Source organism: Nonomuraea sp. SYSU D8015, from assembly GCF_008065375.1.
Taxonomy (GTDB): Bacteria; Actinomycetota; Actinomycetes; order Streptosporangiales; family Streptosporangiaceae; genus Nonomuraea.
This window is the reverse complement of record NZ_MU084033.1, coordinates 57,280-114,950: the sequence shown is the minus strand read 5'-3', so window position 1 is coordinate 114,950 and position 57,671 is coordinate 57,280. Positions and strand designations below refer to the sequence as shown.

Genomic DNA, 57,671 nt, shown 5'->3' with positions numbered 1-57,671 from the left:
ACCGCGCCGGCGTCGGCCCTGTCGAGGGCCATCAGCAGGTGAGTCATGTCGCGGCTAGCTGCCTCGCGCGCCTCTGGACGGTCGTGGAGGGAGGCGATGGCGCGAGGCAGGGTCGAGGCGCGGTAGGGGGCTCTGTCTTCGGCGTCGAGGAAGGCTTCCAGCAGTTCGCGCCAGCTGAGCCGTTCCTCATCGACTTCCCGTACGGTCGGGTCCGGCTGGTTGAGGGCGTCGTCACGGCCGATCGTGTAGTCGCGGGCCCCGCGGTAGGTGTCGAAGCTGAGCTCCTCCTCCAGGTCGGGGACGTCGCCGGTGGCGATCATCTGAAGGGCCATCTGCCAGCCATTGCGGTAAGCGGGGGTCGGCACCGGCGGGCCGCCACGGCGGCGACATTCGCTCGCAAGGCTCGCTAGGACGATGGTCAGGTGAGTGATGCGCTCGGTGTGCTGGCCGGAATCGAGGTGACCGTAGGTGTCGGCTGCGTCGGCGGCCGCTCGCACGCTCGCATTGACGGCGTCCAGGTCGAGATCGTTCAGATGGCGGAACCGCGCGGCGTGGTCACGCAACAGCAGCGTGGCCGAGACTGCCGCCTCACCGTGGAGGCCATCGAGGCACGTGGTGATGGCGTCGCGGACGGGCGCGCTGATGCCGATCGCGTCGGCGTGTTCCAGCGTCCCGGCCCGTATCTGAGTGAGGGTCAGTTGCTGCAGATACGGATCGCGTCGGACCAGGACCGGGCCGCGGGGTGCCTCCCAGGGCTGTCGGCGTTCGTCGGGCCAGGAGGTGAGGGTGTGCTTGAGCGAGCCGTGCCGTCCGTCGTCGTGCCGCCAGCGCCCGGTGTCGTCGGCGAAGATGAGCTCGGAGGGAAATTCGGTGCTAGGACGAGTGAGCAGCGTGCCGGTGATGGTCACGTGGTCGCCGCGGCGCGGGATGTCTTCGCCGGCCAAACGCTTGCGGTCGGCTGCGGTCAAAGGGGTGGTGAATTCGATCTCATCGCCGGTGATGAGGTCGGCGCTGGTGACGATGAGGCGGCCGGTTTCCGCGGCGTGAACCTGCTGGACGACTGCCTGCTGCTCCTCGTCTGCCTGCTGCGACAGCCGGGTCAGCAGCTCGTTGTGCGCCTTGATCGCGGGCGAGGTGGTCAGGCCGCTTTGGCGGTCGAAGTCAGCGCGCAGCGTCACGATCGTGTCGGCCAGGGTGAGGCCCTTGTCTGATCGCCATGTGTGAGCGATCTGGGGCAGGTTAGCGGCGCGCCAGGCCAGCGGCTCGCCGTCAGCTCCGATGAGGTTCTTTTCCAGGTACCGCGCCAGCATGGTGACGTGCTTCCTGGAGATGAGCAGCTTGTCCGGCAGCAGCGGCATGCCGGATCCGACGGCGCAGATCTGCCAGCGTGCGCCCTGCTCGTTGTACCAGAGGAGATTGCCGGAGGCTGCCATCGACAGGGTGGTCTCGTTGGCGAGGTCCAGGAGGCGGTCGCGGATCACGTTCACCTGGCCGCCGTCAGGGCCAACACCGGCGCGTGCGATGGCATCGGCGTGCTGACGCAGGTGGGCACGCATGTCGGCCACGCTGGGGTATGCCTTGTCGGCGAGTTCGTCCAGCACCAACGGGGAAGGGGGAGGGACTGGTGTTGGCCGCTGCTGCATCGCTGGCCGCGGCGCTTCGTCCGGGGTGTGGGCGGGGGCACCGCTGCTCGCGCCGGCTGTGTGACGGTCGCTGGTGGTTTTCGCCATGGCGGCCGGAGGGTCGGTCGATTCGTCCGGGTCGGGCGCTCGCGAGGGGCGTGCGTGCCGGTCGTCGGCCGCGAGCGTGCTGGTGGGGCGGACCGGGGTGGGGCCGGACTCGCCGGGGAGGTCTGCGGGGGCGAGCAGGCGCGGGTCGTAGCGGTGCAAGGCGGGTAGTTCGTTGTCGAGCACGAACGCTCCGCGGATGGCAGCGATCAGGCCTTCCCAGCTCTCCGGCGTGGTTCCGTCGATCGCCATCGCCTCGCATGCGCGCAGGTACGCCTGCGCGATGTCCGCGCCGATCAGCGGGATCCGGTCGGCTGCATCGGGCAGGTCCCAGAGGAAGGTTTCACCGTCGGGCCCGCGCAGCTGGGTGAGGTCGGCGGCGAACCCAGCGGCGTACGCGGCCGTGTCGAAGTGGTACGGCCGCAGGATCAGGCCGGTGCCGGTGTGGGCGAGCGCCCAGGACTGGTCCGCGGTAGGCAGCAGCAGGAAAGATCCGTTGCCGACCAGGCGCACGTCCGCGTGCCGGGCCAGTTGCTGCGCCGCCTCGCGGTCGGCTTGAGCCTGCCGGTCGCCGCCGGCGTGCAGATGGGCCAACGCCGTGCCTAGATCGCCGAAGCGGGGCCCGCGGGCCGGGGCTGTCCGACCGTTCTCTGCGACCGGGTCTGCTGCGTCGGCCAGCAGGTAGGCCAGGGCATCGCGCCAGCTGCCGAAGCTGGCCTCGGACGCCGCGCGTCCTTCGAGCCGGTACTGCCAGCCCGCGTGCGACTCGCGCAGCTTGCCCACCAGATCGTCTTTTCGGTAGACGCGGAAGATCCGTTTGTCGCCGGGCTCCACGCGCACGCCCAGGCTGGGCAGCTCGGATGGTGGCGTCGCGAAGGGCCGTCGGCCGACCAGTCGCGCGTTGGAGGGGATGCGCAGGTGGGTCAGGGGCCGTCCGATGGCGTCGTGGTGAGTGCTGCCGAGTGGGAGGTGGGAGCCCATCGGCTGGCCGAGGGTGTCGAGTGCCTGCCAGCGCGCGGCCAGTAGTTCCAGCTCGCAGGTCTCGGCGCCTTGCTGGATCCGGCTGCCCGGGGCGATGCGTCCGGTGACCCGGACCGGTTCGCGGATGGGCGCGTCGGAGCCTTCGAATGCCTCGGGGTTGTCGACGGTGGAGGCGTCGACGATGACGGAGATTTCGTCGCCTTCCAGGAGGTGGTGGGCGACGGCGTCGGCGTCGTGGGCCCATCCTTCTGGGAGGGGGTTGTCGGTGAAGGAGGGGGCGGGCGGCAGCGTGGGGCGGGCGGGCTGCGGCTGGTCCAGGCGGGTGACGGTCTCGGTGGGCACCCAGCGCCGGTACAGGCCGCGGTAGGCGTCGTCCACCTGCACTTCGTGGCCGTCGGAGGCGTGGAAGGCGGGGTCGCGGTGGAAGGTGATGTCCTGCAGCGGGACGCCTTGCACGGGGTCGAACCGTTCTCCGCTGATGCGTGCCCGGACCAGGAGTTTAGCGCCGCCCTCGATGCCGGCGGCGGTGCGGATGCGCTGGTCGTGTTCCACGAATTCGACGCTGTCACCGGCGTTGAGCTGCCAATTCTTGACGCGTTCGCCGTAGCGGGCGCCGTGCCGGTCGCGTACGGCGGACTCGTCGGGGTCGCGGGGCAGGAGCGTGTTGCGGAAGACCTCGGCGGTGACGCCACCCTGCAGGTGGAGGTGGAAGTGTCCCGGCCGGGGCTCGGTGACCGCGACGACCTCATCGGTGATCTCGCGGTGGTCGCTGCCGAGGGTCACGGTGACGCGGTCGCCGACGGCGACTTGGTCGGCGTAGGCGTGCGCCGGCCCGGGCGGGAGCCGGTCGGGGTCGATGCGCGTGTCGTCGTCACGTTGGGTGAACCACGCGGCTTCTGCGGTGTTGTAGCCGTGCTGGAGGTCGTGTTCGCCCTTGACGCGCATCAGCGCCTCATTGAGGGGCTCGCCGCGATCGGAGCGCCAGGCCTGGTTGAAGCTCGGATCGCGTGACCACGGGTAGGGGGCGCCGGTGGCGTCGCGCAGGTGTTCGTAGGCGGCGGCCAGCGACAGGGCGCCCTTGCGGCCGCCGTGCTGGGGTTGGAAGGCTTCGGGAACGACGAAGCCGTGGGCGGCGACGACGAGGAGGTAGGTGTAGCGGCCCTTGTCGCCGGAGCGTTGTACGGCCAGGATGCGGCCGGGGGAGAGGGTGTAGTTGCCGCGCTCTTCGTCGGCGTGCTCAGCGAGCCCCTTCAGCACCTGTCGCATGCCTGGGGGCATGGGGCGGGACTCGTCGTCGGCCACGTCGCCCCAGTGGCGGAGCATCTCATCGACGTCGGCCGGGAGCGGGTCCGCCTCCTCTGAAGCCGGGGCGGCCGCCGGTGTGGTTTGCCCTGCGGTGCTGGCGGGTGCGGACGACGGGCTGGAGGGGTGCTGCCCGCCCGGATGGTCGTCGGCGGTGCTGGCGAGAAGGTCGGCCAGGGCTTGCGCCGAGAGGGGTTGGCCGCCGTCGTCGAGCTGCGCCCGGTAGGACACCAGGTGCCCCCACCGGCGCTGCTGGAGGTCGAGGCGGTCGGTGTTGGTGGGGTAGGGCGGGCCGAGGTCGACGCGGGCCTTGGCGTAGTCGAACAGGCCGCGCAGGGCGGTCGCGGATAGGGCGGACAGATCGGTGTGGCTGGCGTCGATGGTGTCCGTGATGCCGAGACGCCAGCCCAGGTTGATGCCTTCGAGGTATTCCGCATCCGGGCGCGGGGCGCGGTCGGGTTGGGTGGCGGCGATTTTGGCTGCGGCACTATCCCAGGCCACGGTCAGGAAGGCGAGTTCGCGGATGCCGGCGGCTTTGCCCTCGGGGGTGTGCTCGAGGCTGAACAGGTGGTGCGCTTTGGCGTGCAGGCGGGCCGCCTCTTGATGCAGGCGTTCATCGGCCAGTTCGTCGTATTGCTGGCCGTGGGCGGCCGCGGTGTGGGTCAGGGTGATCAGGTTGTCGTCGCTCATGCCTGCCAGAGGTTCGCGCATGAGCGGTGCGTAGACGATGTCCAGCGCGTTCATGGCCTGGGTGACGGTGTCGGCGGTGACGGTGTAGGCGCGGCGCTCTTGGATGCGGCACAGCGCGTCCAAGGCCTCCAGCCACGACATGGTGTCCGTGCGCGAGAAGGCATCGGGTGCGTTCGCTCTGCCGTCGGTGTAGGCGATGGCGGCATCGAGTGCTTGCGGGTCCAGGTGCCACGCTTCATGTGCGCGCTGCGGGTTCTCGGGCAGAGATCGAGCGAGCTCGATGCCGGGCCAGCTGTTGCTCCATGGCTGAATGCGGCCGCGGCGGCGCCATCCGAGACCGAGTACGACCACCGCGACATCTGGGGTGCGTTCGCCTGCGTCTGCCCTGGCCAGCATGCGCCAGCCCGCCTGGTCCAGTCCGGCGTAGTCGAGCCTGTCCACCTGGCACAATCCGGCATACAGGGCCCGCTCATCAACGCCGATGCCGTTGCGCTCCAGTATCCGCAGCGCGTCCACGACATCGCCGGGCAAGCGGAGCGCCGTGGCGGTCTCCACCGCGATCTTCGCGGCCTGTGCGGGCTCGCGCAGGTAGACGGCGGTCAGCAGGCGGTTGAGCTCAGCGGCTTGGAGCAGGCTCGTCTCATCGTCCGGATCGACCTCGAAGCCGATCAGCTGGCGTGTCAGGTGTCCCAGCGCGTTGGCGGCCGCGCTGTCGTCTCCTTGCTGCACCGCCGTGGTGTAGGTGTCGAGGGCCTGGACGACCTCGCGCTCCTTTTCGGCGGGCAGCACGCCCGGTCGTGGATGGGTTAGTTCGAAGTCGTCCTGCCCTGCCTCTTGCGGAACGGTTGTGGCGGCTCCGTGAATGTGCGCGTCGGCAGGCGTCGGCGCGATCTGGGTTCCCGTTTTGGCGGTGGGGGCGAGTTCATCGCCGGGGGGCGGTTGGTAGGTGAGATACCAGCCGAGGGAGCCGACGGAGAGTTGCTGCTGGGCGCGGGTGAGCGCGACGTAGGCCAGGCGCATTTCCTGGGCGTCGGGGAGGACTTCCTTGCCGGTCTTCTCGTCGATCTTGGGTTTGGCGGTGAAGTCGCCCCAGATGACGACCTTGGGCCATTGGCCGCCCTTGGATTTGTGGGCGGTCATGACGAACACCTGCGCCTTGCGGGCGGGGTTGCGTTCCTCCTCATCGACGAGCTTGTCGACCATCTCGCTCAAGCTGGCGGGACCGAACTTCTCGACGAGCCGGACGAACATCTGCAGGTTGCGCGCTTCGGGCTTCTCGGCGTATTCGCGGACTTCATCCCAGTCGCGGAAGGCGGCGAGCTCGGGGTGCTTGGTGCGGCGGCCTTCCAGCAGATCTTCGGCGGCTTGGGCGATGTCTTTGATCTCGTCTCCGCCGCCGACCATGGCGACGCGTTTGCCCTTGCCCAGGGCGTCGAAGACGGCGGCCACTGCGCCAGCGTTGGTGCGGCACACGATGGCGTCGGGTTCGTCGATGTCACACAGCTGGGTGTCGAGGGCGGGATTGCCGATCAGGCGGTGTGGCGAGCCCAGTAGCGCCAGGATCTGGTTGCCGGCCTCGGCCACGGCCGGCCCGAAACGGAAGGACAGCGTCAGCGGACGAACGTGGGGACTGGGCCAATCGATCAGCGCGTCGACGGCGCCGCGGAACTCGTTGATGGCCTGGTTGGAGTCGCCGACGACGACTATCTGGGCTTGCTGGTCACGGATGACCTTGGCCATGACCGGGCTGATGTCTTGCGCTTCGTCAAAGAAGATCACGTCGAAGTGCAGGCGGGGGTGGCCCAAGGCCCAGATCTTGACGTAGTCGTCGGGCGTGAACTTCACGCGCCCTTCGGGGTCGCAGATGTTCTCCCAGGCGGCTTGGGCGTAGCTCAGGATGCGTTCGGCCAGTTTGGGGTGGGCGAACGCCTCGTCCGGGAGGTGAGCCTGGGTGATGGCGGGGTCGGCGCTTTCCCGGAACTTTTTCACGGCCGCCATCGCGTAGCCGGCCAACTGTTCGGGCGAGATGTCGCGGTCGCGGAGTTTGAAGGGCCGCGTGATGCGCAGTTCAGCGGCGATCTGGTTGTTGTAGAAGGCTCCGTCCCAGTTGGTGGCCTTTTGCACCTTGGCGCTGTAGCGGCCACCGAGCAGCGAGCGGTAGGCCATGCCGTGGAAGGTCAGGCAGCTGACGTGCGGGCCGAAGACGTTGTCGCGAATGGCCTCTTTGATGACGGATTTGTTGAAGGCGGTGTAGAGGATGGCTTTGCCCGTCATCCGGCGAGCCAGCCAGCGCAAGGTGGAGGTCTTGCCAGTGCCGGCCAAAGCCTGGACGACGACATCGTCGCCCGTGTCGACGGCTTCGGCGATCTTCAGCTGTTGCTCGGTGGGCTGGAAACGGGCCGCTTCCTCGCGATCCAGGTCGATGAGGACGCTGCGCACGGCTTCGAGGGAGGTTTGCCGCCGGTGCCGGGATCCGATGTACTCCCAGTGTCCGCGTCGCTTGCCGCGTTCGCCTTTCCGGAACGTGAACTGGTTGTCGTGCAGGGTGCGCCGGATCACCGGTGGATCGTCTTGGCTGGTGCCGGACACGGTCAGCAACCCGTCCGCCTCCCGGATGCGGATTTTCTGGCTCCAGCGCCCTGCATCGGCGGGAAGCGGGTCCGCCTCTGGCCGCGGGGCCGGGCCGATGTCATCCATGTAGCTGGGGCTGGGAGGCAGCGGTTGCCGCGGCCGGGCCGCAGCTGGATCGTGAGCTTGACCGTCGAGTGATGCGGGCGTGGCCAGCGTGGCCGGCGCAATCGCCGTGTCCTGTCCGTCCTCGGCGGGCGTAGGCGGCTCGGGCGGCTCAGGCGGTTCAGGCTGTTGCGGGGCTTGCGTGGCGCTGGCCGCACCGGATTCCGGCACGGGCGTGGCCGTGCCTGTCGGGGATACGGCGCCGGGCAGCACCGATGCGCCGGCGTCGCTGGGGCTGCTATCGGACGCCGGTGCGCTCGCCGCCTCGCCGTTGGCGATGGTCTGGCGGATGTGCGCCCAGTCCTCGATCAAGGGGTCGGCCTGCTCAGCCTGATCGATCAGCTGACGTGCCTGATCGAAGGCTCCCGCGTCGTACTGGCGTTTGGCCTCGGTCACCAGCTCTCGTGCGGTCTGCGTGCGAGCCTGTTGTTCGCGTGCGGCCTGGCGTACGCGGCGTTTGAGGTCTTTGGGGGTGAAGGCGAGCACTTCGGGGTGTGCTGCCAGATAGCTGTCGATCCAGTCCTTTTCGATTTGGCCCGCCTCGCCTTGGTAGCCGTGCTGGCCGTGGACCTCGGCGATGTACCGGCCGGGGTCGCCGGTGACGGTGTAGCGGGCGGCCGTCTGCTCGATCGCGGCGACCAGTCGGGCGCGCTGTGCCGGGCTCATCCCTTCGGGTGATGGCGGGGTGCCGTCGTCGGTGGTGGGCAGCGGGGTCGGGTCGATCCAGAGTTCGCGTAGCTCGGCGCGCAGCGCGTCCCAGTCGCGGGCGTCGGGGTCCTGCTGCTCGGCTTCATCGATGAGCGCCAGCCCGGCCTGGAGATCGCCGTCGTCGACGAGGCGGGTGGCTTGTGCTCGGGCTTGGCTGATGCGGTCGCGCCGGGCCTGGTTCTGCCGTCGAATGTCGGCATGGTCGTGGTCCCAGGCGTCGCGCAGGCGTGATCCGATTCGGGTGAGCCGTTTCGTTTCGGTGTCGATAGGTCCGCCGATCTCAGCGGCGCGTTGGTGCTCGTCCAGGAGATCGCGGTAGGCCGCCCAGCTGGTGAGCATGGTCATCTCATCGTCGCCTCTCAGCGCCTGCTCGTAGGCAGCGGCGGCGCTGAGGATCTGCTCGGCGATGGGCTCGGGGAAGATGTCCGGCTGGGGCAGCAGGTCGGTGGTGTCCGGTGGCGGCTCCACGGGGCGGGGCTGCGCGGCCGCGTCATCGGCGGGAGTGGACGGAGGCGCCGGTCCTAGTTCGGCGTGAGGCGGGTCGGCGTCCTGCCCGTCGTGCGAGTCGGCGGGTGGGGCTGTGGGGTGATCGGATGGGGCCGCGCTGGCGCCGGTCATGGATGCCGGTGAGGCGGGGGCGGGCTGGGGGGTGCTGTCTTGGCCGGCGAGGGCGCGGACGGTTTGATATGCCTCGTGGACGTGGGGGTGCACGGCGGTGATGCGCGCGGAGAGGGCGGGGTCGTCCCAGTCGATGACCTGGCCCCCCATACGGGCACGGGTCAGCTGCCAGGCGAGCGCTTCGGCGGCGTCCTGGTCGGGCAGGGTGAAGGCCCGCCAGATGAAGCCGCTGCCCGGGTGGGCGATCCACCAGCCGGAGGAGGCTGCGGGGACAATGAGGAAGGAGCCGCCGGCGACGAGGTGCCAGTCGTCGCGCTCGGCCAGGGCGGCCGCCGCCTGCTGTTCGGGCACAGTGATCAGGTCTCCGCCGCTGCGCAGGTGGTTGCGTACCTGGTCCTCGGTGGTGAAGCGGGGCCTTTGGATGGTGCTTTCGCCGAGGTCGGTGGTCGGTTGGCCCGCCGTGGTAGCTGGTGTGGGGCGGGTGGCCGCCGTCGGCGCGGCCGGGGTCGGAGACGCGGCGGTTGTGTGCGCGGCCGGGAAAGGCGGGGGCTGGGGCGCAGCGGGCGTGTCGAGGGCGGTCGCGGGCGCAGCAGCGTCACCGGGCAAGCGGGCGAGAGCGGTGTCGGGTGCGGTGTCGGGCGCCGCCTGGCCCTCGTCCGGTGTGTGATCGGGCGCGCTGGCGGCTTGCTCATCTGACGGGGCCTCGGTGACGGGCCCGATGTGCTGGTCGGGGTCGATCGGCAGCTGGACGACAAGGTAGGTGTTCTTGGCGTGGCGCGGGATGGCGCGGGTGACCGGTTCGCCCAGAACACCGTTGGTCAGCTCGCGCCCGTGGATGCGTAGTTCACCGACCAAAGCTTGGGGCGGCTGTGCCAGGACGAACACCACAGGCCGGATCTTGAGGTTGCCCAGGGCATCGCCCGCTCGCAGAGCTTCGGCCGTCTTCGTCTGCATCCACTCGGCGGGCAGGACCTGAGCCAACTGGCGTACGCGGGCGTGAAGCGCCCCAAGATCGAGGCTGGAGACCGGCGATGCGGGCTCGACATCGAAGAGGGTGTCGCCGGGCTGGGTGAGTGTGGCGTTGCCCAGGGGCGAGGACTGGGCGCCCGCTTGTAGGAGATCGTCACGGACGGCTTCGATCGTGGCGTCGAGCTCGTTGTGAGCCTGGTGCCAGTGGCCGCGTTTGCCGATGACGTCGAAAGCGAGCATGCCGAATCGATCGCCGAGCAGTGCTTTGGCCCGAGCCGCGTCGGCCAGCAAGGCCCGGTGGTCGTCGGTGAGGGCGGGCTTGATCCAGCGCTCGCCGAGTTTGTCCCACGCGATCGTGCCGGTGCGGGTGCCGGCGAAGGTGTGGATGTCGATGCTCAGGCCCTTGCTGGTGACGTCCACTTTGATGTGGTCGTCCGGGGTGCTCGTGGTAGTGGCGTGCGGTCCTTTGGTCAGCTTGCGCAGGGCAGTCGAGTTGTCGATGTTGCAGGCCAGCGCGGCGAAGAAGGTGGCGTCGAGACCGCGCAGGGCGGAGAGGACATCGTCGTCGGTGAGCGGGCGGGGACGGATGCGCAGCTGGGGCAGATAGCGGGCCGCTGCTTCGTCCAGAGCGAGTGGGATGTTGTCCTGGCCCCGGTAGCTGAGTTTGTCCAGCGTGGTGTGGCCCTGCCGCCGGTAGTGCACCTCGAAGGTGACGCCTTTGGCGTGCAGCTCACGCAGGATGAGGTCTTGCCGTGCCTCGTGCGCATCGCGGGGCTGCGGGAGCGAAGCCAGGGCCTCCTCGTCGGCCGGCTGTGCCGAGGCAGCGCTGGGATCGGTGGCGGACGCGCGCAGGGCGGTGGCCAAGGTCTGGGCCAGCGGGCCCTGCAAGCGTCCGAAGTAGAGGTCGCGCACCTTTTCGGACAGGTTGGTGTCGTGGCGCATGTGCCGCACCAGCCATGCCGACACAATGCGCCAGGTGAAGTCGGCTTTGTCGAGTTCGGCGGCGGCCCGGTGCAGGGACGCGTCGGTCAGGGCCTCGGCGACCAGTGCGGTCAGAGCCTGGAGGTCCTGCGCCGTGGCGGCGCCGGTGTGGTCGGGGTGGACGGCTGCGATGACGGCGGCCGCGGCTTCACCACCCGGCAGCGTGGGCGAGGGGGGAAGCGTGGCGGGTGCGCGTTCGGGCGGCTCGTCTTTAGTTTGCTCGGCCGGACTTGTGGGAGTGGGGCGTGCGGGTGGACGTGCCGCTGTTTGCGGCGGCGATTCGACGCTCGGCTGGTTGTTCTGTTCGGTCTTGGTGCGTTGTGCCGGAGTGCCGGGATCGCGGTGGCCTGGTGTCGGGATGTCGTGGTGGCCCTCGCCGTCGGGTGGGCGCTGGCTCGGCTCGTGTGAGGTCGTGGGCGCCGCAGTCGGCTCGGCCGGGTCCTGGCCGAGTTCGTGGGTGGTTGGGGCGGGTGGCTCCGCTGCGGGCGGCTTCGACCGCCGGGGTTGTGGCGTTGCGGCGGGGGCTGGTGCCGGCGGTGCTGGCGCCGACAGCACCGTCTGGAGCAGGTCGAGGCGCGTGCCCGCTGGCATGTCGTCGTTGAGCTCGAGGCGTCTGATCACCTCGGGCAGTGATCCGCGCGCGTACGCATCCACGATGAGCGCGGCGAGCTCGTCGTACGGCGCGGCGGGCCCGGGCGCGTGAAGGTCCACGCGCTGACGTCGGGGTGCGCGTGAGGACAGGGGGGGCCTCTGCCGGAGGAAGACGATCTCGGGGCCTCGCTGGTGATCGTCGCTCTCGTAGGTTGAGAAGGTCTGCGGCGCGTGTCCCAGTACCCAGCCGAGGATGTCCTGCAGCCCCCACAGCAGGGGGATCGGGTCGTCCTGGGAGATCACGGCCAGTTCGGTATTGGGGTGATGCAGCGCGGCAGCGACGAGGGCCGCCAGTTGGGGAGCGCCGGTACGGGCCCGCTGTTCCAGTGCTTCCAACTGGTCGACGAAGCCGGTCATCAGCTCGGGCCACTCAACGGGATCGGCGCTCGTCGGCGGGTTCGCGGCCCAGGCCGCCGCTTGCGCCAGCGCTACTCGTCCGGTTGGCTGTGCCGCCGGCACGGCGCCGCCGAGATAGGCCATGACGCGCAGATTCCGTCTGCTGTCGGCATCCTCCGAACGCTGACGTGCCAGCACGACGACGCGTCCTTCGACGTAGAGTCGGCATACGCTGACGCCGGGCCGGTTGCCTGGGTCCAGCCAGGGGGTCAGATGGTGGTCCCAGCCGCGGGTGTCAGGCAGTGAGGTGCGCACCGCGCGCAGCCCAGTTCGCCGTTCGTCCCACTCGTACTGAATCCAGTCCACCCGCGCACGCGGCGGGGCCGTGGCAGGTGGGGCGGATGCTTGTTTTTGCGCTGGGTCGGAGAGGGCGGTGGGCGTGGTCTCGCCTGCCGCCGGTTCGCCGGAAGGGGGTGGCGTCGGCGCCGTGGGAGCCGTGCTGTGTGTCGGGGCCGGGTCGGTGGGTGCGCGGTTGGGGGTGGCGGCGGCTGGCGGCGCCGCTTCGGAGGGCTGCGCCGAAAGCGGTCCGGCGGTGTCGAGGGAGGCCAGCACCTCGCGGTGGACGTCGCGCAGCAGGCCGTTCGGCAGGTCGGGGCGGTGGGGATCGTCCCAGGCAAAGCCGAGCGCGGTGCTGTTCTCCAGTGCTTTGAGCCGCCAGGCGAAAGCTTCGGCCGAAGCCGCGCTGGGCACGGCCAGGCCGTAGTAGAACTCTCCGCGGCTGGTGTCGGCAATGCACCAGGAGTCCCGCTTGCCGGCCGGACTGGGCGCGATGATGAAGGAGCCGCCCGCGGCCAGATGCCAGTCATCGCGTGCGCCCATGTCATGTGGGCCGCTGTAGGGGTGCGTGTCGTGCTTGTCGCCGCCGCGCCGTAGATGGTCCACCGCGTCTTGGCGGGTGACGAAGCGCGGGCCGGTCGGCTCGAGGGCGGTGGTGGTCGCGGTGTCGGTGTCGGGCAGGGGGGTGAGGTGGACGGGGGAGTCCGCGATGCGCTCGTCCGGTTCGATCGGCAACTGCGCGACCCGGTAGTGATCGTTGGGGTCGACACGGATCTTCGTCGTGGTGGGCTCGCCCAGGATGCCTTCCTGCAAGAGCCGACCGGTGATCCGGAGGTTCTTGGGCCCCTTTCTGGGCGGTTCCTGCAGGACGAACACCTCAGGTGCCTGGGAGTTGAGCGACAGCGCATCACCCGGCTGAAGGTCGTCCGCTCCCTTGATGACGATCATTTCGGCGGGCAACGCCGCAGAGAGTAGCGACAGCCGAACCTGCAGGTCATTCCATGTGAAGGGGGGACGGCGTGGCTGGTTTGGGTCGTTGGTCGCCCCGGCTGGTGCGGCGGGGAAGGGATACAGCACCTCATCGCGCGCGGCGGCCATGATGGCGTCCAGCTCGCTCAGCGCATGACACCACAGATGCCGGCGGCCGACGGTTTCGAAGGCGAGCATCGTCTGGCGCTCGTGGTAGCGCTCATGCAGCGTGCGGGCGTCGGCCAGCAGGTTTCGTTCTACGGGGGTGAGCCGGATCGCATGGCGGCGGACGTCCTGCCAGGAGACCAAGCCCGCGCGACGGCCTTGCGGGGTGTGCCGGTCGATGGACAGTCCGTGGACGGTGACCTCGACCCAGGTGGCGCCTTCGTTGTGCGGGTCACAAAAGCCGCGTGGCTGCTTGGTGAGCTCGGTCATGGCGTCGGCGTCATCGAGGGCGGCCACGAGCGCCGGGAAGAAGCTGGGTGCCAATCCTTGCAGCGCGAAGACGACGTCTTCGGGGGTGACGGCCGCAAAGGGCGGCTCGGCGGTTTGGGACTGAGCAGGCTCGCCCACCGCAGCGGCCGGGGGTGGCTGCTGCGTGGAGGGAGCGGTGGTGTGCTGTGCCGGCTCGGCCGGCAGGGCGGGCTGGCTGCCTGTGTGCGCGGCCCGGGCGGCCAGTTGCTCCCAGCGCCGGGTGTAGGCCTGCCGTTCGTCCTCGCCGAGGGTCAGCAGCTCGGGATGCAGATCGAGATAGGCGCCCAGCCATTCCCATTCCACATCGGTGGCCTGCAGGAGCTCGGCAATGTGGTCGGCGGGGTCGTGGGTGTCGGCGAAGTCGGCCACACGCGCGTGCATGAACGCGATCAGGACGTCTCGGCGATGCCGGGTGAGTCCGGGCGGCGAGGGTGGCTCCTCCTGGACAGGGTCGGCGCGCTGCGGCTGCGGGCATGCTTCGGCCACGGCGTGCCGTGCGTCGTCGGTGTCGAGGTGGTGCAGGTCGGCCTTGCCGTCCGAGCGCTCACCCATGACCTGCCAGCCGTCGTCTCGCTGGATCAGCAGGCCTGCAAGGGTCAGTCCGCCGCCGACATTGATGCGGACATACTGTCCGGCCAGCTCGGCCAAGGGCCGGGGATGGGCAAGTCCGTGCGGGGTCCAGGCCAGCGGGTTGCCCAGCTCGTCGAAGCCCAGGGAGCGCAGCGTGACCTCGGACGCTTCAGTAGGCGTGGTGTGCGAGGCCTCCTGCGGTTCGTCGACGGCCGTCGGCGGCCCCGGTTGCGCCGCCGTGGCAGGGCTCGCTGCGAGGGGCAGGGGGGCGCGATTGAGCGTCTCGCTCGAAGGTGAGGATGCGGGCGTGCCGCCCGTGGGCGCGGTGGTGTGCGGCGCGACCTCGGGGGGAGGCGTGCTGGGCAGTTCCACACCGGGGAGCGCGGTGAGGGCATCGTCGTTCGGCAGCGGTTGGAGGGCCGGGAGACGGTCTGCGGTGCCGGGCGGTGGGCCGGGGGGCGTAGGTGCACCGGCGGTGGTGGGAGCGTCGGCGTCGGCGGGGTGGGGGTCGCGTTCGCCGCTGTCCGGGGATGCTGTCGGGGTATCGCCGGAGTGCAGGTCGTCGGCCAGGCGATAGAGCGTGGCGGAGGAGGGATCGATGGGGATGGGTTTGACCTCGTCGCCGACCCGCAGATGGAGCTCGTATTCGCCTGGCTGGCCGGGGCGCGGAGTGACGGGTCCGACGGCCTTGCCCTGATGGATGCCATCGCGTTCCACGACGCGGATGGTGTCACCGGTGACGATGCGATCAACGGTGATGCGGCCACGCGGACGGGCATGGCGCAGGTGGTGTTCATCCACCCGGTTTTGGTCGTCGAGACGGACGGCGAGGCTGTTGATGCCGTACGCGCGGTCGAACACCGTGATCTGGTGCTGGATCTCTTCCCGAAGGCTGCGTCCCTCGGCCGAACACCACTGCAGGCTGTGTTCGCGGGCATGGGGAGATTGCCAGGGAAAGGGGCGCCCTTGGGGATCGAGGCAGTGGCGTTCGATCCAGTCGGCCAAGTCACGCGCCTGCTGACCATCGTGGCCATCCACCAGCTGGTCCTCGATCAGCACCAGGGTCCGGGCCAGCGCGATGTGGTACTGCCCCTCACTGCTGAAGACCAGCAGGTGACCGTCACGGCTCAGGCCCAGATCGTGGGCGCTGATGACCTGGTCGATGAAGGCGCGCCGCTGCAGCGCGCGCCGCTGGTAGGCGTCGGCGCTCTCCTGTTCACGCGGCGGTGGGAAGGTCTCCGGAGGATAGGCGGTCAGGTAGGCCAGCACGGCCGCAAGATCGGTGAAGCCGGCCCGGTCAGCGGTGGGCTCGTCCGGCTGCAGCGCAGGCAGATCGGGCGAGGGTGCAGGCGCGGAGACGGCGAGGTCGGCCAGCGCCTGGGGGCGGCGCAAGACCCAGAAGGCCGGCGGGCGACCGCGACCGTCGGGATAGATCCATTGCTGGGCGTCGTCGGTGTTGGCGTCAGGATTCACGCCGGTCAGGACGAGCCCCTGCGGGCCAGTGTGTGCCTCACGGGTGAGCACCAGGCGAGATGGGTTCTGCTGGACATCACTGATGAGCCAGCCCGGACGCAGGGCGGTGGCCGGGTGGCGGTGTCCGCTTCCGTCACGCGGGGGCGCTGCCTCGGCGAGTCGTTTTACTCTCAGCAAACTCTGTTGGATGCGAGCCTGCGCGGCCTCGGCAAGCTGTTTCGGCCGGCCCAGTCCTTGCTGAATGCGGGCCTTGGCCGAGGCGGCAGAGGTGGGCACGTCGTTCAAGGTGAACAGGCCGTCGTCCTGTTCGCTGCTGCCGTCGTCGGCTGCCGCGTGGAGATAGCGGCGCGGATGGGCATACCGGTCGACGGCCTCGTCCATGAGCTCGCGGGCCGCCTGCCGGGCGATCGCCGCCAGTTCCTGTTCGATCAGCAGGCCGCGATCGGCTTGCCCGGTCAGCCTGAGGACCTCGCGGCCACTGCGATAGGCATCCAGCGTGTCAAAGGCGTGGAGCAGCAGTTCACTGACCGGCGTGTCATAGATGACATGGAGCCAGTTCACCAGGTCGCTCCAGGCGCCCTCGACGGGCCCGTGTTCCCCGTCGGGCAGCTGCACGCGTAGCCCCGTGACCACCACTTCGGGGGTGCCCCTGGGGGCAGGAGGTTGCGTCCGTGTGTCGCGCCGTCGGCCACGCGCGCGCAGATCATCCAGATGGCGGGGGTTGCCCAGCGACCGCACCAAGGTAGCCAGCGCGGCGGCGTCCAGCTCACTCAGCACGCGTGGGATGTCCTGCGTGTTGAGGGGAGCGTAGTCGACCTCGGCCTGGGGTGCGGGCTCGGTCGGCGCGTGCGGCACCACCGCGGGAGTGTCGCCGGAGCTGGTGGCCGCCTCCGGAACTCCTCCCGCAGGGTCAGCGGCGGGGGAGTGTGACGGCGACGACGACGATGGTGGCGCTGATTCTGGTGGCCGTATCGCGACGGCCGGACCCGTTGCGGGTGGCCGGACCACATCTGGTGATGCTGAGGGGGCGGAGCGGCCGTCCTGTGGGGCTGCGGTGGGCGGTGTACTGGTAGGGACTGCCTCGTCGGGCGAGGGTACAGGGGGCGCGGTGGGAGGGACGGCACGGGGTGGGTCAGCCGGAAGGCGCGGCGGGGCCGCTGTGGGGCCAGGCGTAGTGGAAGCAGGGGAGGTCGGGCCGCCGGAGGCTGCGCGCCGTTCCGGTGCCGCGGGGCCCGGCTCGGGTGCCGGGTGCGGTCGGCTCTGCTTGGGCGCGGGCTGCGCCGGGGGCGTCCGGGCGGGAGAAGCGGGCGTGGATGGCCCCGGCTCGGCGAAAGGCCGCGAGGGCTTTTCCGGTGCTGGTCGTTCGGGGGCTTCGTGTCGCTGTGCAGCGCTGGGCGCTGGGCTGGCCGGCGTCGGCCGCTCGGGGGCGGTGGCGGGCGGCGTGGCCGGGGCTCCGGTGCCGGGCGACCTGCTCGGCGGAGTTGTGGGGGATGCCGTAGTTTGCCGGGCGCCGGGTGCGGGAGAGGTCGGGCCGCCGGAGGCTGCGCGCCGTTCCGGTGCCGCGGGGCCCGGCTCGGGTGCCGGGTGCGGTCGGCTCTGCTTGGGCGCGGGCTGCGCCGGAGGCGTCCGGGCGGGAGAAGCGGGCGTGGATGAGGTGGGTGTGGGGCCAGGGTGAGATCGGGGCCGAGCTGGCGGTGCAGGCGTTGGGGTGGTGGTCGCGTGGTCGGGTGGTGGGGTAGTTCGCTGGGGTGGGGCGGTGGATGCCGTCGGTGATGACGCCCGTGGCACGTTCACGGAATCCGGGGCGGCGATATGAGTGGTCTGCGACTCTTGCCGGGTGACGCGACGCGGGTCTGTCGGCTGTTCTGGTCCGGAGAAGGAGGCGGCCGTCGCGCGCAGGCGCTGAATGAATTCGGTGGCTCGATTGGCCACGACGTGCAGGGTCAGTTCGTCATCAGCGTGGGCGAAGGCTTGACGTGCGGCCAGCAGTTGCCGAGCCGATGCCACGGCTTCGGCGAGTTCGGTGTAGGCGTGGAGAGCCGCGCGCACGTCCTGCTTGTATTCCAGGGGAAGTTCCTGGCTGCTGGTCCAAGCCAGGTTGATCCGGGCTCCCTCGTTGGTGACCGCGTGTCCGGTGGCCGCTCGCAGTTCCTGTTCTTCTTCTTCGAGTTGTTCGCTGGTGGTGGTGAACAGCCATGCCTGCATGTGGTGGGCTAGGGCGATCCGCGCGTTGCGGCATGCGGCCACGCTCTCGAACGGATCGCTGCGCAATCTGGGCGAGGGGGAAGCCGGGACGGCGGCGGTGGATGGCGGAGCTTCGGTGTCCAGAGTGTCTGTTCGCTGGGCCTCCAACGGTGTGGAGGGGCGCGCAGGGGCCGGCTGTGGCTGGGCGGGCCGTGGCTTCTCAGGGGATGGAGGTGTGGCGGGCTGGGGAGGCGTCGCTGGCATCGAGGGAGGCGACGACGCCGTGGGGCGTTCCTCCGGGCTGGTGGTGGGCGCTGGGGGAGGTTGCGGGGCGGAGGGCGCCTCGGGCGTCGGCTTCTGGTCCAGGAGTGGCGGTGCCGCTGCCGTGGACATTGCCGTGTCTGCGGGGAGGACCTCGGTTTCGGGGCCGGGCACGGTTGTGAGGCGCTTGGCTGCGTCGAGAGCGGCGTCTCGGGTTGGCGGCGACGGCGAAGGGGCGGGGGGCGAGGGCGCTGCCGGTGCTGGGGTTGTGGCGCTGGCGGGTGCGGGTGTCGCGCCATCGGCCTGTACTGGACCTTCGGTGTGGAGCAGGTGCTCGTCAAGGTCATTTGGGGCGGGCACGGCTGCGCTCTGCTGTGCCGTGGCGGGGTCGGGTGGGGTCGTGGCCGGACGTTGGTCGAGGGTGGCCGGCTGGTCGGGATCCGGTGCACTGACGCCCGCAGGGGCGGCGTCGGAGGCTCCCTCGTCGTCCGATGCTTGGCCGGCGGTACGCAGAGCGGCGGTGACGTTCTGGCCGGGCATCGTGGGCGTGATGGTGACGCCGTAGTGCTCATGTACCTGGCTGGCCAGGTACTCCAGCATTCGCTCACGGGCCTGTCCCGGGCTCCAGGATTGCACGTGCTGCCACAGGGCACCGATCTGTTCGGGGCGTGCCTGCTGCCACCACTGGTCAGTGAGCGTGTGCAGGAGTTGAGACGCTACGAACACGGGCTGGGGATCTTCGCCCCGAAGCTCGGCTTCTACGGCCGCGAGCTGCAACTCAACATAGTCCAGGCGCTCCTTGGTCGGAGTGAGGTCGCCCTTGTCGGCGCTGTCGGGAGTGCCGATCTGTTCGGCAGCACCGTGTTCGCGGGCCGCGATGTGGTCGCGGAGAGTGCCGCGCTGGACGAGGAGGGCGTCGCGTCGTTCCTCGGCTGAGGCGGCTGCGCCCTGGAGGATCTGCTCGCGGCGCGTCTGGGCGGCGTGGTGAAGGTTGCGTGCCTGGCCATCGGTCAGCCGAAGTATGGGGCTGCCGGTGACATCGTCACCATGGTGCACTTCGATGACGTAGCGCAGGCGTTGATCGGGTGGAAGGGGGCCGGCCAGCTCGCTTAACCGGTCGTGGAAGGCAACCATGCGCTCAGCGGCGAATTCCCGCGGCGCGAGGCCGTCGCGTGGGCTGGTCCCGATGACCTGCGTGGCGATGGTGCGCTGCCACAGGTCCCGAATCACATAGCTGTAGACAGCACGCTCTGCGGCGGCCTGGGGCTGACCGGACTGCATGGGAGGGGTCGGCCAGGCGCGGGCGAGCAACGCGACCACGTCGCGCGGTTGCATGCGGACGTGGGTGATACGCACGCCGTAGCGCGCGTGGGTCTGCTCGCGCAGGTGCTCGAGTGCGGCGCTGGCGGTGGGTTCGCCAATCGCGGCCCAGGACACAATGATCTGCCAGGCGCCGCCGATCCATTCAGGCGTGGCTGCTTGCCACCAGGTCTCGTTGTAGACCTCGCCGATGGCAGGCTGCGCCAACGTGATCTGGGCTTGGAGCTGGTGGGACATGCGGCGCAGCGCGAAATCACCGCCTGCCCGGGCTCGGTAGGCTTGCTGAGCTCGCTGAGCGGCGATGTGCTCTCCTCGACGACGGCCGCGGGTAATGGCGGCACGCACGCGGCTGAGGAGGGATCTTTTTCCAGACGCGGTAGTCGGCATTCCACTCCGATCGACGGCGGCATCGCCGCATCTCGCAGAATCCGGGGGACGCGCCGCACGCGCGCATGACCGCTGGGCAAAGGTGACCATCCGATAGGAGGGACCCGCGCCTAATACCTCATGCCAGGGTGCTGCAGCGTTGAGATGCGGAGATCCAGCAACTGGCTACGCCAGCTGGGCAGGGGCTTGTGTCGTCACGATCACCGATGGAAAGCGGGCGTACTGGTCCGCACCTGGGCGCGGACCGCCCCACAGGTCATCTGGGCTTCGTCTACCGCGCGAGCAGGGGCCGGGTTCTCCAGCCATGAGGGCTCCCATCCGCTGAGCGCTGACAGGCGCGCAGCCTTCGGTGCCCCCACCTCGGCCCATACAACACAAAGATATTAACGAATAGTCAGATCATGATGTCAATAATCGAGTTCGCGGGAGTTCACAGCGCACGTGACACGCCCAGTTGGCCAAGCTCGCCGCTGCGCTCCCTGTCGCCCCTGCCCAGTGAGCTCTAGTCCGGCCTCATATGGAAGCCTCACCGCATGAGCTCGCGCCGTCTCTGGACTCGTTTATGACGAGCTCGGCACCGGAGGCGCTTCTGTCGGCCCGGAAGGGCTCTCGGCCTCTGGTGGAGGCGGCTGCTCCGTCGGCCCGGACGTCACCCGCGGAACCGCGGGAGCCGGAGAACGTGGCGTTGCCCGGGCGCTGGGGCGCCTGCTTACCCCCGCCGGCGACCGGCTGGGCCTGGCCGAGGGCTTGCGGGTGGCGGGAGGGCGTGTGGTGGAACGGCGCTTGGGGGTCGGCGCAGGCGATGTTTCCCGGTCACTACTGACGGTGGGCGGCGGGGGCAGGGATTCGAGCTGACCAGGAACCGCCTCGGCCGACGGTGGGAGGGCCGGAGGGGTGTTCGCGGTGCGGGGATCAGAGCTCGCGCTTCCGCGAAAGAGAACGATGATGACCACGATCACCGCGGCGATACCGACTCCTACCGCAACGAGCACTCGCACCCGGGAGCGGAGGGCCACGCCGGCCTCATCATCGAGGGCGTCGCCCCAGAATTCTCTGTCCGGTCCTTCCTCCGCCGCGATCTCGTCGGACGTACCCGGCGCTGGCGAGTTGTCCGCCCCGCCCTCGGCGGATGCGTTTCCGGCCGCTGGCGAAGCGCTCTGCGCATCCTGGGATGTCACCGTGACACCGGCATCGGCTAGTTGCAACAGGTCAACGGGCCCGGAACGATCATGCTGGCTGGGCATGGTTAGCCTCCGTTCGGCCGGCCGCTCCGGCACTCATCTCATGATCAGAGCCTCGGCCGTTACAGGCTGACGAAATCAGCCCCTGTTGTCAAGCTCGCCCTATCAATAAGATAAGTCATCAGTCAAAATGGTGTCAGCTCATCTCCAGATCCGAATCACCCCGCAATGAGCTGCAGGAACTACCCGCGTCTTCACCATCAAGTCCTATGAACGCATGGGAGCCGTACTGCCGTGAGCAAGAAGAGACCGAGACGACCGAAACGACGTGCGCGACTGCAACAGCGGATCGAGCAATGCCGACAGCGTACCGCGGACGACATCGAGCCGGGGCACGCATACATGCTGATGATTCCACCGTGGAACCTGTTCAACGCAATGAGCGCAAGTCTGCCCGGCGAACATTCGGACGAGATCTCAGCGGTCGGTGCGCATTTACCTTTCTGCCTTGACAGCGAAGACAATCTTGTGACGCTGGCCGAGATGGCAGAACAGGCTGGAGTCACAATCGCGGAGCTGGTAGAAGCTCTGCGCTGGATGGCCAATCGCGACCTACTGCGCTGGGACGGCAAACGAAAGATGGTCGTCCGCGCTCTCCCTGAAACTAGCGGCGCCCCCATCCCATTGTCGATCATCAGCGCCGTAGGCCAGCGGCCGGTCAAGGGCTGACGCGCGCCGGAGGCGGCTGAGGCGACAGATGGCGTCTGTCCACGGCAGGCCGCGTCCCTCGCGGCCAGTTCCGCTCGCATTGGCAGGTGGGCGCCGCCGCCGCTGGGCCGCCTCCTGCTTGGCAGCACGCCGACGGCCTCTCGTACAAGGCGTGCAGCGGCGCCTGCGGGTTTACCGATTCGGGAATACCAAGATCGATGGAAGAGCGGCAGGTGGCCGGCTACGCGTCCGGCACGAGGATGCGATCGGTGCTGGGGCGCGCTCGTCCATGTTGGTCGACACCATCACGGATTGCCACGCTAGGGGCGGAATGTGGCCGCTGCGTTGCACTGGCCGGGGAAGCTGGAACCCCACGACACGCCCGTGCAGAAGCGAGCGTGTGTGATGCGGCCGAAGAAGATGCTGTCGCTCTCGCATCCTCCTTGTGGCGCCTGTAGTTCGATAACGCCGCTGAGCAGGAAGCTGGTGGCATATTTCAGGCCCACCTGCATACCGTCGCCCGCATTGAAATCGCATACCTCGACGCTCCGGAGGCCTTGCGCGACTACTGCTTCGCCTACGGGCTCGTGGCAATCTGACCATGCGCCACGGTCCGCGCATAGAGGCGCCCCCAACGTGATAGTGGCAGGGCGGGCCTGGGCAGCGCTGGGTAGTCCTGCGGGGATAGCGACCGCCGCTAACGCGGCGACGGAAACAGCGCCCACAAGGGGGCGACTCATCAACCGAACCATGGTGCAGCATCCCTTCCACGATGTTGACGGTCTCCTGGATTCACGTGCAGCATGCGAAATCGGGACGACGCGACTACGATATTGCGCTTCTTTCGCGCGCCCGTCCGAATAACTGCGCGAAACGCTCTGGAAGGAGGCGAGAGGACGCACCCTTTCCTCTTGACTCTTCCAAGGCGTTAACAATCGGGGGGCTGAGTCACATCCACCCCACGAAGGTTGTCAAGTAGACTAACAGCGAGTCAGGGCTTCTGTCAGTGCCTGTGGGGAATTTCCGGCACTAGGACCTCTCAGAGCGCGTCGGTGAAGGCCGCTCGCGTGGAGCTCGCAGAAGCGGTGCACGCACTCCGGGCCTCGCGGCGTTGCCGGTCCCCCAGGCCATCGCCAAGGCGCAGCGCCTGGGGGTCTTGCCGGTCCCGTCGGCGTTCATCACCCATACCTCGTCGTTGTCGTTAGGGCTGGGGCTGTTGCGGTAGCTGATCTTTGTGCTGTCGCGGGACCAGGTTGGGTCGGTGCTGGCGGTGGTGGCGCTGGTGAGCTGGACCTGGCCGGTGCCGTCCGGGTTGACCACGACGATCTGACGCTGGTTGCTGCGGACGCTTTCGAAGGTGATCTTCTTGCCGTCCGGGGACCACATGGGCACTTGGTCGTGTCTGGCGTCGTTGGTGAGCCGGGTCTCCGCAGTGCCGTCGGGCTTGATGGTGAAGATGTCGTAGTGCTCCCGGTCGTGTCCCTTGTCGCTCATGTAGAGGATCTTCGTTCCGTCCGGAGACCACTGCGGGGCTTGGTCGTAGCCGGGGTTGTTGGTCAGGCGCCGCAGGCCGGTGCCGTCGGTGTTGACGACGAAGATCTCGTAGTTGTGGTCCACGTAGCCCTGGTAGGCGATCTTCATGCCGTCTGGGGACAGCTTGGCCCAGTGGGTGTTGGCCCCGGTGGTGACCTGGCGCTGGTTGCTGCTGTCGGCATTCATGGAATAGATCTGGTCGTGAAGTTCGCCGTTGTCCATCACGCGCGTCATGAACACGATTCGTCCGTTGGTTCCGGGATGGGTGGCGTGGCCGACGGCATGGGCGCGTGGGGTCGTGCCCAGGGCGACCAGGCGCCGGATAAAGCGCAGGTGACGGCCAGTAGCCGGGCTGCTGTGAGCGTGGCGTGGCTAAGGCGTGGGAGGGCAAAACTCATGGTTGCTCCTTAGAAGGACATGCGCGGGTGCATCATCGGCAAACCCGCGGGGACACCGCCGTACGGGCGGTTGCTCATCGGTAGTTCGGCGCGAGCTGGAGTCCGAGAGCCTGGTGTCGTCGTAGACCGTGCCGGGCCACGAGCGGGTGGTTTGCCCGCGGCCCGGCCTTGAGGGATTCACCACACCATGAGCTTCGCGTCGAAAGCCAGGACCACGTCCCAGACGCGCGCGAAGGTGACTCTCCGCCCGCCGTCGTGGCCGCCGCAGGACACCTTCTTGCCCCAGGCAGAGGCGATGCCCTGGGCGGCGACCTGGTCCCACGCCGCGCTGGGGTAGGCGAAGATCGGGCCGCCGCTGTCACCGGCGGCCATGGCGCAGCCGCCGCCGGCGTGCTGGGCGCGCACCATGTGCTTGACCTTCTGCCCGTTGGTGTACGTGCCGCTCCAGCCGACCTCGGTCACCTTGATCTGGCAGACCTCACCCAGGCTCGCTCCGGAGTTGCACACCCAGTTGCCCACGTGTGCCTTCCACAACGCCACCACCTTCGCGCTGGTACTGGAGGTGGGGCTGCCCTTGAAGGCTCTGGCGGTGGCGTTGGCCATGACGATCGCGGCGTCCCGGTTCGTGATGTACCAGGAATAGTCGCCCATGTAGTTCGAATCGGCGAAGCCGCCGCCGTCGTAGAACGGGTCCCACAGCTTGCCGCAGTGCGCGGCGGTGAGGAAGCCCCGGTCACCGTGCTTGTCGTAGACCGCGAAGCCGGAGCTGCAGCCGCCGGCGTTGTAGTTCAACGTCCGGCCGCCCGCGTAGTAGGCGGGGGTGTCGTTCTGCCGGTTGTAGGAGGGAACGGTGTTCTGCCGGTCGCTGGCAGGGCTGAGCTCCTCGCCCCGTTCCAGCGTGATGGGCGCCATCGCCCCGCCGGGTCGGTGCAGCTCGTCCGGGCTGACGTTCTCCCCTGCGACCGAGACCTGCACGCCGCTGCCGTCCGGCTGCGGCGCCGCCCCCGTCACCTGCGCGGACTCGGCCCAATGCTCAGCCTCTCGCTGGAGCAGGGCGTGGCTGTACGCGGCAGGGAACACCCGCACAGGAGCCTTGAGCCTGCCCTCCTCGACCACGGTCTGGACGGCCGACGGCACCTCGCCCTTCCAGTACAGGCGGACCTCGTGGTTTTCGGGGGCGACGATCATCCCGGCGTACCCCTCGGCGGTCTCGGCGGAGTCGAGGATGCGATCGGCCACCGTGTTCAGCCTGGCCTGCTCGGTGAACAGGGCGCCCCAGTCGGCGAACCCGCCGGGCACCGGCTCCCGCGGGCCGGTCGCGTCCGTGACCGGCGGCTTGCGGGGTTCGTCGATGGACGGCCCTTTCCGCACCGGATCGTCTGCGGACTGCGCGACTGCGGCTCCCGTCCCCAGAAAGGGCAGGAGCACGCACGCGGCCAGGGCCGTCAGGCGTAATTGGATCTTCTTCTGCATGGTTCCCCCATGAAATTCGGCAAACGGGGGACATCACAGCAGGTGCCTGCCTCGCCTTCCGCGTCCTTTTACCGTGCGGGAGAGTGCTCCCGGGCCTTGCGGGTCAGGCTTCATGTCTTGGAAGTGAACGAAGAAACGCGTGCGGAGATCAGCCGACAGAGTTCGTCAGCTGAATCCCCGGGGGGGTGTTCTCCCGAACGTGACCTGAGCCCCAAAGCTCCGCGACGTGTGGACAGCCTGCGGAAGGCGGGGCCGCAAGACCCATTCACCGTGCTGGCCAGCCGAGCTGTCGCCGAGGCTCCGCTCGACAACCCCAGCGCCGTATGCTGGCCGCGCTGGGTTGGCGCGGGTGACCAGATCCGTGCCTTGCTCGGACGTGACCCCGCCGCCGCAGTATCCCTCGACGACCTCTACGCCGTGAGTTGGCTGCTGGACAAACTGCGCTGGATCGGCGCAGATGATCAGGTCGTCCGGCTGGCCGGTCGCGCGGCTGCCGAGGCTCCCTTCAGCAACCCCCTCCTTGTGTGTGATCTGCTCAGAGCGTTGCGGAAAGCGGGCGCGGATGACCAGGTCCGTGCCTTGCTGGGGCGGAACCCGGCTGCCGCTGTCCCCCTCGACAACCTCTACGCCGTGGGCAGCCTGGTGAGCAGCCTGCGTCGGCTGGGCGCGGACGACCAGGTGATCACGCTGGCCAACCGCGCAGCCACCGAGGCCCCCCTCGACCCGCTTACTGCGGCATTCCTGCTGGACAGGTTGCGGGAGGCGGGGGCGCATGAGCAATTCAGCACGCTAGCCGAGCGAATGCCTGCGGCGGGTTGGTTCGATGAGTTCCGAAACATCGATGATCATCGAGAGCGGTTCAGGTTCGGGTGTGAATGGGACGGAAGCCCCAGTGCTGCGTGGACATGGGATGACCTTGGATGATCGTCCGTCACCTTGAGTTAGCGACACCCTTATATTGCATGTACGGCCGCCTTCCTGACCGTCAAACAGCTCCCGCCCCCGCCGGTCTTCACTACCAAGATCATTCCGTGTCGCATTGCATACGCTCGGAAGATCTGACTGTCGAGCGACACGTTTTCTGGGTCGGGGTCCGCGACAGGCCATGACACCCGTGTTCTCCTGGAGGCCTACATCTCGCCTCTCTGGAGGAACGCGCGTGCAGAAGATGCTCCCCGCCGCGGAACGACTTGTTCGGCTCATGCTGCTGCTCCCATCCGACCCTCGCGAGCCGCTGTGGAACAGCGCGGCCGACGATTGCGGAGATCTCCCCACCGTCATGTCGATCCACGGATGGGTCGGCGACACCGCCAAGATGTGGCCCGAAGGCGCCCCCCGCACCCTGGCTGAGATGGTCCTCATCGCATTCGGCAACCCGAGCGAGGCCACCCTCCGCCTGCTTTCGCAAGCGGTCGTAACCCCGAACTCCCGCGCCGACACCGGGACCGGTGTCGGCGCGGCGTGGGCCGCTCGCGCCTGCGAGACCGCCATCGACGTCCTGGCCGAGGTCGACCCGCTGGAGGAGGTGTTGGAGCGGGCGAAGACCGATTGGAGTTTGGACTCCTGACCGGTAACCGCTCTCCATGCTTCCCGGTGAGGGTCCGTTTATCGCCCGAGCGATATCAGATGCCCATCTCGCTCTCTCGAAATCTTCCATCATCGTCTTTGCAGTCGTCGCAAGCCCGGGGGCCGGGCTGGAGGAACCTCCCGCGCCGCCTCTCATCGGCGCGCGGACCGATACAGGCTCATCCCACTGATCCGTGGGCAGGCCCGCATGATGGAACGCGCGACGTACTAAGGCATGGCCGGCACCGTAAGCGGCTCGTTGGGGCACGCGGTGGAGAGGCTGGCCAGGGTGTCCTTCTCAGCGGCGTCGGCCGCGAGCCGCCAGCGCAGTTTGACCGTGAGCCAGTCGGCCACGTACCGGCAGTGAGCCGCCTGATCAGGCGGCAGCCACTCGGCCGGGTCTTGGTCGGACTTGCTCCTGTTAGTGCGTGCGGTCACGGCCACCAGGGCCCGCGGCTCGTCCAGGTCGTTGGCGTACGCTTCGCGCTGGTTGGCGGCCCAGGCGTGCGCGCCCGAGTCCCATGCTTCGGCCAGCGGCACCATGTGGTCGATGTCCAGCCGGGTGGCGTCCGTGACGATCACGTCGTCGTAGTAGGAATGCCAGACGCCGCCGCTCATCGTGCAGCCCGCGCCAACCTGCGGCGGCTGGACGGCCTCGGCGATCAGCACCTCCTGGCGGGTGGTGCAGCCGTCGCGGTCGCTGTCGATCCAGTGGCGAAACGACGTGCGGGTGTAGCCGTCCCGGTACTCGCCGGCCGACGGCAGGGCTGCGACCGCGTCCCACAGCATCACCGTGTCGGCGGAAGCCGCACTGCTGGCGGCGGAGGCGGACAGGACAGGGGAGCTGCAGACGACGATCGCGGCGGCGGCCGCAGCCAGAAGCGGCCGCCGTGGGGGGAAGAGCATGAGCATCTCCAGCGGTTACTACGCATCGTTGCGTCTGATTGCAGAACGTAGTCGCCCGTGTGCGGCCCGGGCAGTGGCGCCGCGGTGATAGCGGCCTGCCACCTGCTGGGACGTCAACGTCAGCCGGTGTGTCGCCACGGCCTGGCTGCCGAAGGTTGCCCGCATTTCCAGATCTGGCGGCTCGCGCGAGTGTGAATCGTATGGCGCACACGCGCATGACTGTGGTCAGATCGCCTGGCGTGGAGGTGGTCATGAAGCACTTATGGAACGTGCCCGACGACTTTTGGGTGATCCAGCAGCGGGCTCGCTGGGCGCGCACGCTTCGCCTCTTCGTTGACGGCGAGCCGGAACGTAAGGGCGCAAGGGGGAAACGCTCAGCCGTCACATTCCAGCGGCAGGTGCTGGACCGGATGGCGGCCCTGCGGCGCCGTCCTTTCACCGGGCCAGTGGCGCTTGACCTAGCGTTTCACACGGCACGGAGGAACCCGCCGGCAATTTACCAGCTCGCCAAGCACGTCCTTGATCTACTAGGCGCAACTGACCCGGCGACGCAGCGGGGCCGGCGCAGCGTGCTCTACCGAGACGACCGCCAGGTCAAGTTCTTGTACGTGGGACTGCGCCAAACGTGGAGCCCGGATGCCGCGCATGACGCAAGCGCAGGGTGGACCGGCATCGTCGCCCGGCCAGTCCGTGACGTTACTGCGGACCTCCGACTCGCGCACCTGCTGTGTAGCAACGACTGGCCCACCCAGGAGGATGACGCCAGCCCTTTCTGGTCACCGGACTTACCGGACGACGTCGACCGGGACCGTGAGCGTCCCAGCGGCGACCCTGCTTTGTGGTCCTGGGCCGAGCAGTTCAGCGTCTACTTCGACCGGATGCGGAGGCAGACCTCCGTTCTAGCGCGCACGGACGCAGTTCTCCTCACGGGCCTGTGTAGCTACCTCGACAACCTCGCTGACTCATCGCCGCGGCGACCCGGACAGTGGCGCGAAGCATTCGAAGCTGTGCTCCATGACTCGTACCGGATGAGCCGGCACCTGCTGCTTTCCAACCCGCTGACGGCGCCACTACCAGGGTTGCCACGCTCCGCAGGCGACGCCAGCACGTTCGTCCATGGACTCCGCGAGCAGCTCGAAGATTTCCGGCACCGGCGGCCGCTCTTCACGTCGCTGGTGGTCCCGGTTACGGTGACCTTCCTCGTGATACCGCCCGAGCAAGGCAAGGACCTCGACAACATCGCGCGGGTTGCGCTGCCTATCGTTCATGACGTGTTTAGGCCGCACATCGAGCCGCACCTGTTGTCGCCGCAGCCTTGCGACGAGGACGCCGAACCGTGGCGCGTAGAGGCGCTACGCCGGCTGCGGTCCCTCAACGCCAACAGCGTCGCCGCCTACCAGGTGATCGAGCTCCCGAGGACTCCACAGGACCCGCCCGAAGGTGTGCTGCGTCTGGCGCTCGGCGCTGATTCGCATGGCAGCTGGTGGGACCGGGCCGCCGCCTACGTGGACAAGCGGATCATCGACACTGATGGTTTTGCGGGGAGGGGTTTGCCTGGCTGGTAGTGCGAGCTGGCGCCTCTGCCGACTATGCGTTGACCAGCTGATCGGCCAGCGGTGGCGGCTCAGGGACAGCGAGCTCAGCGGTCGCGGGACGCATGCCCGGCCGCTGCCATCATGGAGCGTCGGGTGACTTCCCGAACGGCGGCCCCTCACCCGATAGGCATGGGGCCGCCGCACGTCGAAGCGGTCAGGCGTGTACCGGTGGCGCCTGCAGGAGCTTGCCGTCGGCGCCGCGGCGCAGACCGTTCTCCAGGGACGCCCGAGACAGTCCTGTCACGCCGCACAGGCGGGCGAACTCATGGATGTCGAAGTTGGGGTCTTCGTGGGCAAGCACTTGTGCGGTCACCCACATGACGTTGACCTTGATGCGGAGTGCTTCCTGCGGGGTGAGAGGCGGCTCGCCGCTCACCTTTGAGTCGTACTCCCGCCGGTGGCCGGCGCGGTCGAGGCGCTCGGTGGCGTCGCTCCAGTCATGGTTGGCGATCTCCGCAGCGAACTCGCGGGCAAGGCGTCGCAGCGCCATGGTCCCTCCTCATAGGACGGGGCGGTGTGGCCGACCCTCCGAATAGGTCGCCGCCCGATGTGGCTGCCGCTCACGGTAGCCGGTAGAGATCGGCCCTGCCAGGGATTGTCAGAATTCCGTTCCTCGGTACGGGTGGGGTGACGGCAGAGGGCAAAGATGCGTGGGGACCTGGTCGATAACCCCCGGCCTCGCATCGAAGATCCAGGTCGAGCGTAAAGGTGAGTGCGCCGTGATGACGGGAGACAGCTTCACGTTTTCCTGACGTCGAGTTTGTGGTGTTCTGCTGGGTTGGGTTGCTGCTGTGCAGAACCTTTGGCCGCAGAGGGCGCCATACCAGTATGTTACTGACGGGTAACCATACAGAAAACTCGTTATCTCAGGGAGAGCGATCGGAGACTGAGGAGTCCTCCAGCTCCGTCTGTTGATGCCATCGCCACAACAGCGCCTCATTGCGTCAATCGATCAAGGACAGTCCGAAGTGGTCCTGGCTCCCACCTCGACGCTGCGGTGGTGCGCAGGTTGTTCCTGAACGCCAAGGCCCGCGACGGACCATGCCCTCAAGTGGTCACGTCGAGCCCGACGGGAAAGTTGAGCTGTTGCAGGATTATGAGGGGCGCCGCAGCATTCTCGGCCTCGTTCGGGACGGCTACCACTTGATCACTTTCTAGCCCTAGCCCGTCCCTAGATCGCGACCGCAGCTCCATGTGAAGCCGGGGCCCGCCGGTAGGAGAGGCGGTTATCAGAGGCAGCCCTCGGCCTTCTCCCTTACCCGTTCCCCAACCGTTTTCGAAGACTTTCCCCAGGTTCTGATCACCTAGTGAGTTGCGCTGAAGGGAGACGGATGGTCTCTGCCAGTGTGAGCGAATGACCATGAGTGACCAGCCGGGCTCGGCGCGGGATGAGCTGGCGCGCGCCTGGGTCGAGGTGCGGCCAGAAGGGCTACCCCGGGCCCTTCTTCACGTGGGGGACTCCTCCACACCTGTCTCGGCGTTCAACTGCGACATGCTGGCCAGGGAACTCCTGGAGATGGCGGAACTCGCCGAGGTCATGCGGGAACGCGCCCTAGCCCTGGACAACGAGGCCGCGGTGAACGAGATGCTCGCAGGGCTCTGGCACGGGTTCGCCCGGCTACCAGGTATCCCCGGAGTGATCCAGCTCCTTCCCGGGATCACCAAGGAGGGACAGCCCGTGCTCCTGCTGTCCATGGTCGCAACATCTGCAAGCGCCCAGATGTCCGTTGAGGAGTGCCGGGAGCTGGCGGCATCGCTGAGCACGGTTCGAAAGGCCCCCAGGCAAACACGCTCTACAGCACCACCTTCTCCTGCGGGCCTTCTCCCGGTTTCCCCCTACGGCCGCCGATTCCGCTGAGCGGTCATGATACGGCCAAGAGATCTAACAGTCGCAAAGGTGCGCCTCAACGGATGCGCCGCCTGACCAGTAGCGGCGCGTCCGCTTCATCAACGCTGCGAAGTGGGCCCGGTTGGCTGCCCTGGCGTGCTCCCACGCTTCAACGGCGTCCACTGCGGCATCTTCACGGTTGTCGCCGTCGTTGCCGCGGTGGCCTGGAGCGTAGCCACCGACCGGCAGCAGCCACGTCGGCTCATGGGGGTCGCACTCCCACACCACCTCCAGCGGACGGCCCGCTGGGACGCTCCACTGGCGGAGAACTTCCGGGACGGCTTCCGGTGTCGGCGCCCAGCAGCAGCAGCCAGGCCCTGAAGCGTCGTCCTCGGCGTCCTTGTGTGCTTCGAAGACGCCATTGCGTAAGTAGCGGCTGATGCCCCACCGCGCTGGCGCCAGCGCTTGTTGCTGGACTCGTGCGGCGCACCGGTCACGCTCCCTGGCTGCCTCCCGTAGCCGATCGTTGATGCCGCCGTCTTGCCACAACCGCACCTGCCGCGGCGACGGCACCGTGTTCTCGTGACCAGGTGGCCGCGGCACCGTCCCGTCATTTAGCAGTCGGCACGTTGCTTCTGCTTCCTTCAACACGTCAACGGCTTGCTCGAACGCCTCATCGAGATCTGAGAGACGCAGGGTACGGCCGGTCAGCTTGCGCACTCGCGCACGAGTTGCTGCAGTACGGCACGTGCCAGCGCCGTCTGGTCGACCATGGCAGCCAGCTCCCGGTCGACGTCGCGGGGCATCGCAGCCGCATGCTCAAGAGCAAATACGTCACCGACACCGAGGTCAGACAGGCGGACCCAGAGTTTTGCGTAGCGCGTGTCTCCGTTGGAATGCGTCTTGACGACAGCGCCTGTCTGTTGAACAACCTATGGCGAATGATCGGTCCCGAACCGGTCGTCGTTGAGTGCTACAACCGAAAAGCGACGCCGAGTAGAAGGAGGGGATTCGGCAGCGCTGACCCTTAGGATTCCTCTTGCCGAGATGCCTGATAACCACGTCGCCGTCCCCGGAGTCGGTGAACGTCTCTCCATGACCAGGGAGCCCGACCGCACCACCGTGATCATCAACTCGGGCCTGGGGAGATGGCCCCACGGGCTGGGGGAGAGGGTCGTCTTGACGGCGGTCACGGTGGCGCCGGGGATGGCGGGTAGATCGCGTACCTTGATGATGCGCACGGTGACGTTCTTGCCGCCGTGCCTCACCTTCACCTTCGCGCACCCCGGGGGCACGACCTGTTTGAACGCCTTCCCGCCCGTACCGGCGGACACGGAGACGAGCGTCTCCGTGAAGAACGACCCCTTCGTGGCGATCGTGGACATGGCAGCCGGGCGGTCGCCCGCGACGCGGGAGGAGAAGAGCAGGCCCGCGGTCGCGGCGGCCTGCAGCGGGCAGGAAGGCGGCTGCGGGCCCAGCTGCGCTGCCCCTGATGACCGACCGCGCCGTGCCCGACCGCACCAGGCCAGCTTCTCACCCAGCCAGCGGGTGATGAGCGCCTGCTTGAGCTGCTTCGGAGAGGGGACGGCGGTGGCCGCCGCCGCGGGGCGGTGGGGGCGCTGGGCGATGGGGGCGATGGGGAACGCCGCGAGGGCGGCGAAAGTGAGTGCACGTCGCATGGGCCACATCGTGCGCTCCCCAGGGTTGTGGAGTCCGTATATGCCTCCGTATAGCCGAGTGATGCTGGTCTCGGTGCTTGGAGCCGTCGAGGTCGCCGGCGTACGTCTGACCGCGCCGAAGCCGGGCGTCCTCCTGGCGACGCTGGTCGCGAACGCCGGCGAACCGGTCACCAGCGACCGGCTCGTTGCTGCACGTGGCGCGCGTCGGCCGCCCGAAGGCGCCCGCCGCGCCGTCGTCCAGGGTGAGGGCCCTTTAGCCCTGCCAGATGCGCCGGTAGGCCTCGCGGTAGCCGCTCGGCTCCCACGAGGTGGCATTGCCGACGTTCGCGGTCGTGGTCAGGTGTACCGGCGCCACGTATCCGCTCGGCGGGCGGCCGGCGAACGCGCGGTTGAGCTCGTCGACGATCTGGCTTCCCTGGGCGTTCAACGGCTCGGGAACGGTGGCCTGCTGGAACCGGTGGTCGCGGATGCGCTCGAACGCCGAGGGATCGCCGTCCCCGGCGCCGACATTGTAGGGCGGGCCGGCGCCCCTCCTGCCGGCGGCGCGCAGTGCCGGGGCGGCGTCGGCGAAGTAGACGTCGTTGATGGCGGCTGAATGCGTCCATCGCTCGCCGAAGCGTGACAGCAGGGAGGAGACCACCACCGGCGTGCGGATCCCGGTGTCCGGCAGCGGGATGTTCTCGTACGAGAGCAGCTCGACGCCGGAGCAGCTCGCCAGGGTCTGCCTGATCAGCTGGGACTTGGTCTCGGCGAACGGGATCGAGGAGTCGGTGAAGATCACGGCGCCGGCGCGGCCGCCCGACGTGGCGATGATCCAGTACGCGCTGATCCTCGCCACGTCCTCGACCCGGCTCGTGACGTTGGTGAAGAGCGGGGGGTGCGCGCTCGGCCCCGGCGTCCTGGTCGCGTGCCAGCCCACGAGCGGGATGTCGGCGGCGTGAGCCTGCTTGACCTGCTGGGCCGCGGCGTCCGGGTCGAACCCGCCGATGACGATCCCGGACGGCCGCAGGGCGATCGCCTGGCCGAAGGCCCCGCGGATGCCGTCGGGCGTGCCCTGGCCGTCGATGACGCGGACCCGCCATCCGATGGACCGCGCGGCCTCCTGGACCCCCTTGGCGGTGCCGGCCACGCCGGGGTTGGTCATGGTCGACGCCACGAAGACGATGCTCTTGCCGGGAACGGCGCGCGGCCCGCTCGTGGGACCGTTCCACGCGGTGTTTACCGCCTCGGCCCGGGCGACTGCCCTCCTGGCCGTGTGCACCACGCCCGGGCAACCCGCGGTCCGGGGAGGGCGGTCCGGCGCGGGCCCGCGCGTGCAGCCGGCGGCGACCGCGGCGGCCAGTGCCAGCGCCGCCGCACCGCGCAGCAGGCGGGTGCGGATCATGATCTGCGCCGGGCGGGTGCGGCGCGGGTCCAGCGGCGCGCGGAGTAGCCGGCCAGGCCGACCGCGATGAGCGGCGTAATCCCGTTGAACAGGGGTGTCACCCAGAACTCCGCCCCGAGCTGGCTGATTCCCGACAGTCCGATGGCCAGCACCGCGATGGCGACGAGGGTGCCCCACGGGTTGGCCCGCCCCGGTTTGATCGTGGTGGAGCCGAGCAGGGCGGCGACGAACGCCGGCAGCAGGTGGTCGAGCCCGACGCTCGGGTTGCCGATCTGCTGCTGGGCGGCCAGCAGGATCCCCGCGAAGCCGGTCACCAGGCCGGAGACCGTGCACGCGAAGATGACGTACCGGCGGTTGAGGCTGATGCTGAACGGCTGGGGTGGATCACCGGGCAGTTCTGCGGCGAGCATCGTCTTGGACCTGTGCTGTCTGCCGTGCAGACGCTCATATCCGACGACCTTGCCGTTGACCAACAGTTCAGTCTCTCCCGGGTGCCGGTCGGCATCAACAGTGACGGAATACCCGTCCAGTTCGAGGTGGAAGTGGTGACGGTGCGCCATGACGCACCTCCGCTCCCCTTCATTTCCGGGGTACGCAGCCGAGCCCGCGGCACCCGGTGGCAGCGGGAGGCTTGGTGCCGACCGGGAAGAGTTTGACGCTGTCGCGCTGCCCATTAGGTGGTCTGTGGGCCCGGCCGGATCTGTATCTGGTTGCTGACGTCGACGACACCATCGGTATCCCAAGCATCGTCCCCGGCCGCCCGCTTGGCCAGCCAGGATGGGACCTCACCGCCCAAGATCACCACACGCTGTTTGACGTCGACTTTGAGGTCGCTGTCCTTGGTGTGCGGATTCTGGCGTAGCCGGTGGACGATACGGGACTTGATCTCGCCATCAGTGGGCTCTATGGCCACAGGTGCGCCCCACCAGCCGTAGTAGTAGCGTTCGTCAGGGTAGCTGCGGCGACCGAGTGGATACATGGTCGCTCCTTGAGTGTTGGTGTCCATTCGCGGCCTCGCTTGCCCGAATCGCGCGACCCCATACATCCGCCCGGGCACCTGAGCTGGGAAGCCCTTGCCTGTCTGGCGAACCAGCACAGGCTGGGTAGAACTGGCCGCCGGGCTCCCCCGTCAAGGAGGGGACGCTGGGCATCCGGGCGTAAGCCCGGCAAGGGCTTCCCGTAGGTATAGGGCCGGACAGAGGGGTAAGGGGCATGCGACGCAGTGGAGGGTGTGTGGCCTCGGTGATCGACAGCCTTACCGCGTGCGCGCAGGCCTGCACCGCGTGCGCGGACGCCTGCCTATCGGAAAGCTCCGATCAGCTACCGCATTCGCGACAACCTGGACTGCGCCGCCATCTGCACAACCACGGCGGCCCTCCTGTCCCGGCACACCGGCTACGACGCCCACCTGACCCGGGCGCAGGCTGAGGCCACGATCGAGGCGACGAAGACCTGCGGCGACTCCTGTGCCGAGCATCGCGACAGCCGCGAGCACTGCCGCATCTGCATGCAGCCTGCCGGGACACAGAACAGGCAGTCACTGCCTTGCTGCCCGGCCTTCAGCCATCATCCGAAGCGCCAGAGGCGCCCAGCCAAAGCGCTCCGCAGCAGGGAGCCTAGCTCGGTGCGCCCACGCCGGTCGCCGATCGGCCGACTGAGCCACAGGAAGGCAGCGGATGCGTGAGACTCCCAGGCAGACCTCCTGGCCGGTTCTGCGTCCCTTGCAGAGCGTCGACGGCTACCTGCCGATCGCCGATCATGCTCTGATCGGCGACGGGCAAGGGTGCGCGCTGGTAGGGCGGGACACGGCCATCCGATGGCTGTGCGTGCCGCGGTTCGACTCTCCGCCGCTGGTCTGTGGCCTGCTGGATTCCGGCCGGGGTGGCGCTATCCAACTGCTGAGGGACCCGGTTGTCGAGGCCGAGCAGTCCTACCTGCCCGACTCCGGCGTGGTCGTGACCACTGCCCGGACCGCGACCGGTGTCGTGACAGTGACCGACGCCTTCGTCCTGCACCCCCATGCCCGGCTGGAGGAGGAAGCAGCGCCCGGTCGCGGGGAGTTGCTGCGTCACCTCGCCGTGGCCTCCGGGCACGTGGCCGTGCATCCGCGGGTCCACCTGCGGGGCGGGGAGCGGGTGACCGTTTCCGGGGGCGGGTGGCTGCTACGCCCGCACACCCAAGGCGACGTCGAGCTGTACCTGGTGGCCGACCCTCCGCTTCTCCTGGAGGCTGCGGTCGTCTTGGAGGCCGGGCAGCAGGCCGACATGGTGCTGCGGTGGGGGCCGGGTTCGGCCCGCCAGGAACGGCCGGAGCGGCAACGGATGCTGGCGGCGACCACCACGGCATGGCGGCGCTGGGCCGGGCTGATCGACTATGACGGCCCACAACGGGAGATGGTGCGCCGATCAGCGCTGACGCTCAAGCTTCTCGACCAGCTGCCCAACGGCGCGATCGTCGCCGCACCCACCTCCAGCCTGCCGGAGGAGATCGGCGGCGAGCGCAACTGGGACTACCGCTACACCTGGGTCCGCGACGCCGCCTTCACCGTGTACGCACTGCGCCGTATCGGCCTGCCGTATGAGGCCGAACGGTTCCTCGGCTGGGTGCTTGACGCCGTTGAGCGTGAAGGCCGAGCCCGCGTGGTCTACGACCTCGACGGCAGAAAGCCGCCGCCCGAACGCGTTGATCCCGATCTGGAGGGTTATCGCGGATCGGCGCCGGTGCGGTGGGGAAACGCAGCCGCTGGCCAGTCGCAGCACGATGTCTACGGAGAGATCTTGGACTGCGCCTACCAATGGTCCGCCGGCGGCGGGAACCTCGACCCGCACCTGTGGTCCCAGCTCGCCACCCTCGCCGACACCGCATGGACGAAGGCACACGAGCCCGACCACGGCATCTGGGAGGTCCGCAGCCCCGGCCGGCGATTCACCTACTCTGTCGCGATGTGCCAGGTAGCCCTCGACCGCGCCGCCCGGCTGGCCCGCCGGCGCGGGCTGCCGGGCGACGCCACGGGCTGGGCCGCTCACGCGGATCAGCTGCGCGAGGAGATAGTGACCGACGCCTGGGACGACGAGATCGGCACCCTCACCGAACGGCTCGGCGGCGGCGGGCTGGACGCCAGCCTGCTGGCCCTGCCGCTGCGGCGCGTCATACCCGCCGACCACCCACGCATGATCGCCACCACGCGTGCCGTGAGCGAGCATCTCGGTGCTGGCCACGGGCTCCTCTACCGCTACCTGCCCGAACACTCACCCGACGGGCTGCCCGGACACGAAGGAGCCTTCCTGCTGTGCAGCTTCTGGCTGGTCGACAACCTCGCCGCACAAGGAAGGCTGGATGCGGCGATGGACCTGTACGAGTCACTGTGCGCCCGCGCCGGAAATCTGGGCCTGCTTCCCGAGGAGATCGATCCCGGCAGCGGCGCTTTTCTCGGCAACTACCCGCAGGCGTTCAGCCACATCGGGGTCATCTCCTCCGGCATCAACCTGACCCGACGCCTCGCCGCCCGGCGGTCTGCCAAGAAGATCCGATGAGCTCATTGGTGCTTGCCCGACGGCTGTGGGCCGCGGCTCCAGGCACAACACTGCACACTCTTTCCTCCTGGCTCCAGAGACAGCGACGATCTAAGGCGACCGCGATGGAGCCGGCTGCCCTGCGATAGCGGCCACGCCGGTCGGCAAGGTGGCGTGCCAAAGCGGGCGGCCAGCGCCGAGCCGCCCGGCGGCGCCGAATCCGTACCCTACGAGTTCCGCCGAAACCCGGCGTAGGACGGGCGGGTTTCGCGCCCTGGGACGCTCCCGGCAGGCGGCTCGTGGGGCGCCGCTCCATCGTGAACGGCCGGTGCACAAGGGTGGCCAGTTCGGTGAGCACCAACTGCGCGAGCATGCCTGTGGATGTTGAGGGTTGCCAGTGACGGGGCAGACGTGGCCGTTGGCCTGGGCGGTCGCGATCTTCCTGCTGGCCGCGGTCCTCACCATGGCGTGCAGCGTGCGGTTGGTCGGTCTTGGTGACGCGCTGGCGGATCTGCCGGCTGGGGCGAGGCATTGTTCGGGGCGGTGGTCTTCGCCGCCGCCACCTCCCTGTCCGGCATCGTCATGACGGGCGTGAGCGCGGCCGACGGGCAGCCGCAGCTGGCCTAGACAACGCGGTGGGCGGAATCGCGGCCCAGACGGTGGCGATCGTGGCCGCAGATGTCGCCTATCGGCGCGCCGCTCTGGAGCATGCCGCAGCCTCGGTACAGAACCTGCTGTCGGCTGCCTACTTATCATGCTGCTCAGCGTCGCGTTGCCGGCTTCCTTCAGCCCGCAGGTCACCGTGTTCGGCATGCATCGGGCGTCCGTGGTCATGGTCGCCTTGTACGCCGGCGGGCTGAAACTCATCCATGGCCAGCCAGGCGCCGTACGGCGCGATGACGCTGGCCATCGCGGCGGTCATCGGAGGCAACAGCCTGGACGCGCTGAACCTGGTCGTGGGGGACATCGCCTTCCGCAGCGGACCTCCATGTTGATGGTGGTGATCGGCTCCCTACCGGTATGCCTGAGTGGTGCGGTAGCCGTGTATGTCAGAAAGAGGCGGCGGGCGGGGGCGTGTGACTGCGCAAGCTCGGGTGACGTGAGAGGGCTTGGCGCAGACCGTCGCGCAGGCCCAGCACACAGGCCGTGAGCCGATCTTGAAATGGCTTCGAATCCGAAACCGGGCGCCGCGCGGATCAACCGTCCGAGGGCGGGACGGTGGCACGTCGGGCATCGCGGCGGGCATCGCGGCGGTTGGCGTGCACGCTCGTGATCGTGACGGTCGTCAAGACCACGATGATGACCCCGAGCGAGACCAAGGTGGGGATCTCCGGGACGGCGGGCCAGATGCCGTGCGCCCAGTGCAGGAGGAGTTTGAGCCCGATGAACCCCAAGATGACGCCGAGCCCGTGGTTGAGGTGACGCAGCTTCTCCAGCACGCCCAGCAGCACGAAGTACAGCGCCCGCAGGCCTAGCAGGGCGAAGGCGTTGGTGGCGAAGACGAGGAAGGGGTCGTCGGTCACGCCGTACACCGCGGGCACCGAATCGACGGCGAAGACGATGTCGGTGGCGAAGACGGCCACGATGGCCAGCGCCAGCGGGGTCAGGGCGCGCCGGCCGTGCTCGCGGACCATCAGGCGGGAGCCGCGGTAGTCGCCGGTGACCGGCATGAAGCGCCGCAGCAGGCGGACCGAGCGCATGGAGGAGATGTCCACCTCCTGTTCCTTGCCGCTCAGCGCATCGGCGAGGATCTTCCCCGCGGTGACGATCAGGATGGCGCCGAACAGCAGGAACGCCCAGGTGCCGCTCTGCAGTGCGGCCGCGCCCAGGGCGATGAAGACCGCGCGCAGCGCTAGTGCCCCGATGATGCCGTACAGCAGCACCCGCTGGGCCAGCTCGCGGGGCACCGCGAAGGCCGCCAGCAGCAGCATGAACACGAAGAGGTTGTCCACCGACAACGACTTCTCCACCACGTAACCGGTGTAGAACTCCACCGACGCCTGCGACCCGAACGCACGCCACACGTAGAGGCCGAACAGCAGGGGAAGCGCCAGGTAGAAGACCGACCAGCCCACCGCCTCCCGCATCCGCACCTCGTGCGGGCGGCGCGTCACGATGAAATCCGCGCCCAGCAGCAGCGCCAGGCAGCCAACGGTGATCGCCCACAGCAGCGGCGAGGCGATCGTCTCCAGCGGGGCAGCCATCATCAGAGTCGTTGGGGCGGGCATGGAACCTCCTCGAACCGGACGGGCCGTTCGAGGTCTCCTTCACCCACCACCGTGCGGGCGGCCGCCCGGGGACGAGGTCACGCCCGTACTGACCGGGCCGGCTCTTGGGAAGTACTCCCCTCGCCCTTCCAGGCTAGGCGAACCTCCTGGTCAGCTCCACTTCGGCGGCTCCCTTGAGGGCGATCGCCAAGCGTTTGACCGGCTCCATGAGCTGGGCCGATAGTGGAAGGAGCACGTTAGGGGAGTACCCGCCGTCGGACATCCCGGCCGTCATCACGGTCTCCACGCCTGGACAGGCCCGGCGGGATGGCCCTCCGGCCGCGGCCTCTGCTGGCACGGCTGCCGAGGCGGAGGGTGCGGGAAGACCTTCGTCCTTATGGCCGTACCTTCAGGCGAGGCCGAGGGGGAGTCCTCATGTCGATCACTGTGCTGCTGGAGATCCTGGCGGGCATTCTGCTGATCTTGTCCGCGGTCATCAGTGCCGCTGCGCTGTGGGTTCCACCGCGGCGGTCCCATGCCGCCGTCCGCCGCCGCGCCGCCTCCCGTACGCTGCCTGTCGAGGACCGCCCAGATTGGCCGGGAAAGCGCAGCTGACGAGAATGCCGAGCCCCTGCCGATCCGGCACATTGCCACCGGAATCAGCAGCATCACCAGCAGCCGGGGGAAGCTGAAGCCCGCCGCGCCGAGTTTGTCGATGTGAGTCGTGGTGGCGTCACAAGCTTCGATCAGTCGATGCCGGTCATCCGTCGGGCGGCTGCCGCGGCCCCGGCAGCGAGCGTGATCCCGCCCGCCAGGGCGGGCACCCAGTCGCCCAGCCGCACGTACCGCGTCTCCTCAACCGACAGCGGCACGTCCACCACGAACGCGCCGCGGTACTCGGGCGGGAACCAGGCCAGCCGGGCGCCACGCGCGTCGAACGCCGCCGAGGTGCCGTCCACCTCGACCAGCACCGCCGGCCGGCCGGACTCGACCGCCCGCAGCGCCTCCAAGCTCGCCTGCTGCGCGTGCGCCCAGCTCCCATGGAACGTCGTGAGCGACCCCTGGGTGATCGTCACGTCCACGCCCCTGCGGGCCAGGCCGCGCCGCAGGTCCGGAAAGGTCGATTCGTACGAGATCAGCGGTCCCACCCGGCGACCTGCCACCTCGAACACGGCCGGCCCGGCACCGGCGATCCGGTCTTGCTCGGCCGCCTCGGTATGCCCCGCGATCCAGCCGAGCACCGGCCGCAGCGGGATGTACTCGCCGAAGGGGACCAGTCGCTGCGTGACGTAGGTGTCTGCGACCCCGTCCGGCGTGTACTGGTAGGCCGACCTGGTGATCTGGCCGGAGGAATCCGCGGCGTCCACGTTCACCAGCACGTCGGCGCCCACCTCGGCGGCTGCCCTGCGCAGCAGGCGGTCCACATCCGGGCGCCGGGCGAGGTTGAGGGCGACGCTGCTCTGGCCCCAACCACCACGTCAGGGTCATGGCCGGCGAGCTCGCCGGTCAGCCGGAGATGCGCGGCCACGCGCCGCTCCGGACCGGGCACGGGGCCCGGCTGCACCCCCGCCACGCGCATGACACCCGTCACAACGGGCTCAGGCCGTACCAGCCCGGAGCACGCCGCGAGCGCGGCCAGCACGACGGCGACTCCCCCGCCGACCAGCCGGGCCCGCCGGCCCGCGTGCGGCAGCACCGCGATCGCGAGCCCGGCGTTGACCGCGACCAAGGTGAAGCTGAGCAGCCACACCCCGCCGAGCGCGGCCAGCCCCAGCACCGGCCGCACCTGCCACTGACTCGACCCGAGCAGCCCCCACGTCCCGCCCAGGTGCTGCCACGAACGCAGCGCCTCGACGGCCACCCACACCGAGGGCAGCACCAGCAGCGCCACCCCAGCCCCGGCCGGGGAGACGCGCCGCAGCAGCCCGTAGGCGACCAGCCCGAACGGCACCCACACCAGCCCGAGGACCAGCACCGCCAGCGGCCAGAACGCGCCCAGGAACGGCAGTACCCAGTGGTGCAGCGTCCCGAAGAAGCCCGCCGACGCCCACCAGCTCCGCCATCCCGCCTCACGCAGCGTCCCCCCGCCGGCCATCAGGAGCAGGAACGGCACGAGGCCGAACCACGCCCACCACCAGGCGTTCACCGCGGGGAAGGCCAGGGCCAGGCACGCGCCCGTCACGGCGGCCAGCAGGCGCGGACCCCAGCGGCGCGCCAGGCCGGCGCGTTCGGCCGGGGCGGTGACGGACGAGGTCGGCACACCGCTCCGCTACCCCGCCCGGCGGCCCGTCACCGCGCCGGCCGCTGTCCAGGCCAGGAACCGCTCAAATTGCGCTGATCTGGGTTGCCGACCGGCCCCGGCGGTATGCGGTTCTCATAAACGGACGCTTCCGAATCTCTGAGATCTCATCAATCTCGGAAGAACCGAGGATCCCAAGAGGAAGCCAAGGTCCTGCAGCTATGGCGACACCCAACCGCTCAACGAACTCATAGGTCGTTTTCTCATTTGGGACCGAAGGAGCGGGAGCGGGCTCAGCAGTAGGCCACCGGTCCTGGCGGGCAGCAACGGTGATCTCAGCATTCCTCGACGTCGCCACAGTAGTCATGGGCAGCATAGACGCCTCAGCCAGTCGCTAGAGGCGAACTGCGTGATCTGCTCGACCAATGCCGCAGATGAAACCATGTTTCTCAAGACGGATTTACCCGGTGAATGGTCACTATGGCCGCGCGGTAGTTTCGTGGAGGGCTTCTTGCTGAGAACGGGCAACCGTCACCAAGACGTCTGAGGATTTGCCGGTCGACGGCAAGAAACGATGACCCATACGGGTCCGCACGCACATTGTGGTCCCGCCGCAAAGCTTGCCAGCATCGGCATTGAGCGCTTCATGCAGCTTCATGCGCTGAGAGGGTGAGTCAGATGATCGCGCGCGATCTGGCGCACGGCTTTCCGGCTGTGCGGTGCGACGCGAAGTTGACGGACGTGCTGGCGGTCATGGTCCGCGGGAATCTCCCCGGAGTCGTGATCCTGGACTCTTTCGGGCGTCCGCAGGCAACACTCTCGCTGCCCGACGTGCTGGATTTGTTGCTGCCATGGCCGTTTCGGGAGAGCCCGAGCCTGGCCAGGGTCTTTCCGGAGGAGACCGGGGACCGCATCTTGACCGAGGGGCTCCAACGCCCGATCGGCGACCTGCTGTCCGCGCTGCCCCTTGTGGGGCACTGCTGTGTTGACGGCCAGGCCACGGCCTTGGAGGTTGTCGTCGCGATGGCGCGACAGCGTAGCCCGCTGGCCACGGTCTTCGACGCTCGTGCCGGAGCGAACGTGATCTGTGCTCATCGCCTGCTCGCGCGCCTGATGCACGCCCGCGACGAGGGATTCAGGGGGCTGGAGGCCGAGTGTGGCTCGTGACGGTCTCCTGCGGCCAGCCCAGGAGGCGCGCGCCGAGGGTCGCCGTCTCGAGGGCATGCCGCTGGATCGGGTTGTTGAGGCCGTAGCCGGTGAGCTCGCGGACTCGCTCCAGGCGATAGGTCACCGTACGCACGCCGACGTGCAACCGGCGTGCCGTCAGCGTTGCGACACCGCCGGTGGCGAAGTAGGCGAACAGTGTTTCCAGCAGCGCATCGGGCCCTCCTCGAGCGGCCCGCAAGGGGCCCAGCACGGTCTCGACCAATTCGCTGATCGCCGCGTTGTCCCTCACCAGCACCTGCAGAACGAGCAGATCGGATGCGTAGAGCATCCGCTCGGGGAGGTCGAGACGGTGCGCGAACGACACCACGCTGCGGGCTTCCTCGAAGGAGCGCACCACCCCACCGGGGCCGTGGTGGGCTCGGCCCACGCAGATCCGCAGCGAGGGGTCGCCGTCCATCATTTCCTGCACCGCCGAGCCGAAGGCTTCGCTCACGCCTTTCATGTAGCCGGAGGACACGCAGACCAGCAGGCCTTCTTTGGTGGCGACCAGGATGTCGCGCAGGCCGAATCGGGACAGCAGCGACGCTTCGACGTGCCGTGAGACCGGGCCGCCATCGAAGAAGGGCCGCTTGGCCTCGGCGATGGCGACGGTGTGAGCGCCGGCCAGGCGCAGCCCGAAACGCTCTGCCCGTTCGGCCAGGGTGCCGACGTCGCGGCGTCCGTGGAGGAGGTCGTCGATGAACTCCCGGCGTAGCGCCTCCTCGCGGCGGATCACCAGACGCTGGGCCGTCTCATAGCCCTCCACCAGCGCCGCGATCGACCGGTCCGCGGCCTTGAAGACCGCCTCCCCGGCGGCCCGGAGATCCTCTGCCCGCCTGCTGCGGATGATTCCGGGCAGGACGGGCCATGCCAGCCAGGTTGCGCTCAAGTGCACATCGATGATCGCGCGCAGGGGAAGGCCGTCCCGGGCTGCCGACTCACCGCACTCCCGCATGCGCGACAGCGCGGCCGCGTCGGGGCGTCGCCCGGTCTGGCTGACCTCGGCCAGCAGCGGCAGATAGTCCTTCAGCCACTGGGCAGGAACACCTCCGGCGTCAGCGCTGGCCCGGGCGGCTATCTCCGCCAAAGGCAGAGGGCCTGTGTGCCCGTCGCTTGCGTGGGGATGTTCCGTGTCCCGGTGATCGGTCATGGTTCCAGGGTCACCCGTAAGGGTGTGGTCCGGCAAGATGGGGACGAATATGCGCAGGTAAGCCGATTTTCGATTGCCGATGGCGGGCAACTCAGGGGCAGTGCTCGGCGCTACGGAGAGGTGTCATGGAGTGGTTGGTTTCGGCGGTGGGCGCCGGCCTGGTCATGACCGCTTTGCGTGACATCTTCCACACCCTCTGGCACCCAGTGGGCCGCGGCAGCCTGAGCCGTCTCGTCATGAGAGGCGTCTGGCGCATGTTCCAGCACTTCATCCGTCGAAGGCGGGGAACGGCGGCGGCCCTTGCCGGACCGCTGGCCATGGTGACGGTGGTCTGCATGTGGATCTCGATGGCCGTTGCGGGCTGGACCCTCGTCTACTGGCCGCACATTCCCGAGGGGTTCCTCTTCGCGCCCGGACTGGATCCAGCTCGGCGGATGGATCTGCTGGACGCCCTCTACCTGTCGCTGGTCAACGTGGCCACACTGGGCTTCGGGGACATCGTGCCGCAAGCAGGCTGGCTGCGCGTCGCGGCACCGGTACAGGCCATGGTCGGCTTCGCCCTCCTGACGGCGACTGTTTCGTGGGTGCTGCAGATCTACCCGGCGCTGAACCGCAGACGGTGCCTGGCGATCGAGCTGGCCGTCCTGCGCCGCAGCCGCGCCACGAGCCGGCTGCTCCAGCCGGAGTTCGCCTTCGGCGCCGGCCTGCTGTATGACGTGGCCGCCAAAGTGGTGCAAACGCGTGTCGACCTCGTCCAGTACGCCGAGAGCTACTACTTTCATGACGGCGATGACCAGATCTCCCTGGCGGCGATGATCAGTTATGCCGTCGACCTGGCCGAATGCGGGCAGGGGTCGCCGCGGGAGGATGTCCGCCTCACCGCCACGACCCTGGAGCACGCGCTGGACGACCTCGCCGTCATCCTCGATCAACGATTTCTCCATGGCGGCGGGACAACGCTGGAGATCTTCCACGCCTATGCCGCCGATCATGGCCACGCGCTGGTCAAGGGCTGAGGTCACGCAGGCCTGTCGCGCCGCCTCTGCCGTGCCCGGTCTACCCGGGTGTGGGCGGCACGCTGGATACGGTCTCGATCGTCGGTACGGTCGCCGACAGAGTCATCGGCAGGCCGGGCACGGTCCCGGTCCTGATACACATCCGGAATGCTGTCACGGTCCTGGTCCGCGGTCTCGGCCTCGTGCAGGCGCCGATACGCGCGATTACGCAGACGCAGGATCACCGACGCGAGCAGCGCCGCCGTGACAGAGCCGCTGAGCACGGCCATCTTGACGTAGTCGCCGCGCTCGCCTCCGGTGCCGAAGGCCAGCTCGCCGATGAGCAGCGACACGGTGAAGCCGATGCCGGCCAGGATCGACAGGCCGAGCACGTCGACCCAGTTCAAACCCTCGTCGAGGTGGGCGCGGGTGAAGCGCGCCACCAGCCAGGTCGCGGCCATGATCCCGATGGGTTTGCCGACGACCAGGCCGACGACGATGCCGACGGCGAGCGGGTCGCTCAGGGCGGTGACGGCGCCGTTCAGCCCGCCCAGGTGCACGCCCGCCGACAGGAACGCGAACAGGGGTACCGCCACGCCGGCCGAGAGCGGCCGGAAAAGGTGCTCGAAGTGCTCGGCCAACCCTGGCCCGGCTTCCGGACCGCCGGCGCGCCGGCTGCGCATGACGGGCACGGCGAAGCCCAGCAGCACGCCGGCGACGGTGGCGTGCACGCCCGAGGCGTGCACCAGGGCCCAGACCGTCACCGCCAGCGGCAGCAGCAGCCACCAGGACCGTATCCGGCGCTGCACCAGCACGGTGAAGATCGCCAACGGCACTAGCGCGGCCAGCAACGGGATCGGCGCGAGGTCGCTGGTGTAGAAGAGGGCGATGATGACGATCGCCAGCAGGTCGTCGACCACGGCCAGGGTCAGCAGGAACGTGCGCAGCGCCGCGGGCAGGAACCGGCCGATCACCGCGAGCACCGCCAGCGCGAAGGCGATGTCGGTGGCGGTGGGGATCGCCCATCCCGCGGCGGCGCCCTGGATGTTCCGGGTGATCAGCAGGTACAGCGCGGCCGGGACGATCACACCGCCGAGGGCGGCGGCGATCGGCACCGCGGCGCGCCGCGGCTGGCGGAGATCCCCGGCGACGAACTCGCGTTTGAGTTCCAGGCCGGCCACGAAGAAGAAGATGGCCAGCAGCCCGTCGGCGGCCCAGGTGGCCAGATCCAGGTTCAAGTGCAACCAGGCAGGGCCGACCGTGTAGGAGCGCATCTGCTCGTAGGCCGCTGACCATGGAGAGTTGGCCCACGCCATGGCCAGTGCCGCGCCCACCAGCAGCAGGGCACCGCCGATGGTCTCCTTGCGGAGAATGTCGGCGATGCGCCGAGCCTCAGCCCAAGAGCGCCGCCCGAACAGGCGGGGTGCGCTACTCGCGGGGCCAGTCATGAACACTCCAAGTTGTACGGCAGGCGGCCCTTCGTCCTCCTGCGACCGGACCCGAGAACTCCGGCCACTTCGGCCCGTCGCCGCAAGTGCTCCAGCTCGGTGTCGGCGTCACATCGGCTCACGCGGCGCCTGCAACTGTTCACACAGGTGAGAGCAGGTTGTCTCCTTCAGTCGGGACACATGCACCTGGGGAGGCCGAACAGCTGCGTGATCTGCGACAGCGTCTTTGTTGCCGTAAAGCCGCAACAACACCACCGTGCCATTCGGTCGGCAAGCCGCCCCCAACAGCGGCCACAGCGACTCCCGCTCCCAATCACCAGTCCTCCAAGGGCATCGAACGTCGGCTGCTGCCAGCACAGTCTCACCTCCCGGCTGTTGTCCCCTATGAGCCTGCCGGGAGAGCGCGGTATACCACTAGGGCCGCAGGTCGCAGCCTCGAAGGGCGATATATTGCCGGAGAACGGCAATATCGGCGGCCTGCACCTCCTGGCATTGAGCGCTGGTCGCCCTTGCGCTGATCGGCGCGCCGCAGCGCCTTCGCGCTCTGAGGACCCGGCTTGGCTAGGCGCGATCGTGCCGCCGATACCACGGCGCGTCCAGCCGGTGGTCGAGACCGGCCATCTCCAGCAGCTGGTCGACTTGGGGTGAACAGTTGACGAGCTTGAGGGTCCCGCCCTGGCGCCGGAGGTGCTGCTTGGCGCGGAGCAGCTCGCTCAGCCCGGAACAGTCCATGAACGACACCTGGTGGAGATCCATCTCAACGTGGCAACCGCCGGGGCGCCGAATGCTTTCCAGCATGCTGCTGAGCAGCCCGGCGGTCGCTGAATCGATCTCGCCGCGCACGCGCACCACGGCGCACTGGTCGGTGACGTCTACGTTGACGTCCAGCTGGTCCATAGCGATCTCCTCGACGAATCCACTCGACGAATCCAAAGGGACCGGAGTGCCTCTACCTCGACCACTGCTGGGGGCGTGCCAGCCCTCAGCGCAAGGGGCGGCACGCCGTTCAGGGCGGTCAGCGGGGACTGCAGCCTGCTGGCGTGGAAACACGTCCGCCGCAGCGGACATGGACGGCACCGGCTGGCGGGCCCGGCGCCCACAGGCGGACTCGACTCTTCCCACCGCCAGCTCTTTGATCATGTCTTCTTCTCGCCTGCTCGGCATGGGTGCGGGAACCTAGTGCGGTCACCGTGGCTTCCCCGCACCGGCCACGTCCGATCGGCTGGTGGTGAGGATCAGGTCGGCGACCGGCTCGGGCGCGTCGTTCATGGGCACATGGCCGCAGCCGGGCAACCACACCAGCCGCGCTCGCGGGATCCTCGCCAGTGCCCGTTCCGCCTGGTGGGCGGGCAGGATGCGGTCGCACGTGCCCCACGCGATCGTCACCGGAATGTCCGGCATGTCGCCGCTGAACAGGTCAGATGCCCGCCCGGCCCGCAACGTCGCAGTGAACCCCCGAGCCTCCCGCAGCGCTCGCAGTCCCGCCAGAACCGTCTCCGGCGGGCACAACCCGCTCTGTCCGTACAGGGTGCCGGTCAACACGGCGTGCCCGGCGGCGGTCCGCGACAGCCGCTCCAGAGCACCGTCCGGCAGCATCCTTGTGCCGCACCAGGCCGCGGCCAGCATCCCGAAGGCCTGCCGCCGTTCGGCTGGAGTCCAGAAGCCTGCGGGGGCCAGCGCGGTCACGCTGCGGGCCAGACCCGCCTGCCCCAGCCGCAGCGCGATCAGCCCGCCGAGCGAATGCCCCACCACGTGTGGCCGATCGAGCCTCAGCGCGGTGAACACCGCACCGAGCGCGGCGACCGCGGCCGGAAGATCACGGGGCACAGAGGCGGGCAGGTCCGGAGATTGCCCGAAGCCGGGCAGATCCACCGCGATCGTCTCGCGCTCGGCGATCAAGTGCGGCACCACCGCGTCCCACGCACGCCGATGGTGACCGATGCCGTGCAGCAGGACCACCGGCTCACCGGTCCCATGCCGCTCATACGCCATGGTGATCGGCGCCAGACCGGCCGCCCGGGCGTCCACGAAACGCGCCGCAGTTACCGGCATGTGTTCGGCGCTGGGCGAGGCAAGGGATGCCAGCGGCTGTCTCGCTTGGATCACATTGGGCAACCAGGCAGCCACAAGCGTCGCAGCGCGCAGAACCTCGCGCGGGCCGTTGGCTGCCAAGCGCAGAGACGAAAGCAGGGCGGCCATCAGATCACCTCACAACCGGATTGTCGGGCCGCATCTCCTCTTGCTCCCAAGTGCCGGGCCCATACCTGCAGAGACCTGAACCCTTGAGCGAAAGAGTCAAAGGAGCCTTCTCCCCGGCTGGCGCGACGTCATCGACATGGAGTCCACAGCTCTCCCCGGGCACTCGAGATAACGCCCACGAACCAGACGATCAACGGCGACGATCAACCGGCAGATGGCCGCCAGTTCCATGCCCCTCGGCCGACGATGGACGTGCATCTCCACGGTTTCCGGGGCCAACCACGAAGATGCACGTGCCTCCACGCTCCCGTGGTCCCTGCGCTGGAGGCAAGACGCGATCCCGGTAACTCCGAGACCGTCAAGTTGCCGATGACCGGCAATCAACAGTGACACAGCATGAAGCGGCACGAAGGGCGGTCACCACGATCAACGAGTTACCAGCATCGACGTCCTTTCCCGTCACAGTGCCAGGGCGTGCCCGCCGGTATGAGCTTGCCGATTGCGGGCAAGGGCGCCCATCGGAGGGAGGAGGCGAATCATCCATGTACGCCGCCCGGCACATCGTGTTGGTGCTGCTGACCTGGTTCGCCCTGTCCGGGACGATCCCGGGTGGCGCCGCACAAGACAGCATCCTGACCACGCGTGTCGACGGCGCCATCACCCCGGTTGTCGCCGAGCACGTGATCGACGGGCTGCGCGTGGCCGAGCGGGACGGGCACCAACTGTTCCTGGTCGAGTTGGACACCCCCGGCGGGCTGGACACCTCGATGCGCGACATCGTGCAGGCATTCCTGCGCGCTGATGTGCCCGTCGTCGTGTACGTCAGCCCGCAGGGCGCCCGGGCCGCATCCGCAGGAGCGATCATAACCTTCGCCGCGCACATCGCCGCCATGTCCCCGGGTACGACGATCGGCGCCGCCACCCCGGTCAATGCGCAGACGGGAGAAAAGGCCAGCGACAAGGTTATCAACGACGCGGCCGCATACGCCCGCACCGTCGCCGCCATTCGTGGACGAAACGTGGACTTCGCCGAGGCCACGGTCCGCCAAGGCCGTTCCGTCACCGCCGCGGACGCGTTGAAACTCAAGGCGATCGACCTGATCGCCCCCTCAAGGGCGAAACTCCTCCAGGACTTGGACGGCCGCCAGATCCGCATCGTGGAGGGCCAGACGGTGACGTTGCGGACCGCCGGAGCCGTGGTCGTCGAACATGAGCAGTCCTGGACACGGGACCTGCTGGGGCTTCTCGCCGATCCGAATCTGGCGTTCCTGTTCATCTCCATCGGCACGCTTGCCGTGATCTACGAGCTGGCCAGTCCCGGGATGGGGCTGGGCGGAGTGATCGGGGCCGTCCTGCTGGTGCTCGGCCTGTTCTCGCTCAGCGTGCTGCCGGTCAACGCCGCCGGCCTCGCGCTGCTGGCGCTGGCCGCCGCGCTGTTCATCGCCGAGGTGTTCGCTCCGGGGATCGGCGTGTTCGCCGGCGGCGGCGCGATCGCGCTCCTGCTGGCGGGGCTGTTCCTGTTCGAGGGCCAGGTCGCGGTCAGCCCGGCCGTGCTGCTGCCCACCACGGTGGTGGTCGCAGGTGCAGTCGTGGTCGCCGGCCGTCTGGCCACGCGGGCCCAGCGCGCCACCCCTGTCAGCGGCGTGCACACCCTCGTGGGGCAGGAGGTGGCCGTGCGCCGCACCGATGGCTCGGCTCCGCAGGTGTTCCTCGACGGCGCCTGGTGGACCGCTCACAGCAGGCAGGAGCCCTTGGAGGACGGTCAGACCGTGCGGGTGGTGGCCGTCGAAGGCCTCACCGTGATCGTCGAACCCATGGAGGAGAAGCCATGAGCCCGACAATGACCGGCATACTCGCCGCGGTCGGCGTGCTGCTGCTGATTCTGTTCGCGGCCATCAGGATCGTGCGCGAGTACGAGCGAGGAGTGATCTTCCGGTTGGGCCGGGTGATCGGCGCCAAAGGGCCGGGGCTGTTCTTCATCATCCCGATCGTGGACCGCATGGTGAAGGTGTCCCTGCGGACCATCACCATGGACATCCCGCCACAGGATGTCATCACCAAGGACAACGTCACCGTACGTGTCAACGCCGTCACGTATTTCAACGTCGTCGACCCCACCCGCTCGATCGTGGCGATCGAGGACCACGTCGCCGGCACCTCGCAGATCGCCCAGACCACGCTGCGGTCCATCCTCGGCCAGGTCGACCTCGACGAACTGCTCGTCAAACGTGAGGAGATCAACCAGCGGCTCCAGCAGATCATCGACGATGTCACCAACCCGTGGGGTGTGAAGGTCACACTCGTCGAGATCAAGCATGTCGAACTTCCCGAAACCATGCGCCGGGCGATGGCCCGCCAGGCCGAGGCCGAACGCGACCGGCGAGCCAAGGTCATCCACGCGCACGGCGAGTTCGAGGCCGCCGAGACCCTGGGACGGGCCGGGACCGTACTGGAGCAGCATCCGGCCGCGATGCAACTGCGGGTGCTGTCCACGATGGCAGAGGTCTCCACCGAACGAACCTCCACCCTGATCTTCCCGCTGCCCATCGAACTGTTCCGGCTCGTCGACACCCTCCGCCAGAGCGCGGCAGACGGCGGCGACCGGAATCCACCCGACGACAACCGCATCCAGACGGCGAGCGAGCCCACAGGTGCACCGCCATCCGGACGGACCGCCGGATGACCGTCCTTGGCAACACCGGCTACCTCAGCCACTAGCACATCGGTCGCCTGCCCTTCAGCCGGATGGATCGTCTCGCACCGACCCTGAGGCTGCCCCATCGACACGGACACGAGGTGATCGCGATGAGTCTTTCCAGACAGGAGCAGCGAGCCCTCGAAGAGATCGAGGAGCGACTCGCCTTCGAAGATCCCGATCTCGACGCCTTGCTCGCCAGGCCGCATCACGACGAAACCAGCACGGTGCTCTTCGGCGAGGCATGCCGAAAGGTCCACACAGTCCACACTGTGCCTGGGCAGGTGTGGCGGATAGCGGTCCTCCTGTTCGTCTCCGTATCCCTCATCGTCCTGGGCCTCCTGCTCACTACCTCTGGTTAGGCGCCCCAGGGTTGAACCCGGAGCGGCTGAAGTCGGCGGGTCTCGCAGCCCCGTCCTGTTGAGCGGAACTGGCAGGGGAGCCCGTCCAGGCCCGGCGCGAGCCCGATGGTCCGGATGCCCGGTCAGGATGGGGACGGCCAGGGCGAAGAGGTGAGTAGATGGCACGCCACTGTGAGGGGGTAGCAGGAACCTGTAGCTGGAGCGTTCGGCGTGCTGGAAGTCGAAGATCACGGGGATGCAGCTGCCGAGTGGAGCCGGTTAGCAGCGCTTGAGGGTGTGACCCTCCGCCGACCGGCTGCCGGGCAGGCAACACGAGCCCATCGCCGGCGATTCGAGAGCCTTGGAACGTGGTTGACTGCTTTCACCGAAAGCAGCCGGTCTGGCTTGGCGCCGCAGGCCACCAAGGTCACATACACGGGAGCGTTCGAACCAGGTTCCGCCGATGATGAGCGCGTTACGGACGATCATGTCCTTCCGCGTCGCGTTCGCCCCCGTATCGGGTTCGTATTCGTCTACCGGGTACGGGGAGGGTTCCTTGGCACCGCGAGAGCACAGCAGGAACGGCCAGGGGCTGCGAACAACGCCCGAAGTCCTTGCCATTTCACTCCTCGGATAGCTCGTCTTTCCCCAGGCCGGCTTGGGACATGGCTCGCTCGAGCTCCCGCGCCATCTGGGTACGGCCGTCGGTTTCCGTGCCCGACGACGCCACCAGGCGCAGATCTGGCTGAACGGCCCCGGTCTGCGGGTGGCGTTCTTCAGGAGTGGTCATGGCCAATCTCGATTCGCTCGGGTACCGTTCCGCTTCGCGATTACCCCCTTCTGCAGCGCCGATACCATCTCAACTCTGCTTTGGGGCGCTCCGAGAGGCCGCATGTGTCGCCAGCGTTTCTTCACCATGCTGGCCGGATGGCATGTCCCCGGCGTGTGAGCAAGACAGACCCCCTATCGTTCAGTCGGTGTGGTGTGATCAGGACGCCACACCTCTCGCGCCGAGCCGCCGTCGAGCCGCCGTCGAATGCTGGCTCTGCGCGTGCCTGGGCTGGCCCTCCGTTGAGGAAGATCCGGATTCCTTTGCTCTCCACGACCTGAGTGGCGTCACCAGGCCCCCGGTGGGGCAGAGCGTCAGCGCACCGCTCAGTTCAGTGACCGTATGGCTATACGGGTCGTCCGGCCCGGGCCCGACCGGGCGGTTTCCGAGGCGAGCTGATGCACGGCCCGGGCTGCGGTGTCAGCGAGGACCTGCGGTTGCTCCTTACCGGGTACGTGGGTCTGGCCGAATCTGTATCTGGTTGCTGACGTCAGCGACGCCTTCGGTGTCCCAGGCATCGTCCCCGGCCGCGCGCTTGGCAATCCACGACGGCACTTCGCCGCCCAGGATCACGACCCTCTGTTTGACGTCGACCTTCAGCTCGCTGTCTTTGGTGTGCGGGTTCTCCCGCAGCCGGTCGACGATGCGGGACTTGATCTGGCCGTCGGTGGGCTCGGTGCTAAGCGGCGCGCCCCACCAGCCGTAGTAGTAGCGCTCATTGGGGTAGGTCCACGGGTTCATCGGATACATGACTGCTCCTTGTGATGGTTGTGCCGCCTCGGTTACCCCTGACGCCCGGGCCTATACGAGCGTCCCGCAGACCGGAGCCGTGTGTGCCGAGACGGGGGAGGGCTGCCGTCATGTACCCGGTCACTGCGCGCTTCGCCGTGAGAACGGCGTCACAGGAGCTGTGACTGGCGTGACGGTTCTGATCGCCCTGGTGGGCGTCATGCAGGTGCCGATTCTGTCCCAACAGCGCCGGGAAGCAGTCCAAGTCCCCTGAAGGGCATGCTTGGCGGGTCCGAGACGGACGCCAACGGTGATGGGCACGTCGATGCCGCCACGGGATCGGCTCCGGAGGTGGATGGTGCCGGGGGATGGCTGTGGGGAACGTGTTCGCCGATGGGGATGAGTGGATGGGGAGGGAAGGCGCCCAGACCACCCCGGTACTCCGCCGGTGTCCCGGACGGGTCGAGAGGGCGACGAGTTCGCAGCCGCGTGGGCACGCGTGGGATCGGGGCCAGCAGATGTCGTCGACGGCGACTGCCGTCAGCCTCGGCTGACCATTCGCTGGTGTACGGACGAGTGCCACCGTGGCCTTGTCGTGGTCGCGGCTCTGTTTGATCGGTGGGGGTGCGAAGGTCGCCGCCGTGGCAAGGTCGTGTGGGCGGAGTTCGACGTCTTCACGGACACAGCAGAGCGCCACGCCTGGCTCGCCACTTTTTCCATGACCCCAGGAGTCGGGATAGGGGCCGGGAACGGGAAGCGTACCAAGCGCCTCCGGGCCTGCCTTCAGCGGGGAACGATGGTCGCCAGCACGGATTTCAAGCCCGCCATACGTCGGCGTGGTGCAACTTCCCGATGTGTTCGGCCTGGTGCTGCACCAGGGCGTGCAGTGTTCGGTGATCTCCCAAGGGCTGGGACGCCTGCTCAGGACTCCTCGCCCTCGTCCGTGAGCACCCCCACGCTGGGGACGCTGTCGCTGGTGGTTCCGTAGGACGCGAGGCGATGCGGCCCCACGGGGCGTGGCCAAGTGCTCCTACTTGTTGCCCGGCTCCTGTGTGCGGCTTTCGAACTCGGTGTGACCGTTCGGGCACTTAGGGATCTTGTCCCCTTCCTTCACCGACACCTTTTCGCTGCACTTGGCGCAGTGGAACACTCCGGTCTTCTGCGCCTTCTCCCCAGCGTGGGCCACCATCGCCATCTCCAGTCGCTTGGTCATAAGCGCCCTCGATGCCGCCCTACCCCTCCTCTGCGGCGGAGTACCGCTGAGGAAAGGAAGGAATGCGTCAAGCAGCCAGGACGACGGAGGGCCGAACGCTCAGCCGCCCCTTGGCGACCTTCCCCTGTGCAGGAGCAGCATCGCCGCGTCGTCGAGCAGCGGACCACCGACGTGGGCCACCAGATCTGCCCGCAACTCGTCCAGTGCGGTCTGCGGATCATTGGAGAGCAATACTTCGGCGCGCTCCTCCAACGCGTAGAAGACGCCGTCCGAATCTCGCGCCTCGATGACGCCATCGGTGTAGAGGAGTATACGATCGCCGTCCACGAACGACACACGCTGTGGCTTCGGGTCGGCGGGGCCGAGCGAAGCCAGGCCGAGGGCAAGCCCCTCCTCCTGCGGCTCCACCTTGTGAATGCGTCCGTTGCCGCAGATGAGCAGTGGGGATGGATGTCCGTGGTTCAGCAGGTGGATGGTGGTTTCGTCTATCTCAGCGATGATGGCGGTGACGAAAGCCTCCTCGCTGAGATGGCGGACCAGCGTGGCCTCCAACCGTGCACTGATGGCGGACAGGTCTGCCTCGTCGTATGCGGCCTCGCGGAATGCGCCCAGTACCCAGGCTGCGGTCTCGACGGCTTCCAGGCCCTTGCCCTGTACGTCCCCGATCAGCAGGCGTACCCCGTACGGTGTCGTGACGATCTCGTACAAGTCGCCGCCGATCCGCGCCTCTGCCATGGCTGAGGTGTAGGAGAGCGCCACTGACACATCTCCCGCCCGGCGCGGCACCGGGCGGAGCAACACGCGCTGAGCCACCTCCGCAACCAGTCGCACGTTGGCCAGCTCCCGCTCGCGACGCAGCCGCAGCCTGGCCGCGAGCATGCTCGCTCCCGTCACGCCGATGATGGTGGTGATGGTCAGGTTGTTCTGCCATCTGCCGAGCAGGTCGTTGTAGGAGGCCAGCGCAAGGCACGCGGCCAGGGCGATGAGTCCCACGACGAGGGTGCGGCGGACGCTTCCGTACACGCAGGCGAAGGTCGGGCCCAGTGTGAGCAGCGGCAGGAATCCCAGTGATGGGCCGGCGGACAGGTCGATCAGCGTGACTGCGGCGATCACGACGAAGGGCAGCGCTTGCAGGGTGGGGTGTGAGCCCAGGGGCGATCTCATCTGCGGCTCATCCTTTTGATCCCGGTGCTGTGGCAGGATGTGTCGGCGAGCGCCGGATGCGGGACCACGAAGAGCATCGGATCATTACAGCAGCGCTTCGTTGTGATGACCAGGCCGCTAACCGCCCGGGGTGGGGGAGTAGGTGGCACGCCATTGGGACGGGGGCAGCACGGGCAGTTGCTTCTGGATGGCGCCTGCGTCCCGGAAGGTGAAGGTGACCGCGATGTAACTCCCGCTGCGTAGCTGTTTGGTCAGTCCTTGGAGGACCGCCTGAGGCTTCGGCCCGCCGCCGACGAGTCGGCCAGGGGGCAGCTCCACGCTTCCGCCAGGGATCGTGGCCGTGGAGAACCAGGCGGGTGCCTGCACGGAGACGAGCTTGTCGGGCTGGGCGCGGTGACTGATCAAAGTCACGTAGAGGGGGGCGTTGGATCCAGGAGGCAGGGGACTGCCGGAGGCGCCTCCGATCACGAAAGCGTTTCTGATCATGATGTTGTTGAAGGTCTCGTTCGCTCCCACATTGGGTGCGAACTCCTCCGTGCTGATGCCTGGATCCTCGCTCCCGCATGCGGACAGCATCAGGAGAAGCGCCAGGACCAACGTCGGCAGTTTCATGCCCTTCTCCCATCCGGCTGGCAGAATTTCGCAGCCCCGGTTACCCCTTGCACGCGCTGGTAACCCTGCATGGGCACACGGGCGCTCTAGACCCGTCAGGGAGTTTGGATCGCCACGCCTGGGGCGACGTCCAACAGCTTCTTGAGCTCGTTTGCCCTGCTCGTGGCCTGTATGCGCGGTCGTGGCGGCGATCCTGGAGTGGAAGGTCACAGCCCGGCTTCCACAGGACTGGGGAGGGATCACCGTGAAACGCATGCTTCTCGCGGCGGCCGTGGCGGTTGCCGCAACGATGTCCGGCGCCGCCGGCGCATCGGCCGTCTCGCCCGCACTGTCGCCAGAGATCTCACCACCGCCCTCTCCCGACATCTCTCCGCCGGTATCTCCGGACATGTCGCCCTCGCCGGAGGCCAGCCCGTTCGGGGCTGGATGTGCCGCGATCGAGGACAGCCTCGCCGGCATCGCCGACCAGCCGGTCGGGACCGCGATCTCTGAGGTGCCCGAGCTGTCCATGCTGGCGGACGCGGTGGAGCAGGCCGGTCTGGCCGACCGCTTGAACGACGCCAAGGACATCACGGTCTTCGCGCCGAACAACGAGGCCTTCGAGGCGATCCCGCAGGAGAGGCGGGAGGCGGTCATGGCGGACAAGGAACAGCTCACCAGGATCTTGTCCTATCACGTGGTGGAGGGCAGGAAGGCGCCCGCGGACCTGGAGGGCGCCACCCTCAAGACCCTGCAGGGCGGGGAGCTGACCGTGAAGGGCTCGGGTGATGATCTTACGATCAACGATGCGAAGGTGGTCTGCGGCAATATCCCGACGGCCAATGCCACCGTGTACGTCATCGACAAGATCCTCATGCCGCGCTAGCCATCCCCGTCCCATGACGGAGGCCGCAAAGCGCCATCGACCAAGCGAGTCGCACGATCGGCTTGGTGATCGTGCTCTTCGCCGCTGGCTGACGGGAAACGGTCGGCCCGGGGGAGGAGTGTGTCCGATTGGACTGGACACACTCCTTACACTGCCCTGCCGCATGGGCCAGCTCGGCGACCGTCGCGCCGGAGGCGAATCCGCAACGCTGTGTGTCGCATCAGGTTTCCAGGAGGGGCGCGTGTCGGTCTCCTTTGGCTGGTCCGCGTTGGCCTGCTCACCGGCCCGGATGCTCTGTGATCACACAGGGTTTGCCGCGGCCTCCATGCCGGCGCCTGGATGTTGT

Annotated in this window: 39 protein-coding genes (1 of these 39 running past the window's edge); 16 read left to right on the top strand and 23 right to left on the bottom strand. The window is 68.4% G+C overall.

Annotation, left to right across the window (positions count from 1 at the left end):
• Window positions 1-16,376, bottom strand: the 5' portion of a protein-coding gene (locus ID574_RS01445) for a UvrD-helicase domain-containing protein (RefSeq protein ID WP_188186923.1). The gene continues 14,359 nt to the left of window position 1, outside the view; only the first 16,376 of its 30,735 coding nucleotides appear in the window; the start codon lies at window positions 16,374-16,376; its stop codon lies off the left edge, out of view.
• 972 nt (window positions 16,377-17,348) lie between these two features.
• Here ID574_RS01445 and ID574_RS01440 point away from each other — a divergent pair.
• From ID574_RS01440 to ID574_RS01430, 3 genes are all read left to right on the top strand, one after another.
• Window positions 17,349-17,735, top strand: a complete 387-nt coding sequence (locus ID574_RS01440) for a hypothetical protein (RefSeq protein WP_188186922.1) — start codon at window positions 17,349-17,351, stop codon at window positions 17,733-17,735.
• Window positions 17,736-18,527: 792 nt separating this feature from the next.
• Complete coding sequence (locus tag ID574_RS01435) at window positions 18,528-18,899, top strand: hypothetical protein (protein ID WP_188186921.1); 372 nt, start codon at window positions 18,528-18,530, stop codon at window positions 18,897-18,899.
• Window positions 18,900-21,145: 2,246 nt separating this feature from the next.
• On the top strand, window positions 21,146-21,580 hold the full coding sequence (locus tag ID574_RS01430; protein WP_188186920.1) for a hypothetical protein: 435 nt from the start codon (window positions 21,146-21,148) through the stop codon (window positions 21,578-21,580).
• A 1,008-nt stretch (window positions 21,581-22,588) separates the two neighbouring features.
• Here ID574_RS01430 and ID574_RS01425 read toward each other — a convergent pair.
• The gene (locus tag ID574_RS01425; RefSeq protein WP_188186919.1) at window positions 22,589-23,332 is read right to left on the bottom strand and encodes a DUF5050 domain-containing protein; all 744 of its coding nucleotides are present in this window, start codon (window positions 23,330-23,332) and stop codon (window positions 22,589-22,591) included.
• Between the two features lie 335 nt (window positions 23,333-23,667).
• Window positions 23,668-24,963, bottom strand: coding sequence for a chymotrypsin family serine protease (locus tag ID574_RS01420; RefSeq protein WP_188186918.1), 1,296 nt, complete (start codon window positions 24,961-24,963; stop codon window positions 23,668-23,670).
• A 228-nt stretch (window positions 24,964-25,191) separates the two neighbouring features.
• Here ID574_RS01420 and ID574_RS01415 point away from each other — a divergent pair, with 228 nt between their 5' ends.
• A complete protein-coding gene (locus ID574_RS01415) occupies window positions 25,192-25,887 on the top strand; it encodes a hypothetical protein (RefSeq protein ID WP_188186917.1) in 696 nt (231 codons plus the stop codon).
• 235 nt (window positions 25,888-26,122) lie between these two features.
• Window positions 26,123-26,530 (top strand): hypothetical protein, encoded by a 408-nt coding sequence (locus ID574_RS01410; RefSeq protein ID WP_188186916.1) that lies wholly within the window; start codon window positions 26,123-26,125, stop codon window positions 26,528-26,530.
• Between the two features lie 227 nt (window positions 26,531-26,757).
• Here the strand turns inward: ID574_RS01410 and ID574_RS01405 are convergent, their stop codons facing one another.
• Window positions 26,758-27,435 carry an HNH endonuclease family protein gene (locus ID574_RS01405; protein ID WP_188186915.1) on the bottom strand — a complete coding sequence of 226 codons (678 nt, stop codon included), beginning with the start codon at window positions 27,433-27,435 and terminating at the stop codon, window positions 26,758-26,760.
• Between the two features lie 251 nt (window positions 27,436-27,686).
• Here ID574_RS01405 and ID574_RS01400 point away from each other — a divergent pair, with 251 nt between their 5' ends.
• Window positions 27,687-29,000, top strand: a complete 1,314-nt coding sequence (locus tag ID574_RS01400; RefSeq protein ID WP_188186914.1) for a hypothetical protein — start codon at window positions 27,687-27,689, stop codon at window positions 28,998-29,000.
• Between the two features lie 184 nt (window positions 29,001-29,184).
• On the opposite strand, the gene ID574_RS01395 is transcribed toward ID574_RS01400, so the two are convergent.
• Window positions 29,185-29,520 (bottom strand): hypothetical protein, encoded by a 336-nt coding sequence (locus ID574_RS01395; protein ID WP_188186913.1) that lies wholly within the window; start codon window positions 29,518-29,520, stop codon window positions 29,185-29,187.
• A gap of 864 nt (window positions 29,521-30,384) precedes the next feature.
• Here ID574_RS01395 and ID574_RS01390 point away from each other — a divergent pair.
• Entirely contained in the window at window positions 30,385-30,888 is a 504-nt protein-coding gene (locus tag ID574_RS01390) for a hypothetical protein (RefSeq protein ID WP_188186912.1), read from the top strand.
• A 24-nt stretch (window positions 30,889-30,912) separates the two neighbouring features.
• Here the strand turns inward: ID574_RS01390 and ID574_RS01385 are convergent, their stop codons facing one another.
• From ID574_RS01385 to ID574_RS01365, 5 genes are all read right to left on the bottom strand, one after another.
• On the bottom strand, window positions 30,913-31,578 hold the full coding sequence (locus ID574_RS01385; RefSeq protein ID WP_188186911.1) for a hypothetical protein: 666 nt from the start codon (window positions 31,576-31,578) through the stop codon (window positions 30,913-30,915).
• Between the two features lie 212 nt (window positions 31,579-31,790).
• The gene (locus tag ID574_RS01380; RefSeq protein WP_188186910.1) at window positions 31,791-32,537 is read right to left on the bottom strand and encodes a hypothetical protein; all 747 of its coding nucleotides are present in this window, start codon (window positions 32,535-32,537) and stop codon (window positions 31,791-31,793) included.
• Between the two features lie 253 nt (window positions 32,538-32,790).
• Window positions 32,791-33,921, bottom strand: coding sequence for a substrate-binding domain-containing protein (locus tag ID574_RS01375; RefSeq protein WP_188186909.1), 1,131 nt, complete (start codon window positions 33,919-33,921; stop codon window positions 32,791-32,793).
• Complete coding sequence (locus tag ID574_RS59355; RefSeq protein WP_223166267.1) at window positions 33,918-34,481, bottom strand: ABC transporter permease subunit; 564 nt, start codon at window positions 34,479-34,481, stop codon at window positions 33,918-33,920. Before ID574_RS59355 ends, ID574_RS01375 begins: the two co-directional genes overlap by 4 nt.
• Before the next feature lie 113 nt (window positions 34,482-34,594).
• The gene (locus tag ID574_RS01365) at window positions 34,595-34,900 is read right to left on the bottom strand and encodes a BON domain-containing protein (RefSeq protein WP_188186908.1); all 306 of its coding nucleotides are present in this window, start codon (window positions 34,898-34,900) and stop codon (window positions 34,595-34,597) included.
• Window positions 34,901-35,597: 697 nt separating this feature from the next.
• Here ID574_RS01365 and ID574_RS01360 point away from each other — a divergent pair.
• Together ID574_RS01360 and ID574_RS61440 are read left to right on the top strand one after the other, a co-directional pair.
• Entirely contained in the window at window positions 35,598-37,454 is a 1,857-nt protein-coding gene (locus tag ID574_RS01360) for a glycoside hydrolase family 15 protein (RefSeq protein WP_188186907.1), read from the top strand.
• An 848-nt stretch (window positions 37,455-38,302) separates the two neighbouring features.
• The gene (locus ID574_RS61440) at window positions 38,303-38,428 is read left to right on the top strand and encodes a hypothetical protein (protein ID WP_262495928.1); all 126 of its coding nucleotides are present in this window, start codon (window positions 38,303-38,305) and stop codon (window positions 38,426-38,428) included.
• 201 nt (window positions 38,429-38,629) lie between these two features.
• Here the strand turns inward: ID574_RS61440 and ID574_RS01350 are convergent, their stop codons facing one another.
• Together ID574_RS01350 and ID574_RS01345 are read right to left on the bottom strand one after the other, a co-directional pair.
• Complete coding sequence (locus ID574_RS01350) at window positions 38,630-39,661, bottom strand: TerC/Alx family metal homeostasis membrane protein (RefSeq protein ID WP_223166266.1); 1,032 nt, start codon at window positions 39,659-39,661, stop codon at window positions 38,630-38,632.
• Window positions 39,662-39,794: 133 nt separating this feature from the next.
• Complete coding sequence (locus ID574_RS01345; protein ID WP_188186906.1) at window positions 39,795-39,935, bottom strand: hypothetical protein; 141 nt, start codon at window positions 39,933-39,935, stop codon at window positions 39,795-39,797.
• Between the two features lie 140 nt (window positions 39,936-40,075).
• Between ID574_RS01345 and ID574_RS01340 the strand changes: the two genes are divergently transcribed.
• Window positions 40,076-40,255, top strand: a complete 180-nt coding sequence (locus tag ID574_RS01340; RefSeq protein ID WP_188186905.1) for a hypothetical protein — start codon at window positions 40,076-40,078, stop codon at window positions 40,253-40,255.
• Between the two features lie 131 nt (window positions 40,256-40,386).
• Here the strand turns inward: ID574_RS01340 and ID574_RS01335 are convergent, their stop codons facing one another.
• Together ID574_RS01335 and ID574_RS01330 are read right to left on the bottom strand one after the other, a co-directional pair.
• Entirely contained in the window at window positions 40,387-41,064 is a 678-nt protein-coding gene (locus ID574_RS01335) for a nitrilase-related carbon-nitrogen hydrolase (protein WP_188186904.1), read from the bottom strand.
• Complete coding sequence (locus ID574_RS01330; protein ID WP_188186903.1) at window positions 41,010-41,900, bottom strand: hypothetical protein; 891 nt, start codon at window positions 41,898-41,900, stop codon at window positions 41,010-41,012. The genes ID574_RS01335 and ID574_RS01330 overlap by 55 nt, the downstream gene beginning before the upstream one ends.
• A gap of 657 nt (window positions 41,901-42,557) precedes the next feature.
• Here ID574_RS01330 and ID574_RS01325 point away from each other — a divergent pair.
• Entirely contained in the window at window positions 42,558-43,046 is a 489-nt protein-coding gene (locus tag ID574_RS01325; RefSeq protein WP_188186902.1) for a CBS domain-containing protein, read from the top strand.
• On the opposite strand, the gene ID574_RS01320 is transcribed toward ID574_RS01325, so the two are convergent.
• Window positions 43,015-44,235, bottom strand: coding sequence for a PucR family transcriptional regulator (locus ID574_RS01320; protein ID WP_188186901.1), 1,221 nt, complete (start codon window positions 44,233-44,235; stop codon window positions 43,015-43,017). The genes ID574_RS01325 and ID574_RS01320 overlap by 32 nt on opposite strands.
• A gap of 125 nt (window positions 44,236-44,360) precedes the next feature.
• Here ID574_RS01320 and ID574_RS01315 point away from each other — a divergent pair, with 125 nt between their 5' ends.
• Window positions 44,361-45,251, top strand: a complete 891-nt coding sequence (locus tag ID574_RS01315; RefSeq protein WP_188186900.1) for a potassium channel family protein — start codon at window positions 44,361-44,363, stop codon at window positions 45,249-45,251.
• Window positions 45,252-45,253: 2 nt separating this feature from the next.
• Here ID574_RS01315 and nhaA read toward each other — a convergent pair whose 3' ends face one another.
• From nhaA to ID574_RS01300, 3 genes are all read right to left on the bottom strand, one after another.
• On the bottom strand, window positions 45,254-46,678 hold the full coding sequence (nhaA, locus tag ID574_RS01310) for a Na+/H+ antiporter NhaA (protein WP_188186899.1): 1,425 nt from the start codon (window positions 46,676-46,678) through the stop codon (window positions 45,254-45,256).
• A gap of 561 nt (window positions 46,679-47,239) precedes the next feature.
• On the bottom strand, window positions 47,240-47,575 hold the full coding sequence (locus ID574_RS01305) for an STAS domain-containing protein (protein WP_188186898.1): 336 nt from the start codon (window positions 47,573-47,575) through the stop codon (window positions 47,240-47,242).
• A gap of 288 nt (window positions 47,576-47,863) precedes the next feature.
• Window positions 47,864-48,730, bottom strand: coding sequence for an alpha/beta fold hydrolase (locus ID574_RS01300; RefSeq protein ID WP_188186897.1), 867 nt, complete (start codon window positions 48,728-48,730; stop codon window positions 47,864-47,866).
• Window positions 48,731-49,419: 689 nt separating this feature from the next.
• On the opposite strand from ID574_RS01300, the gene ID574_RS01295 reads away from it, so the two are divergent.
• From ID574_RS01295 to ID574_RS01285, 3 genes are all read left to right on the top strand, one after another.
• The gene (locus ID574_RS01295) at window positions 49,420-50,709 is read left to right on the top strand and encodes an NfeD family protein (RefSeq protein ID WP_188186896.1); all 1,290 of its coding nucleotides are present in this window, start codon (window positions 49,420-49,422) and stop codon (window positions 50,707-50,709) included.
• A complete protein-coding gene (locus ID574_RS01290) occupies window positions 50,706-51,560 on the top strand; it encodes a slipin family protein (RefSeq protein ID WP_188186895.1) in 855 nt (284 codons plus the stop codon). The genes ID574_RS01295 and ID574_RS01290 overlap by 4 nt, the downstream gene beginning before the upstream one ends.
• Before the next feature lie 122 nt (window positions 51,561-51,682).
• Window positions 51,683-51,934: a DUF3040 domain-containing protein gene (locus ID574_RS01285; RefSeq protein WP_188186894.1), complete on the top strand. Its 252-nt coding sequence runs from the start codon at window positions 51,683-51,685 to the stop codon at window positions 51,932-51,934.
• A 601-nt stretch (window positions 51,935-52,535) separates the two neighbouring features.
• Here ID574_RS01285 and ID574_RS01280 read toward each other — a convergent pair.
• The 5 genes from ID574_RS01280 to ID574_RS01260 all read right to left on the bottom strand — a co-directional run bounded on the left by ID574_RS01280 (window position 52,536) and on the right by ID574_RS01260 (window position 56,460).
• Window positions 52,536-52,703 (bottom strand): hypothetical protein, encoded by a 168-nt coding sequence (locus ID574_RS01280; RefSeq protein WP_188186893.1) that lies wholly within the window; start codon window positions 52,701-52,703, stop codon window positions 52,536-52,538.
• A gap of 483 nt (window positions 52,704-53,186) precedes the next feature.
• Window positions 53,187-53,492, bottom strand: a complete 306-nt coding sequence (locus ID574_RS01275; protein ID WP_188186892.1) for a BON domain-containing protein — start codon at window positions 53,490-53,492, stop codon at window positions 53,187-53,189.
• 1,009 nt (window positions 53,493-54,501) lie between these two features.
• Window positions 54,502-54,684 carry a zinc ribbon-containing protein gene (locus ID574_RS01270; RefSeq protein ID WP_188186891.1) on the bottom strand — a complete coding sequence of 61 codons (183 nt, stop codon included), beginning with the start codon at window positions 54,682-54,684 and terminating at the stop codon, window positions 54,502-54,504.
• 99 nt (window positions 54,685-54,783) lie between these two features.
• Entirely contained in the window at window positions 54,784-55,848 is a 1,065-nt protein-coding gene (locus tag ID574_RS01265) for a PP2C family protein-serine/threonine phosphatase (protein WP_188186890.1), read from the bottom strand.
• A 117-nt stretch (window positions 55,849-55,965) separates the two neighbouring features.
• Entirely contained in the window at window positions 55,966-56,460 is a 495-nt protein-coding gene (locus ID574_RS01260; RefSeq protein ID WP_188186889.1) for a copper chaperone PCu(A)C domain-containing protein, read from the bottom strand.
• A 253-nt stretch (window positions 56,461-56,713) separates the two neighbouring features.
• Here ID574_RS01260 and ID574_RS01255 point away from each other — a divergent pair, with 253 nt between their 5' ends.
• Window positions 56,714-57,325: a fasciclin domain-containing protein gene (locus ID574_RS01255; RefSeq protein WP_188187011.1), complete on the top strand. Its 612-nt coding sequence runs from the start codon at window positions 56,714-56,716 to the stop codon at window positions 57,323-57,325.
• Window positions 57,326-57,671 lie beyond the last annotated feature (346 nt).

Coding starts and splice junctions, on each gene's coding strand:
- ID574_RS01270 (WP_188186891.1), bottom strand. CDS start 54,684: ATGACCAAGCGACTGGAGATGGCGATGGTGGCCCACGCTGGGGAGAAG.
- ID574_RS01285 (WP_188186894.1), top strand. CDS start 51,683: ATGAGTCTTTCCAGACAGGAGCAGCGAGCCCTCGAAGAGATCGAGGAG.
- ID574_RS01295 (WP_188186896.1), top strand. CDS start 49,420: ATGTACGCCGCCCGGCACATCGTGTTGGTGCTGCTGACCTGGTTCGCC.
- ID574_RS01260 (WP_188186889.1), bottom strand. CDS start 56,460: ATGAAACTGCCGACGTTGGTCCTGGCGCTTCTCCTGATGCTGTCCGCA.
- ID574_RS01360 (WP_188186907.1), top strand. CDS start 35,598: ATGCGTGAGACTCCCAGGCAGACCTCCTGGCCGGTTCTGCGTCCCTTG.
- ID574_RS01400 (WP_188186914.1), top strand. CDS start 27,687: ATGAAGCACTTATGGAACGTGCCCGACGACTTTTGGGTGATCCAGCAG.
- ID574_RS01390 (WP_188186912.1), top strand. CDS start 30,385: ATGACCATGAGTGACCAGCCGGGCTCGGCGCGGGATGAGCTGGCGCGC.
- ID574_RS01325 (WP_188186902.1), top strand. CDS start 42,558: ATGATCGCGCGCGATCTGGCGCACGGCTTTCCGGCTGTGCGGTGCGAC.
- ID574_RS01395 (WP_188186913.1), bottom strand. CDS start 29,520: ATGGCGCTGCGACGCCTTGCCCGCGAGTTCGCTGCGGAGATCGCCAAC.
- ID574_RS01300 (WP_188186897.1), bottom strand. CDS start 48,730: ATGCCGGTAACTGCGGCGCGTTTCGTGGACGCCCGGGCGGCCGGTCTG.
- ID574_RS01305 (WP_188186898.1), bottom strand. CDS start 47,575: ATGGACCAGCTGGACGTCAACGTAGACGTCACCGACCAGTGCGCCGTG.
- ID574_RS01315 (WP_188186900.1), top strand. CDS start 44,361: ATGGAGTGGTTGGTTTCGGCGGTGGGCGCCGGCCTGGTCATGACCGCT.
- ID574_RS01380 (WP_188186910.1), bottom strand. CDS start 32,537: ATGCGACGTGCACTCACTTTCGCCGCCCTCGCGGCGTTCCCCATCGCC.
- ID574_RS01405 (WP_188186915.1), bottom strand. CDS start 27,435: ATGCTCTTCCCCCCACGGCGGCCGCTTCTGGCTGCGGCCGCCGCCGCG.
- ID574_RS01265 (WP_188186890.1), bottom strand. CDS start 55,848: ATGAGATCGCCCCTGGGCTCACACCCCACCCTGCAAGCGCTGCCCTTC.
- ID574_RS01290 (WP_188186895.1), top strand. CDS start 50,706: ATGAGCCCGACAATGACCGGCATACTCGCCGCGGTCGGCGTGCTGCTG.
- ID574_RS01365 (WP_188186908.1), bottom strand. CDS start 34,900: ATGTATCCACTCGGTCGCCGCAGCTACCCTGACGAACGCTACTACTAC.
- nhaA (WP_188186899.1), bottom strand. CDS start 46,678: ATGACTGGCCCCGCGAGTAGCGCACCCCGCCTGTTCGGGCGGCGCTCT.
- ID574_RS01420 (WP_188186918.1), bottom strand. CDS start 24,963: ATGCAGAAGAAGATCCAATTACGCCTGACGGCCCTGGCCGCGTGCGTG.
- ID574_RS01255 (WP_188187011.1), top strand. CDS start 56,714: ATGCTTCTCGCGGCGGCCGTGGCGGTTGCCGCAACGATGTCCGGCGCC.
- ID574_RS01340 (WP_188186905.1), top strand. CDS start 40,076: ATGTCGATCACTGTGCTGCTGGAGATCCTGGCGGGCATTCTGCTGATC.
- ID574_RS01275 (WP_188186892.1), bottom strand. CDS start 53,492: ATGTATCCGATGAACCCGTGGACCTACCCCAATGAGCGCTACTACTAC.
- ID574_RS61440 (WP_262495928.1), top strand. CDS start 38,303: ATGGCCAGCCAGGCGCCGTACGGCGCGATGACGCTGGCCATCGCGGCG.
- ID574_RS01350 (WP_223166266.1), bottom strand. CDS start 39,661: ATGCCCGCCCCAACGACTCTGATGATGGCTGCCCCGCTGGAGACGATC.
- ID574_RS01375 (WP_188186909.1), bottom strand. CDS start 33,921: ATGATCCGCACCCGCCTGCTGCGCGGTGCGGCGGCGCTGGCACTGGCC.
- ID574_RS01280 (WP_188186893.1), bottom strand. CDS start 52,703: ATGACCACTCCTGAAGAACGCCACCCGCAGACCGGGGCCGTTCAGCCA.
- ID574_RS01345 (WP_188186906.1), bottom strand. CDS start 39,935: ATGACGGCCGGGATGTCCGACGGCGGGTACTCCCCTAACGTGCTCCTT.
- ID574_RS01320 (WP_188186901.1), bottom strand. CDS start 44,235: ATGACCGATCACCGGGACACGGAACATCCCCACGCAAGCGACGGGCAC.
- ID574_RS59355 (WP_223166267.1), bottom strand. CDS start 34,481: ATGGCGCACCGTCACCACTTCCACCTCGAACTGGACGGGTATTCCGTC.